A 57,671-nucleotide genomic window follows, 5' to 3' on the forward strand; every position below is an offset into this window, starting at 1 on the left:
AAGAGCTAGCGCAAGCTGAGCCTGATATCGATGCGCTCTTACCCTGGAACTTCAAACATTAGCAAGTTCGCCCTGTGGGTTCATGGGGCGGATACGTTGATCCTAACAAAACTGGATTATCTTTCCCTAGCTCCTTTCTTAAATTCTGAAAGCTGACTTGAAATGAGTCTGCGGAGCCAACTGTTACCCCTTGTGTTGATAGGCATGTCCACAGTTGGTTTACACCTAAAGACTTTCTTGTTCTAGAGGTCATTTCAAGAGCCATTTTGATACAAACAGCAGCATCAATGTCCCCCTTTCTTACTTTAAATAAAGGAGTTTTTTCTCCAGCAATGACTCTGCTTTGAGCCATCCTCGCTCTTGGCTTCAAAGCTTTTAACCTTACCGAACCCGTGTCATCGATTTGAATAAATTCTTGACCATGACCGTCTGACTGAACTTTTATGTTGTAAAGTGAATACGGGTTAACACCCACTTGTTCCGTGATTATCGCTTGCATCGCTGAAGCAATGTGAGTCGTAAGCCCTAAATGACCGAGAATTTCATTAGATATTTCTAATCCACTCACTTTATGCGGAGTTCCTCCTTTTAAGAATGAATCGAAATGGTAATCATAGTAGGCAGTTAGATTCGCAATGCGCAGAGGGTGTTTTCGACGAAATGGGTTATTGGATAGAGGGCCTAGCGATTTCGGGTGTTCGGTGAATAATTGTGGGCATGAAATGTGTTCTTTGAGCACGCTTTTTCTGATTACGGACGGTTTATCTAAAAACTTATGATACCCAGCGAAAACTATTTCTTGGGCTTTAAGCTTGAGAGCAAGTAGGTTAGTGGATAGTTCATTTGTTAGATGCTGGATGAATTTAGGTGAGTTTACATAAGCTTGCTTCTTGTTTTCATCATATATGTCTGTGCTAGAGAGTAGAGGGTTAGCGCCCCGAATTTTTTCAGTATTTGTACATCTTCTCAAGTTGTCAGGTAAATGTGTATCTGATGGAAGGAGCCCGTGGGAAATCAAAACCTCCATAGCATTTTTTACGTTTTGAAATCGACCGTATGCTGAGTTTCTCTGGAGTGTATCTAAAAGGTTACCTCTATATTTTAGAAGCTCTCCTTGGATGATGTTTTGGTTTGTATACCACTTAGGGTCAGCTTCAAAAACTTGGAGTAAGAAGGAGTTCAAGGGGGCTCTGTGGTGTTTCTTCATTTTGAATGAGTCAACATGTTCAATTAGTCGTTTGGCAATGTCTTCTGAACAGGTTATACGCAGGGTGTTTAGAAATACTTCATTGGCAGACAGTTCTTTCTTTGCTTTCTTAACAAACTCCTTTGGAGTTTGGACAAGACGCATTGACAGATAAAACTCTTCGTCAAATGTTTCAAGCAGGTCACTTAGTGGAAGGTTTTTCGTCCCTTCAATATACCTAGTATCTATCAAATGTCCGATAAAACTACGAATATGCCCAAATTTTGCTACAGCTGATTTGTAGGTATGGTTTTGGCAAACATGGACTCGAACCCCTTCAAAAGCTCGAACTAACTCAGTTGCGCTTTTAGTGTTCAGACCATTTTTTAGAATATCGATATACATAACTAGCATATGTGTTAAGCGAGTCTTTCGCCCGTTACTCGATATCGATAAATAATCAAGTAGCATTTCATACGCATCATCGTTAAGACTGTTTTTTATATAACCTAACCTTTCTTTAACCTCTGGAGAAAAATTGTGTTCTTGAACTATTGTTGAGGAAGCTGCTGTTGCGGTATTTTTTGGAGAAGAGATACTATTACTGGAGTATTGCTTATATTTTTCAAAAAGGGGTTTACTGAGCTCTCTTTCCAGTAACTCTATAACATCATGATTAAAAGAAACTTTTAAGTAATCTTGCTCTTTGTAATACATGATAAGCTGACAGATATGATTGTGAATATTTTGTGCAGTGGCAAAATCATAAAGTTGGGAAATTGACGCAAATATGTTTTTGATTGAATTGTGAAGAGCCGCAACATCGTCACTTTTAAGCATTGCCTCAAACCAATCGATAGTTCTAACGATACTCTGTAGAAAAACGGACGCATGCCGTTTACTTATCCCATCTGTAAAGTCAACTAGTAACTTGAAAGCTTGTTTGTCTAAAACCGTTTCAAGGTGGCTTAGCTTTTCACTTAAGTACATTCACTCATTTCCTAATTGAAACTTTCAATAAAGAAAGTGTAGAAGTTTGTTTAGTTTTTTTCATGATTTTCAATGCTTTTATCTATTTGATGAGTATTCTTAAAGTGACATTTCGATGTTATTCCGCAAATTGTGGCTGTTGTACAAGATCGTCGCCCTGAAACAGCTAGAGACATTGTTTTCCCTGATGCTTGCCCTGTGTGTAATTCTGCAGTTGAGCGCGTAGAGGGTGAAGCTGTAGCGCGTTGTACAGGCGGTTTGGTGTGTCAGGCGCAGCGTAAAGAAGCGCTCAAGCATTTTGTGTCAAGAAAGGCACTGGATGTTGATGGTCTTGGTGTAAAGGTGATAGAGCAGCTTGTAGACCGTGAAATGGTAGAAACGCCCGCTGACTTGTTTAAGTTAAGTGCGGGTGTGATTACGGTTCTTGATCGAATGGGGCCTAAATCGGCACAAAACGTGGTGAGCGCGCTGAATAAAGCCAAAGACACGACATTAGCGCGTTTCCTTTATTCGTTAGGTATTCGTGAAGTGGGTGAAGCAACTGCGATGAACTTGGCGCAACACTTCAAAACACTGGATCTGGTTCAAGCTGCAACGCATGAACAATTAATTGAAGTGTCCGATATTGGTGACATCGTCGCTAGCCATATCACAAGCTTCTTTTCACAAGAGAAAAACAGAGCGGTTGTCGATCAGCTGATAGAACTTGGCGTAAACTGGCCTGCTATCGAAGAAGCTGCGGATGACCAAGAGTTACCATTAGAAGGTAAGGTAGTTGTGTTGACCGGGTCACTTTCTCAACTAGGTCGAAGTGAAGCTAAAGCGGCGTTACAAGTATTAGGTGCGAAAGTGACGGGTAGCGTATCTAAGAAAACGGACATCTTGTTTGCTGGTGAAGCTGCGGGTTCTAAATTAACTAAAGCACAAGATTTGGGTATCGAAATAAGAACAGAAGAAGATCTAATAGCCCTTATTTCGTAAGTAAATACAGGTAAAAAAAGCTCAAAGGCACTCCTACCAAGGGAGTGCCTTTTTTGTTTCTGATATAAAAATGAGGGCTTTTTAATTGTTGAGAATTTTGTTCCTATACGAACTCTAAAATCAGGACAGTGACACTGCTCAACATTAATGAAATACCGTTATAGTTGTATCAAAAATGCGAGTCACTTCTATGTTTATAAGAATGATTATGATTTAAGTATTTGATATTTAATGTTTTTATTGTTTTTGGTTGTGAGCTTTACAATTTATCGATCTGGATCACTAAGTACCTACTAAATTTGCACCAACTCATATTTTTTTAGATGAAAATTAAGTTCTCATTGATCTTTTTGAGGGCGAAGTTAGTCTTAATGCCATGGATGCACACGATGTGCATAACCAGAAAGGAAATAGAGAATTCAGAGTTTAGGGTTCTCAAACAAGAAAAGGTATTTCTCTCTACGGCGGCCAACTTTAGGCGGGGAATATTCAAACAGCTATATCCATTTTTAGGAGTTTTATTCCATGGAAAACAAATTTTTTAAAGTATCTGCGATTACAGCAGCAATGGTAGGTGCGCTGTCTGCTGCTCCAGCTATGGCTGAAGATCCAATCGGTCCTGAGTATGCAAGTCAGGCGTCAGAGTTCTTCTCTGAGTCGACTATTAGCGGTAACCTAAACTTTTTCATGCGTGCTCGTGACCGTGCAGGTAAGCCAACTGACGGTGCGGGCAATCCAATTGCTGGACCAGATACAGCTAAAACCACTAATTTAGATCATGGTTCTATTTTTGCTAATTTAGGCTTCCATTCTGGTTATGTTGCAGATGTGGTTGGTTTTGATGCGGTAGTTTACAGCACATTCGATATGTGGGCTGGTGAAGAGACTGGTGGCTCATTTGAGCATGAGATGAATTTCTTCGATTGTGATTCTCCGTACAATGCTGGCTCATGTGACTCGTATCAAACTGATAACGGTGTATCTTTCGCAAAAGCAGCTCTTAAATTTAAGTTTGGTGAAAACATTAACGCACAACTTGGTTATTTCCAACCAAGTGTACCAAGCTCACTGGGTGTTAACTGGTCGTTTGCTCCTGGTACGTACCGTGGTGGTGAGATCGGCGGTAACTTTGGCGACCTTTCAGTTGGTTTTGTTTATGCAGACCAATATAAAGCTCCTTGGTTCAAAGAAACTTACGAATTCCGTGATGGCGGCTTCTGGGGTTCTGACGGTGGTAAAGATGTAGGCGATGTATACTCTGTTGGTGCTCGTTATACTTTAAGCAACGGCATTGGTCTTGATTTCGGTTACGGTGGTTTGACTGACGGTGATCGTAAGAACTTCCATGCTAAAGTTAAAGGCACAACAGATGGCGGTCTATTCTGGTCTCCACAACTATACGTAGTAGATGATGACAATCAATTTGATAGTACTGCTTTCCAAGCGGCTTTATTGACGGCTAAATCTTTTGGTCAATACAGCTTCCGTGCAGAGGCAACTTATACATCAGCTGACTCAGAAGACACTCGTGGCCAAGTTGGTAACATGTCTTACCGTTTAACTGAGCAATACGGTGGTTCGAACGGTGCTTACGATATCTGGTGGAACAACCGTTCTGACTTTAACCACGATGGCGAATATGCTTTCTTCCTATCTTCAACTCGTGATTTCTCTGATGTTGGTGGTACAGGCTTCAGTGCAGGTGTGAGTGGTGCATACGGTGCAGGTGCAAAAGCTGCAGGTTACGACGAGCTAGTAGAATATGCTTACAGCTTCTTCGCAAACTACGCAATCCAAGCTGGTGCATTGAAAGATGCAAATATTGGTTTCTACTACACTAATTACTTTAATGATACTGATGCTCCAGATTGGGGTGCTTACTCAAATGGCTTTAATGATGAGACAGATTTCAAGCTGACACTAACGATTCCATTTGCAGTTAAATAATTTTAGAGAAACTAAGTAAAAGCTGGGCATTTGCCCAGCTTTTTTGCTTTTTAGGAGATATTTATGAAACGTATTATTCCGGTAACATTAATTTCTTTTAGTTTGGCAGCATGTACTTCTTCACCGAAAACAGCGTCTGAGTTTTGGTATGGTCAGGGGGAGCGTTTTGGATCCCGTGGCTACGTGATCGATAATGACTCATTGGCTGATATTAAAGAAAAGGTGGAGTTTGATGAGCCGGCTTATCTTGCCGGTTATGAAAAAGGAAAATTAGAGTTCTGTGATCCCTACAAAGCATTTGAAAAAGGCATCAAAGGAACAAGGTACACAGAACAATGTGCCGATATGCCTCAGGAGGTGATGATCAAAGCAGAGTGGCAAAGAGGCTGGGACGCATTTATTGGTGCTGATTTCTATAAGTTTAGGTAGGCTTAGAAACGATTAACTTAAACCTACCCATTGTCATTATTGATGTTTTCCACCATACGCTTTGCACAGTTCACGGGGCAGTTGCTTAATCGCTCCGTCACTGAACGTGCACTGGACACCTGCACCAAATACTTTTCCTGCGTTGTTTTGTGCAATAGAGACTGGAGCTGAAAAAATAAACGCTGAAGCTAGTGCTAAAGTTACAAGTTTCATATTTTCCATCCTTCATACTTACCAAAAAAATAAAATAAACAGCATTCAAATGTCATGCTTAATACTCAATTATGTATATGGTTGATGAAAGGTCAAAGTTATATAAAAATTTTCAATAAAAAATAACAATAGCTAATTTAAACATATCAATCAGTAACTTATTGATTTCTGGTTGTGATAAGTGTCTATAAATGTAAGTTATTTACCTTATTGAAGGTAAAACAGTTATAAGTGGCAGACTTTATTTTCTTAAATTATATTTATTATGCATTCAGGTGTTCTAGGTGTACTATTTGCTAGCGCCTCAAAGGTAATTAATGCCGAAGATACATCAGCTTATTAGAGTAATATCATGAACATAAGTGAAGCCGCTAAACTTACTAACTTATCAACGAAGTCTATTCGTCTTTATGAAGACAAGGGGGTTATTACAGCCCCTTTACGCTCGGAAAATGGCTATAGAAGCTACGACAAGAAGCAGATCCAAGAACTTGGTATAGTTGCGAAAGCGAGAAGTGCGGGTTTTTCACTCGATGAGTGCCGCGCGCTTGTTGAATTAGCTGACAATCCTTGTCGCGAAAGTGCTGACGTTAAAGCAAAAGCGCTTAGTAAATTGGAAGAGGTAAACAAAAAAATTGAAGATCTTTTGGCAATTCAGAAGACATTGAAAGAGTGGGTTGAACAATGTCCAGGTGACTCAAATAGCCATTGCCCGATCATTGATTCACTTGTAGAGAAAAAGCCATAAGTGGGCTACTTATGGCTCTGATAAGGAATGCTTGTATTACTCTTTAGTTGGAGTAATCGTTAATACTATGCCATCTACAGCAGTGACGATCACCTCTGTGCCTGCTTCTAAGTCGTGATTACTAACAGCTGACCAAGTAGTATCACCTAAACGGATACGACACTTGCCTTTTTTAATGTCAGTATCGATTCGAGTTGTTTGACCTACCAGTTGTTTTTCTCTTTGATTTAACTCGCGCCCTGCATCTGACTGTTTGTCATTAGACAGTTGTCTTCTCCACCACAACCAAGTGGTAATCAGAGAGAAGCTTGCAAAGGACAGCCATTGCATCTGCCAACCGATTGGTAGTGCGCCTAATAGGGCACCGACCAACATGGCAGATATGCCTATCCACAAAAAGTAACCAGCGGTTCCAATTAGCTCAAGCGCTAACAATGCTAGACCAAACGCTAACCAATGCCAGTGGTTTACTTGTTCTAGTAATTCGACCATAAGTTAGTCCTTACTACCTTTGTCATTCTTATGTGCAAACATCTCCGCGATACCCGCTACAGAACCCATAAGGCCAGTTGCTTCGAGTGGTAGCATGATGATCTTGCCGTTTTCAGCTTGGCCTATAGATTTCAATGCGTCAGTGTAACCTTGTGCGATAAAGTAATTGACCGCTTGCATGTCTCCTTGAGCAATCGCTGTTGATACCATTTCTGTTGCTTTAGCTTCTGCTTCTGCAGCACGCTCACGGGCTTCTGCTTGCAATATTGCCGCTTGCTTCTCACCTTCGGCTTTCAGGATCTCTGATTGCTTGTGACCTTCTGCCTTCAAGATCTCAGCTTGTCGTACACCTTCTGCTTCTAGGATATCAGCACGTTTATTACGCTCGGCTTTCATCTGGGCATTCATCGCAGCAGTAAGGTCTGCTGGTGGCTGTACGTCTTTAATTTCGATACGGGTGACTTTTACGCCCCAAGGGTTTGTCGCTTCATCAACGATGTTCAGTAGCTTGGTATTGATCATGTCACGCTGGCTAAGCATCTCATCCAGTTCCATCGAGCCAAGCACAGTACGGATATTGGTGAGGGTTAAGTTACGGATCGCATGTTCAAGGTCATTCACTTCATAAGCCGCCTTAGGCGCGTCGATAACTTGAACAAAACAAACCGCATCGATAACCACATTTGCATTATCTTTGGAGATGACTTCTTGTGCTGGGATATCGAGAACACGCTCCATCATGCTGATGCGCTGTCCAACTTTATCAATAAATGGAATGATTAAGTTAAGACCCGGTTTAAGGGTGTGTGTGTATCGCCCGAAGCGTTCAACGGTCCAATTGTTGCCTTGTGGGACGGTTTTTACGCCAGCGAAGATAAATAACAGTGCGACGGCAGTAAAGACGCCGATAGTAATCAAGGTATCAATAGGCATACAAAATCCTTTGCAAGTTTAAGTTTTTGATAGTTCAGTATTGATACTGGCTCATATTTAAATGCTGAGCAAATTTATAAACGAGAAATGGGCCATAAAATATTGATTTTATGGTCCATTTTACATTCTATTATGCGATAAACTAATTGATTGAATTGTCAATTTTCGATGTTTAATCTACCGCTTTTTAGGTTTAACTAGTAAAGCAGAGAGTACAGTTGTCGACGGTACTTACTGGCAACTGGGTTACCTTGTCCAAGTGCACTCAGAATGTCCATGAACTCTTTTTTCATGTCGCCATTGAGAGCATTAAGATCTTTGGCTAGGAAAGACCACAATAGATCCATTGCTTCTTCACTGCGGTTCACTTGATGATATTGCAATGCTAATTCAGATGCCGTTTTAGCGTCGCTCGGATTTTGCTGAAGAGCGGCTTCTAATGCTTGTATTTCAGGGCTGTCTGCTGCCTGCTTGTGAAGCTCAAGTTTTGCGACTAAGCCTTTGTAGTAGTTGTCTTGGTACTCAAGAGGGATGGTTGTTAGCTGAGCTTCAGCAAGGTCAAATTGTTGCGTTTCTAACAAACACTCTGCGATCGCCAGTTTTACTTCACCTTTATTCGTCAGCTCTGCTGGAAGTTGCTGCATTGCTGCTAGTGCCTGTGTGTGCTCGCCAGCTTGCATTTGCTCAAGCGCTTGGCGCAAAGCAAGTTCATCTTGGCTAGGAAGGTGCTTGCTTAGCATATCGACGATAGCTTCTATGCTTTGAGGGCCACCGAGCCCATCGACTGGCTGACCGTTAACAAACAGCGCAATAGTAGGCAGTGCTTGAACACCAAACTGGCTAGCAATAGCTTGCTCTTGTTCGCAATTGAGCAGGGCTAAGGTGAAGGCACCGTTGTATTGCTGAGTTAAAGTTTGAAGTTCAGGAATGACTTGGGCGCTCTCTTGGCTCATTGGTGCCCAAAAATGGATGAGTACAGGGGTCTGCATCGAACCTTCTAATACTTGACGAAAGTTCTGCTCATTAAGTTCAACAATATGCGGAGATTGCATTTACGTTCCTTGAGGTTTGTTTTGTGGATACGTTGCAAATATGGGGGGATTAGTCGGTAACTTCAAGATCTAACTCGGTTATCTCGGATAAAAAGAACCAAAAATAGAAAAACGCTATTCTTCGATGTTGATAGAGTTGTTATCTCAACATGGAAGGCATAGCGTTATCATCGAGGTAGTCAGTGAGGCGTTGCGTGAGATACTCAAAACAGTATAAACAACGTAATAGCCAGACCCACACCTACCCAATTAAGGCGGTTTAAAGTCATGAGATTTCCAGAGTAGAACCATCAATTGGGAATAACTGATGGGATAGGATAATCATGACATCTTATTGTTACGGAAAAATTACATCGTTACATTAAAGTTTGCGACTCTGCATTCAAAGTTAGTAATTTATGCAGCTTTTCTCAAAATAGGGTCTAGCAAGCGACTCGGTAGGATCCTTTTCAATACCGCGAACACTTTAGTTGGGGTGGTAACTCGGTATCTTAGCTTGGGTTTGTCGGCGGTGAGAGCATGGAATACTGGCTCAATACAACTTTCTGGAGGCAGAACAAAAGCGTTATTCGATGACTCTTTTTCGAGTCGATCTTTTTGTTGTTGGTACGCGTCTTGGTGAGCGCTGCCAGAAATGTTTATCCATTTATTGAACGCTTTCAAGGCATTGGTTCTAAATTGAGTCTCAATTGGCCCAGGTTGCAGTAATGAGATCTGTATACCACTGCCATGCAGTTCTAATCGTAAGGTATCCGTCCAACCCTCAATCGCGAATTTAGAAGCATTATAAGCACCACGATACTTCATGGCTGCAAAACCTAATACGGAACTGTTTTGTACGATTCGACCTTCGCCACGCTCGCGCATGTGCGGAAGGAGCTGACAGACGAGATGATGCCAACCAAAGAAGTTGGTTTCGAATTGTTCTCTGAGTCCTTGGGTCGGTAAGTCTTCTAGCGCACCTGCTTGACCGTAAGCACCGTTATTGAATAATCCAAACAATCCATTAGGTGCGAGATCAATAGCAAGCTTGGCACCATGCTCAATACTTTCTTGGTTGGAAAGGTCTAATTGAATACAGGTGAGGCCTTCATCTTGAAGGCGTTGAACATCTTGTGGATCACGACAAGATGCAATGACATGAAAACCACGCTTTTGAAGTGCATGAGCACATGTATATCCAATACCTGTTGAGCAACCGGTAATAAGAATCGACTTGTTCACACTTAATCCTTTATTAGAGTCTCTATCGCTCTAGGGTAAAGAATTAGTCTTGATGTTGTAACAAGTTTTTTAGTGCTGGCTCGATTCTTGAGTAACTAAAGATGAATCCCATCTCAGTGAGTTTCTTCGGCTTAGAGCGAATGCTGTCAAATAGCAAACAAGATGATTCCCCCATTAGAATCGACATTGCCCATTTCGGCGTGAATAAGAAATGCGGTCGGCCTAATTGTTTAGCTAACGTGCTGCTGAACAGTTTGTTGGTCACAGGGTGAGGGGCACACATATTGAACTCCCCTTGAGCGTGAGGGATAGACAACAAGTGGTTGATGGCTCTCACCATATCGAGAATGTGAATCCATGGCATGTACTGCTCACCTGAACCTAGTGGACCACCGACGCCGAGTTTATAGGGTAATAACATCTTCTTGAGTGCACCGCCATTCTCGCCAAGTACAACCCCTGTTCGTAGTAGTATCACGCGTGTGCTTTCTGATTGTGCTCGCTTGGCTATCTCTTCCCAGTGGGCACAGACTTTATGAGGAAAGCTTTCATCTTCTACTTGCAGTGACTCGTCAAACGGATGCTGCTGTTGATCGCCATAGTAACCCACGGCTGATCCGCTAATAAAAGCGTGTGGCGGATTGTTACTGGCATGAATTAGTTCGACCAGCTTTTCAGTGATGTGCCAGCGACTGTTACAGATCCTCTCTTTTTGCTCTGTACTCCAACGCTTATCGGCAATCGGTTCACCCGCGAGGTTGACCACCACATCAAAGTCATTGAGATCACTGAGCTCATCAAGGGATTGAATGTAATGAAGGTTGTTCTGGTTGAGGTGATTTAGGTTTTGCTTCGCATTTTCAGGACTCCGCGTCAGCAATGTCACGTCGTCAGTGTTCCAACTCTTGACCAATTCAGAGCCAATAAATCCAGTACCACCCGTTAACAATATCTTCATACCAATCTCCCTATTAAACATAATTATAGACATGGCTTGTTTTTAGTCGCCAATCAATACGAAAAAATCACTATAACGATCATAAGGTTTCAATCGTGTGATGCCCAAATTACGCCTTTTTCAATTTACAAAGGAGTGAAATTAAATTCATCAAGTCAGGATGTGTACCGTTATCACACTTATGCACTTTACTCGGATATGTTACCAACTGCGTAATATTTGTCACATAAGCAATGATAAGGATTTGCCATGATTATTATTAATTCATAACCAACGACAAGGAATTGCGATGACGGCGGTGCTTGCTTTGTTTCGATCCATGTTAGGTAGCCTGAGGGATCTCTTGCCAATCGTGGCGGTAATCGCTTTCTTCCAGCTTGCTGTCTTACAAGAGCCACTTCCTCATCTTTTATCTATTCTGACTGGCTTAGTGCTCGTCGTTTTTGGACTTACTTTTTTTATCTTTGGCCTTGAAATGGGGCTGTTTCCAATTGGCGAATCGATGGCTCAAGCATTTGCCAGAAAGGGGAGCGTGTTCTGGTTATTGATCTTCGCTTTTTGTTTGGGGTTTGGTACCACCATAGCCGAACCAGCGTTAACCGCAGTCGCTGCCGAAGCCGCAGAAGTGGCCGCTGAGGGAGGGGTAATTCCCAATACGTTAGATGAAATGGAGCAGTATGCTGATGGCCTGCGCTTTACTGTGGCATTGTCGGTCGGTATCGCTATTTTACTCGGTGTGCTGAGAATCTTAAAAGGTTGGCCAATCCAGTACATGATTATCGGTGGATATATTGGAGTGGTGGTACTCACCGCATTTGCTCCGGAAAACATCATTGGAATTGCGTATGACTCTGGTGGAGTAACGACATCGACGATCACCGTCCCATTAGTAACTGCGTTAGGGGTGGGTTTAGCCTCGGCAATTAAAGGGCGTAATCCGATGATAGATGGTTTTGGGTTGATCGCGTTTGCTTCGTTGCTGCCGATGATGTTTGTCATGGTGTACGGGATGGTGGTGACATGATCAGTGTTCAACAATTTATCGACACCTTTCTCGGCACTGTGATGGATGTGATCCCGATTGCGGTCATCATCTTCGGTTTTCAGTTGGCGGTATTACGAAAGCCAGTCAATAACCTAGCCAAAGTGCTCATCGGTTTCTTCTACGTCATCCTAGGTTTATCTCTATTCTTGATGGGGTTGGAGCTCGCGTTGTTCCCTTTGGGGGAGACGATGGCAATGCAACTCACTGAACCAAGCTTTTTGACTGAGTTTAAGATCAGTTCTGGTATTGCTTTGGCTTGGTTTGATTATTACTGGGTTTACCTGTTTGCGTTTTGTATTGGTTTTAGTACCACGATAGCCGAGCCTTCTTTGATTGCTGTAGCGATTAAGGCAAACCAAGTATCCGGTGGCAGTATCAGTGTTAACGGACTGAGAATCGCCGTGGCATTAGGCGTTGCCATCGGTATCTCATTAGGTAGCTACCGTATCGTTGCGGGCGATCCGATCCATTACTACATTATTTTTGGTTATGTCGTCGTGGTCATTCAAACCTTTTACGCCCCAAAACTCATTATTCCATTGGCCTATGATTCGGGCGGCGTAACTACATCAACGGTGACAGTCCCTTTAGTGACGGCGCTCGGGCTTGGACTCGCTTCAACCGTACCAGGAAGAAACCCTGTTATTGATGGCTTTGGGTTGATCGCCTTTGCCAGCTTATTTCCCATCATTTCAGTGATGGGCTATGCCCAAATAACACAATGGTTAAACCGTTTACACACCTCTAAGGAGAGCAAAGATGCGCTTTAAACTTATCTTAGCGTTTGTAGAAGAGAGCAAGACCGATACTGTGCTCGATGCCGCGCGTGATGCGGGCGCGACTGGAGCAACGGTGATTAATAACGCCAGAGGGCAAGGCTTAAACCAAAAAACCACCTTCTTCGGCTTAACGTTAGAGGTGCAAAAAGATGTGTTGCTGTTTGTGGTTGAGGAACACTTAGCGAGGCATATTCTTGAAACTATTGGCGAAGTCGGTGAGTTTGACCAGGAGTCAGGACAAGGTATAGCGGTGCAGATCGATATCGAAGACGCAGTCGGGGTAGCGCATCAAGTCGAGACATTAACTAAGGTTGTGGAGGATGAGTTATGAGTACCAGTGAAAAAATCCGAGTAGGTGATGTCATGGCCAATACGTACGTGATTATCGATGGGCTAACCACTGTGTTAGAAGCGATAGAGATGGCGAAGAAGCACAAAGTGAAAGCCATCATTGTCGATAAGCGCCACGAAGATGACGAATACGGCATCGTATTGATGAATGACATTGCCAAGAAAGTACTGGCTAAGAACCGATCTCCGAAGCGAACTAATGTTTATGAGATCATGACTAAGCCAGCGCTAAGCGTGTCTGCTGAGATGAATGTAAAGTATTGCGCTCGCCTGTTTGAACGCTTTGGTATCAGTCGTGCGCCAGTAGTTCGTGATAACAAGATAGTCGGTATGGTTAGTTACAATAATATCGTGATCAACGGTATGGCGAGAGATGACGTGTAGCATTTAGATACGTACAATAGGCTCATAAATTTTATGGAGAAGTACGTGTGAAATTATTTTTTGCTTCAGACCTACACGGTTCGCTGCCAGCAACAGAAAAGGTATTAGAACTCTACCAAGCGTCTGGTGCGCAATATTTAGTTCTATTGGGTGACATTCTGAATCATGGACCAAGAAACCCGATCCCAGAAGGGTATAACCCGCCGGCGGTTGCAGATAAGTTGAATGCGTTTTCTCAAGAGATCATTGCTGTTCGTGGTAACTGCGATAGCGAAGTGGATCAGATGTTGTTGTCTTTTCCAATGATGATGGATTACTCGTGGGTGCTATTAGAATCAGGCCAACGTATCTTCCTAACCCATGGCCATTTGTACAACACCAATAAACGCCCTGCGCTGAAGGCGGGCGATATTATTGCCCACGGCCATACCCATATTCCTGTCGCTGAATACCAAGATGACATCTTTATCTTTAACCCTAGCTCGGTGACATTCCCACGAGAAGGACATGCGGCGAGCTATGGCATCTATGAAAACAATACCTTCAAAGTCATTAGCCTTGAAGGTGATGTTCTGGTGAGTGGCCAGCTTTAAATCATTGGGTCGGCTGTGAAAGGCTTATTTTGAGTCCACGTGGCCGAGATCTCTGTCTGGAGCAATGATGTTTCGCACTCTTTGCTTCAGAACTTTCGCCTCTGGAAAACCGTCATCTGCTTTTCTTTCCCAAATCTGCACACCATTACAAAAGATTTCGAACCTGCCTCCGGTGTCTGGGTGTAAGCTCACTCGTTCAATTTCTTCGCTGAAGGTATGCAGTAGCTCTTGGCATAACCAACTAGAGCGAAGCATCCAATTGCATTGACGGCAATAGTGTATGGCGATTGTGGCTTTTGCTGCTGTTTCTTTCGCTGGCGCCAGATTGGGTTGTTCCGTCTTCATGGTTAATCCTTTTAAATTCTATATCAGTAGTTTAATGCCAACGGCAAACGTCAATATTTCAAAAGCGGTTTTGACGAGCTGATTGCTTGAACGGTTGGCTAGATAGGCTCCTAAACTGCCACCTAAAAATGAACTTGCCAACAATATTGGTAGCCATAACCAGTAGACGGGGGCTCCCGCTTGAACGATGGCGAACCCACCAATACCATTCCAGAACAAACCCACGCATATCATGGTGAGTGCAACCGCCTGTTTGTATGTGAAGCCAAACCACCGAACGAGAAACAAGGTCACCAATAGCCCTGAACCTGCGGTCAGTGAGCCGTTAATAACGCCGATCAGTGCCAGACCAAAGCCACCGATGATCCACCCTCGGGTATTGCGGTTTTTCAGGTGTTCCTCTTGGCCTAGTTGTTTCTTTAGTCGAGAGTAGACGCCTAGCGCTAAGATCATTGCCCCAAGCAGTTTCTGTGCAATATTGTCGGGAATCAGTAGCACAATATTCGCGCCAATGACCACGCCAATGCTGCCGACAATAATCAAGTAACAGCAAAGCTTCCAATTCAGAGTTCCGCCTTTAATGTGGGTATACGCGGCGCCCAAACCTAATGCGACACTGGCGACTTTGTGAGTGGCTAAAGCGACTGAAAAGGGTAAGCCAAGAAATATAAGCAGTGGGAATTGCAGGAGTCCTGCTCCGCCACCCGATAAGGAGGCTAGGGTATTGGCGATTAAAGAGCCAAAGAACAGAGCTAGTGAGTTTATCCAATCCATAGAGTCTTCATTTGTTAGCTTCAGATAACAAAAAGGGGCTTCATGCCCCTTTTTCTATTGGTTTTCCGTTTCATGGTATTCAGCTATTCATAAACAGTAAATAGCGATCCAATCTTAGTTTGAAAACAATACGGTAGAACCATGATTTAAGCTAGTCAGTAGCAGTGCTTTCGGGTTAACAATATCTATGCGGCGGCTTTGCTCTGCGTCCATCTTAATGACTTGAGTGATCAGCTCTAGCTGTTCTTCTGAAAAGTCTTGGCGCTGAGCCGAAGTCACATCTTTAAACTCCGTTGGCGAAACCAGTAAGTAGTTATCGTTAATATCCCACTGACCCGTTTCAGAGATGTTGATGACATTCGCAGGCTCAGTTTGATTACCGTAAAGTCTAACCACTGACATTCTTAAATATGTACCATTTGGTAGGTATTTCGCATTCGATGATAGTTCAACTCTACGAAGCGGGCCGATTGAGTCAGCTTGCTTGTTATCGCTAATCAGCGTCACCATTTTCGACTGCCACTCATGCTGAGTGAGCAAGCGCTCTACTTTTGCATCGCTGCCCCAATATAACCAACCACTCAAGAATGCAGATAGAACCAATAAAATAATCGATACTTTTAATTTCATGTTACTGACCACCGTTACAAATGTCGTTTAGATCCGACTGATTTGCGTAAATTCTTAGAGTTACATTTTCGCTCGAGTAATCTTGCGGGTGAATGTAGTTGAGGGCAAGGTTGTTGGTTTGTCCACCTGTTGCAATCACTTCAGTCGGCTTTAGCATGCCAGTGTGATTCGTGTTGTAACGTAATACACACTTCTCTATCGCTGGCAGCCAACTGCTGAGGTCTGGGTGGTTTACCGGTGATTGAACCTTTACGCCATCGACTTCAGTTAATGTTTTGAACTCGGACTCTGCCGGGTTGGTAAACGTTAAAACGAGAATCGGCATGATGAAAGCGGCAAGCAGCAACCAAAATGTTAGCCATTTATTGGTGCTTTTAGTCGGAGCCACAACAGGGGCTGTTACTGGTTCTACTTCTACCTTGTTCTCTTGAACTTTTGCAATTGGCTCAGGTTCAACCGATTCCGTGATCGCTTCTTCAGTCGCTGCAGGCGTTGCAAACGTTAGGATAGGCTCTACGTCATTTTCTGCAATTTCAGCGGCTACTGGCTGATCATTTGATGATAGTGGGGCAGAGCGCTCAACGGTCGCAATAAATTGGTAACCGCGCTTAGGTACTGTCTTTACGAATTCAGGAGATTTAGTCGAGTCTTTGAGCATTTTTCTTAGCGTCGATACGGCTTGTGTCAAGCTTGAGTCATCCACCTCAAAACCTTGGTCTCGCCAAACATACTCGTGCAACTCATTGCGAGTGATAACTTCATTGGGTCTTTCTGACAGCATCAGGAGAATGCGGCTTTCATTGCTACCAAGACGTACGACTTCACCGTCGCTCATTTGATCAACAAGTGAATTGCTGTTTGGGTCGAATACGAACCGCTGTGCGAGAATAAACTTTGTGCCGATATTGCTCATTGAATTCTTCTATTTTGGGTTGTTTTGGGTGCGAAATAGACAAATCTCAGGTGAAGTTCCGTTAATTCTTCACCAAATCATGGCTTCTTTTATGTTCTTTTATATTTATCAGACTCAAGGATAATAAAAACAGATCAAAAAAACAGTGTTTTTATGATTTTTGACCTTGAATTTACATTTGTCATCCTCATGTTAATGAACAGAAGAGTGGCATCAAGTGTTACGCCCCTATGGTTATTCAACATAAAGTATAGATGTTTTGGAGTAAAAATGAGCGAAACGGCAACGCAAAATAAAGAGACTCGTGGCTTTCAATCTGAAGTAAAACAACTACTTCATCTAATGATTCACTCACTGTATTCAAATAAAGAAATCTTTCTACGTGAGCTGATCTCTAACGCATCTGACGCGGCTGATAAGCTTCGTTTTCAAGCTCTATCGAACGGTGACCTTTACCAAGGTGATGCAGATCTAGGTGTAAAACTTTCATTCAACGCGGAAGCAAACACGTTAACCATTTCTGATAACGGTATCGGTATGAGCCGTGACAACGTTATTGAGCATTTAGGTACGATTGCTAAGTCAGGCACTGCAGACTTTTTCTCAAAGCTGTCTGAAGACCAAAGCAAAGATTCTCAACTGATTGGTCAATTTGGTGTGGGTTTCTATTCTGCATTCATCGTTGCAGACGCGGTAACGGTTCGCACACGTGCAGCTGGCCTGCCGAACAATGAAGCTGTTCAGTGGCACTCTGCAGGTGAAGGCGATTACACAATCGAAGACATCACTAAAGAGTCTCGTGGTACTGACATCATTCTTCATATGCGTGAAGACGGTAAAGAGTTCTTAAATGAGTGGCGTCTGCGTGAAGTGATTGGTAAATATTCTGACCACATCGGCATTCCTGTTTCTATCTTCACAGCAGTGAAAGATGACGAAGGTAAAGATACCGAAGAGAAGCATTGGGAGCAGATCAACAAGGCGCAAGCGCTTTGGACTCGTAACAAGTCTGATATCGAGAAAGAAGAGTACCAAGAGTTTTACAAGCACGTATCTCACGACTTTGCTGATCCTCTAACCTGGAGCCACAACAAAGTTGAAGGTAAGAACGACTACACAAGCCTGCTTTACATCCCAGCGAAAGCACCTTGGGACATGATGAACCGTGACCACAAGAGCGGCTTGAAGCTTTATGTGCAGCGTGTATTCATCATGGATGATGCAGAGCAGTTCATGCCATCTTACATGCGTTTCGTTCGCGGCTTGATTGACTCAAACGATCTACCACTGAACGTGTCTCGTGAAATCCTGCAAGACAACAAGGTAACTCAGTCTCTTCGTGGCGCATGTACCAAGCGTGTACTGACTATGCTTGAGCGCATGGCGAAGAATGACAATGATAAGTACCTAGAGTTTTGGAAAGAGTTCGGCCTAGTATTGAAAGAAGGCCCAGCTGAAGACATGGCGAACAAAGAGAAGATCGCTGGTCTACTTCGTTTCTCGTCAACGGAAGTGGATTCTGCTGAACAAACTATCAGCCTAGAATCTTACGTTGAGCGCATGAAAGAAGGCCAAGATAAGATTTACTACCTAACAGCAGATAGCTACGCTGCCGCTAAGAACAGCCCACACTTGGAGCAGTTCAAAGCTAAAGGTATTGAAGTGGTTCTAATGTACGATCGTATTGATGAGTACGTAATGAACTACCTGACTGACTTCGCCGGTAAACAGTTCCAATCGATCACTAAAGCGGGCTTAGATCTAAGCAAGTTTGAAGGTGAAGAAGAGAAAGAGAAGCAGAAAGAGACTGAAGAAGAGTTCAAATCTGTTGTAGAGCGCACTCAATCTTACCTAGGTGGTCGTGTTAAAGAAGTTCGTACGACCTTCAAGCTAGCAACAACACCTGCGGTTGTCGTGACTGACGACTTCGAAATGGGCACGCAAATGGCGAAGCTTCTTGAAGCTGCGGGTCAAGCGGCACCGGAAGTTAAGTACATCTTTGAGATTAACCCTGAGCACGCACTTGTGAAACAGATGGCTGATGAAGCCGATGAGCAAGCGTTCGGCCGTTGGGTTGAGTTACTCCTTGGCCAGGCTATGCTAGCTGAAAAAGGCTCAATGGAAGATCCGTCACAATTCTTGGGTGCAATCAACGAGCTACTAACAAAGCGTTAGTCTTTCGACTTTAGGTTAAGCCAACAATTGTAATAAAAAGCTCGCAAATGCGGGCTTTTTTTATGAACGTCGTTGAAAATTGACCTAACGTGGTCAACGTCACCGTTATCGTCACAACAAATGTTGTCGATGCATTCTTTAGTCGTAAATTCAGCCAAATTGAATATTAATGTGATAGAATGCTCGACCTAATCAGCTGGGGCTAAGAAGCGACTATCTCCAGTTGTATGATTTTTAAACGTTATACCGAAACTTACCGTTTTGCTTCTGTTCACAGTTTTGCTTAGCCTCAATGGTTACTTAACGCTTTCTGTTCATCCTAAAAATGAGCAAGAATGGAGGGATAGTGAGCTTCGGTATAAATCATAATTTTATAAGAGGATTAAACATGCGCATCATTCTTCTAGGTGCTCCTGGCGCGGGTAAAGGTACTCAAGCTAACTTCATCATGAACAAATTTGGTATCCCTCAAATTTCAACTGGTGACATGCTACGTGCTGCTATCAAAGCGGGTACTGAGCTTGGTAAGCAAGCAAAATCAGTAATCGACGCTGGTCAGCTAGTTTCTGATGAAATTATCCTTGGTCTTATCAAAGAGCGTATCGCTCAAGATGACTGTGATAAAGGTTTCCTACTAGACGGTTTCCCACGCACAATCCCACAAGCTGATGGCCTAAAAGAAATGGGCATCGCTGTTGATTACGTTGTTGAATTCGACGTAGCTGACGATGTGATTGTTGAGCGTATGGCTGGTCGTCGTGCTCACCTTCCTTCAGGCCGTACATACCACACTGTGTACAACCCGCCTAAAGAAGAAGGTAAAGATGACGTAACTGGCGAAGAGCTAGTTGTACGTGATGACGACAAAGAAGAAACAGTTCGTGCACGTCTAGGCGTATACCACGATCAAACAGCTCCGCTTATCTCTTACTACGGTAAAGAAGCTGAAGCAGGTAACACTCAGTACCTTAAGTTTGACGGTACTAAGCAAGTTGCTGACGTTAGTGCAGAACTTGAGAAAGCACTAGCATAATTGGCTAACAGCCAGTTTTAGAATTTGATATATTGGAAGCGACCTTAAGGGTCGCTTTTTTTGTTTCAATTTTTAGTACGATACCAATCTAGATAATTTGATTGCACATGATTCAGAACGGTTCAGACCCGATGGCAGTGGCTAGCAATTGAGAGTGGATGTTGTGTATCTCATATGAAGAATGATTATTCAGACTTTCATTGGGGCGCAATGATCTTAAACTTATGCAGATTAGTATATTACTTTCCAGAAAATCACATATTGGTCTCAGGTATCTATGGAAAATAATAAAAAGCAGGGCGTTTTACTGGTGAACTTAGGAACTCCAGATTCGGCGACCCCAGCTGGCGTTCGTCGATTTTTGAGTGAGTTCTTACACGACAAGCGAGTTGTAAACCTAACGCGTTGGCTTTGGTGTCCTATATTACATGGCGTGATTTTACCGATTCGCTCGCCTAAAGTTGCTAAGCTGTATCAGTCTGTCTGGATGGATGAAGGCTCACCACTGCTTGTGTACTCTCAAAGACAAGCTGAAAAGCTCCAGAAGAAGCTAGAGATGCCTGTTGCACTGGGTATGACCTATGGCAACCCAAGCCTCAAGACTGGTGTTGAGCAACTGATGGAGCAGGGCGTTGAGGACATCATCGTACTGCCTTTATATCCGCAGTACTCTGGCACAACCACAGCGGCGGTTTCTGATGGTTTAACCAAAGCCTTTAAGCAGATGCCAGTTATCCCGAGCTATCGCTTTATTCGCGACTATTACGCGCACCCAAGCTATGCAAAAGCATTGGCTGAAAGCGTCCGCAGTCATTGGGATAAAAATGGCAGAGCCGATCATTTAGTGTGTTCTTTCCACGGTATTCCGAAGCGACTGGCTGATGAAGGCGATATCTACCCTCAGCATTGTGAAGCGACAACAAAGCTGCTTGCGGCAGAGCTAGGTTTATCAGCAGACGATATCACCATGACATACCAATCGCGATTTGGTCGAGAAGAGTGGTTGAAGCCATACACTGACGAGACACTTGAATCACTGCCAAGTAAAGGCATCAAGAAGATCGATATCATGGCACCTGCCTTTTCGGTTGACTGTTTGGAAACGTTGGAAGAGATTTCAGACCAGTGTAAAGAGACTTTCATTGACGCTGGTGGTTCGGACTTTAGCTACATTATGTGTCTGAACGACAGAGACTCACACATCGATATGATGGCAGAGTTAGTCGCTCTATTTCGCTAACAGCTGCTGAGCCTTGATTATGGCTTATCCTTAACATTAAGCCATATCATACAAATAACAAAAGGGCGGCTCATTGAGCAGCCCTTTTTGATCAGGATATTTTGTATCGAAACAGCTGGAGAGTTAAGCCGCAGATGTTTCTGTTGCTTGCTTAGCTTTTGGCTCTGCTTCAAGCGTCATGTTGGTTTCTACGCCATGCATCCATGACACAAGCTTACCAGCACAAAGCAGCAGTAATATGCCACTCACCGTTGCTGTGATAGCAATACCACTGAAGATAGACATAGCACCAAGCTCACCAACGTGAGAACCAACCAGGCCTGCCACGTAGTTTGCCACCGCATTGAAGCCAAACCATGCACCCATCATCAATGATGCTAGGCGAAGCGGAGCTAACTTAGTGACCAACGACAGGCCAATAGGAGATAGACAAAGCTCACCAAGGGTATGGAAGAAGAAAGCACCGACTAGCCATAGCATTGATGTTTTCACTGTTAGGTCGCCGCCTTGCTCCATTACCGCGCCCATCATGCACACAAAGCCCAGAGCTAAGAAGAACAATGCCATTGCAAACTTAACAGGAGAGTTGGGTTCACGCTTACCCAGTTTCACCCAGAACGCAGCAATGATTGGAGCAAGTGTAATGATGAAGAATGGATTCAAAGATTGGAACCACGCAGCAGGAACTTCAAAGCCACCAATCATACGGTCAGTATATTGTTGAGTGTAGATGTTCATTAGGCCGCCAGCTTGTTCAAAGCCCGCCCAGAAAACAATCACGAACAGACCCATGATAAGAATCACTTTTAGTCTGTCGAACTCTTCTTTGGTCAGTGGCGCTTTTTCTTTAGATTTGTTCAGTGCTTTCGCTCGTGCAGCTGCAGGCACAGAACCGATGTTGCCTAACCAAGACTGAGCCATTGTCATTTGCATGATTAAGCTAATAACCATACCAATACCAGCGGCTAGGAAACCTGCTTTCCAACCGAATGAATCGACAGCAGCGCCTGAAATTAAGCCACCAAGCAGCGCACCTAAGTTGATGCCCATGTAGAAAATGGTGAAAGCACCGTCACGGCGGTTATCGCCTTCTTGGTACAGGTCGCCAACCATGGTTGAGATGTTCGGTTTAAACATACCGTTACCACTGATTAGCAGTGCTAAACCAAGGTACAGCGCGTTCACTTGGTCTAAACCGATGAAGCCGTTAGGTAGAGCCAGTGTAAATTGGCCAAGAGCCATTAATACACCGCCAATCAGAATTGATTTACGCTGACCTAGGTAGTTATCGGCAATCCAGCCACCAATTAATGGTGTGATGTAGACTAAACCGGTGTAAATACCGTAGAGATCGAGTGCGTCTTTTGTTGACCAACCCAGTCCACCGTTGAGGGTAGTGTCAGTCAAAAATAAGACAAGGATGGCACGCATCGCATAGTAAGAGAAACGTTCCCATAGCTCTGTGCTAAAAAGTAGAAATAGGCCTCTAGGGTGGCCAAAGATGTTGTGGTTGCTTGGCATAAGTTTTACTAATTTTAGGTATTAAAAGATTTTATAGTCATTCATGTATACACAGTGGGATAAAAGTCTGCAATAGACGTATTTTATGGTCACGACAACTTGGTTTAGCTAAGGTGCTGATATTAAAGATCTTTACTTTTAATGTTGCCCATTTTAGATGTGCTGCAAACTAATTTTCCAGATTTGAGCTGGTTGGTTAATAACCTTCTTTAAAGCCATGTCGAATAAAGATGTTTAGATATATTGCTCTGGTGTATCGTTTTGAATTTAAATAGAATGGTATTCTCATTAATTGGGGCGTACATATGCTTACAACAATGAGCCTTTTGATCTCTAAATTATCCCTGTACAATGCTTAACCACTTTCGACACCTATAACTTTTTGTTGATAAATTGGTCTGCTACGCATTATTTTTCGTTCGCGACGATTCATTTTATTAATGGCGATTCAACCGTTTTAGGCATGTGGTAAAATATCCAAAAATATAAAATGGCTAGTTAAATGAAACGTTGGTATTTGCTTTACTGTAAGCGTGGTGATCAAAAACGCGCCCAGCAGCACTTAGAGAATCAAGGGGTAGAGTGCTTTTACCCTCAAATAGAAGTCAAAAAGGTGGTGAGAGGGAAAGAAAAGCAGGTCAAAGAACCGCTGTTTCCGTCTTACATTTTTGTACGCTTTGACTATGAGCAAGGCCCTAGTTTCACGACTGTTCGTTCAACACGTGGTGTTGTGGACTTTATTAAGTTCGGTGCACGGCCGCACGAGGTCCAAGGAGACTTGGTGTTTGAACTCAAAGAGTTTGAGAAGTGCTGCAGTAACGAAGTGGAAGATTGTTGTGTTGAGTTTGAATCCGGGCAGGTAGTTAAGATTCAGAGTGGCCAGTTTGCTGGGGTTGAAGCTATTTTCGATCAGAAAGACGGTGAGGCTCGATCGATTATGCTGGTGAAAATGATCAGCCAAGTCGTTCCAATCAGTATTGAGAACGAAGCACTACAAGCTCGCGCATAACTGCAGTAATAAAAAATAGGCTTAAAACAAAAGGCGCATAATGCGCCTTTTTTAGTCTTTAGGATTTGTTCAAAACGCTCTAAGCGTTGTAAGCATCGTTGTGAACGGCTTGTACTGCACGGCCTGATGGGTCGACACAGTTTTTGAATGACTCATCCCACTCAATCGCTTTCGCTGATGAACAAGCCACTGAAGGACCACCAGGAACACATTCTGCCGCTGATTCTAGAGGGAAGAGCTCCTCAAAGATTTCACGGTAAGCATAACCTTCTTTGGTTGTTGGCGTGTTGTAAGGGAAACGGAACTTAGCAGCTTCCATTTGTTGATCCGTTACTTTTGCTTCAGCCGTTGCTTTCAATGTATCAATCCAATCGTAGCCAACACCATCAGAGAACTGCTCTTTTTGACGCCATGCGATTGAATCTGGTAGGTAGTCTTCAAAACACTCACGCAGGATGTGTTTCTCCATCTTACCGTTACCACACATCTTATCTTCAGGGTTCAGACGCATTGCGACATCGATGAACTCTTTATCCAAGAATGGTACACGGCCTTCAACACCCCATGCCGCTAGCGATTTGTTTGCACGAGCACAGTCGAACATGCTTAGAGCAAGCAGTTTACGTACTGTCTCTTCGTGGAACTCTTTCGCGTTTGGCGCTTTATGGAAATACAGGTAACCACCAAAGATCTCATCAGCACCTTCACCAGACAGTACCATTTTGATGCCCATTGCTTTGATCTTACGAGCAAGTAAGTACATTGGCGTTGATGCACGAATCGTCGTTACATCGTAAGTCTCGATGTGGTAGATAACATCACGGATGGCATCTAAGCCTTCCTGAATGGTGTAAGTCATCTCGTGGTGCACAGTACCGATCTTGTCCGCAACTTCACGAGCAGCGATAAGATCTGGTGCGCCTTCAAGGCCAACAGCGAATGAGTGCAGTTGTGGCCACCAAGCTTCAGATTGCTCATCATCTTCGATACGCATTGCAGCAAAGCGCTTTGCGACGGCTGAAGTAATTGATGAATCAAGGCCACCAGATAGAAGTACACCGTAAGGAACGTCAGTCATTAGTTGACGTTTAACCGCTGCTTCTAGCGCTTCAGTCAGTTCTTCTTTGCTTGTGCTGTTGCCTTGTACCGCAGCGTACTCGTTCCAATCGCGGATGTAGTAGCGTTGAGGTTCAGCATCTTTCGAAGAGTAGAAGCTACCAGGAGGGAATTCACTGATCGTCTTACAAACTTCAACCAATGCTTTCATCTCTGAAGCCACGTAGTAGTTACCGTGCTCATCGTAACCTTGGTAAAGCGGGATAATACCAATATGGTCGCGGCCCACTAGGTACTCGTCTTTCTCTTCGTCGTATAAAACGAAGGCGAAAATACCGTTAAGCTCTTCTAGAAGGTCTGCACCCATCTCTTGGTATAGCGCTAGGATAACTTCACAGTCAGAATCAGTCTGGAACTGGTACTTATCTTCGTAGCGTGCGCGAAGTTCTTTGTGGTTATAAATTTCACCGTTTACTGCAAGAATGTGCTTTTTGTCTTGGCTGTATAGTGGTTGAGCACCGCTGTTCAAGCCAACAATAGCAAGACGTTCATGAGCAAGGATCGCTTTTTCACCAGCATAGATACCAGACCAGTCTGGACCACGGTGACGAAGCTTCTTAGACATTTCTAAAGCAATAGGGCGAAGTGCTGCGGCATCACTTTTAATGTCGAGAATGCCAAATACTGAACACATAGAACTTCCTTTTAAATAATTTCCAAATCAACTGCATTCAATTTGCCATTCTGGCTAAAAAAAGCAACCGGATGTGAGCAAAAAAATAATATAAAGGGTGATCTGTTAGAAATTATCTAATTTTTATGTGGTTTTGGTGTGTGGTGTTTAATTGCGGTTGGTTTTTTAAACAAAAACCTCTCAAAAGTGCGAAAAATAGGCAATTTTGAGAGGTTTAGTTGAACACCGTCTAATACTAGATTTTATTGATATTTGGATTTAACTGTTCGCAAACGTGGCGAGCAAAACCACTACCAGCCTCGCTGTAAATGTTAAATGCCGCATCAACGCCATTCTCTTTCAGTGTTTCGAGTTGATCGGGATATTCAGCAATAGCCGCAATTTGGCCTTTAAAGTTACGTGATTTTAATTGTTCTAAAGCGGTTTGATTACCTTGGTGGTGAGGCATTGCCAAAATCACCAGTTTTACGTTTGCTGTATCTAAAATTCGCTCCCAGAAATCTGGGTCAGTCGCGTCGCCAGAAATCACGTTTCTGCCATGGCTTCTGTGGTTGTGCGCGGCTTCTTCACGAACTTCGACACCTAGGCTGACTTTGCCATAGCGAGAACGTAATTCGTCATAAGCACCAGTACCAATTCGTCCCATACCAAGAATTAGTACTTGAGCCCGACCCGGGTCAATTCGCTTATCACGTTGATGAAGTTTCTCTGCCGCATGTTCTTTTAACCAACGTCCGGATTGTTGATAAAGCTTGTGACCCGCTTTATTGAGAGGTGCAGCGATTAAGAAGGATAGTGAAACTGCAATCGCCACAGCTACCAAAATGTCACCAGACATCCAACCCATCTTAAAGGCAAGACCGCCGACGATAAGGCCAAATTCACTGTAGTTAAACAGTGATAGAGACGCGAGTAGGGACGTTCGAACACGGAACTTGAATCGGTTGAGCACCAAGAAGTACAAAATGCCTTTTACTGGCAGTAACAACAAGAACAAGATAGCAAGCATAAAGCCTTGAATGGTCGGCTGTTCAGACAAGCCAATATTCAAGAAGAAGCAGACGAGGAAAAGCTCTTTGAGGTTAAACAGCGACTTCGACAGCTCTGAAGCTTTTGGATGACCAGCGAGCAACATACCCAAGATAAGAGCGCCTAAGTCTGGCTTTACACCTACAAACTGGAACAAGCCAGCACCAACAACTAATGCGAAGAAGATGCCGAACAGCACCAACATTTCACCGTGTCCCACCCAATCGAGGATCTTGTAGAACAACGGGCGAAAGAATGGCAACGCAAAGAGTGCGATGGCATACCACTCTGGAATCTTGCCTGTCGATACGGTCAAAAAGACCACGGCGAAGATATCCTGCATCACCAGAATACCGATCGCTAGCGTGCCATAGGTCGCATTCATCTCGCCTTTATCTTGTAGAGATTTAACCGCGAATACAGTACTAGAGAATGAAAGGGCAAACCCGAGTAGAACGATCTGTTCCATCGACATGGCTGCCAGAGATGAAATACCTAGGAACTTAAAACCAAATAGGGCGACCGCAAAAAACAGAGTAGATAAAAGGTTGTGGATTGTTGCGCCAGCCCAGATCTCCTTAGAGAGCAAGGTTTTGATGTCGAGCTTTAAGCCAATAGTAAATAGGAGCAGGGTGACACCAAGGTCAGCCAAGGTAATGATGGTGTCATTAGTTTCAAAGCCTAGGGCAAAGAGCCCGAAACCTGCGACCAAAAATCCAACTAATGGAGGAAGTTGACATTTTAAAGCAATAAATCCTGCGATAAACGCAGTGGATATTAATATAAGTTCCATAACTTGTTGTTGTAGTTCCCTAGCTTAAAAAAACGGGCCGTGTTCATACAAACACGGCCCGCGGAAAATCAAAATTATTGTTCTTTAATCTTCAAGTAGCTTCTGCAGTAACACACCGTTGAGCATGGCGCGCTTAATCATAGCAAAAGCTCCCATCGTAGGATGTTTATCGATCTGTGATGCTACAATAGGCAGGCCGCTATGGAAAGTCGTTAACGACTGATTCTCTACATTGCGCTTAATTGCAGGGAAAACAATCTCTTGTGCCTTGGTAATATCGCCAGCAATGATAACTTTCTGAGGGTTAAATAAGTTAATCGTCATCGCGATAGCCTTACCTAACTGGTTACCTACTCGAACTAAGCTTTGCTTGGCTAGCTCATCACCATTAATCGCGTGGTCACAAACGTCTTGAATCGTAATATGCTCAAGCTCTGTTAAAGAAGACTCATAGCCTTGCTTAATCAGTTTTTGCACTCGTTCAACGATCGCTGGGTTTGCCGCTACGGTTTCAAGACAGCCGAAGTTACCGCATTGGCATTGCTCGCCGAGCGGATCAATTTGGATATGACCAATTTCACCCACGTTACGGTTATGACCTAAGAAAACCTGACCATTTACGATAATACCTGCGCCGGTACCACGGTGAACACTCACTAAAATAGAGTCTTGGCTGTCTTTACTTGCACCGAAGTAGTGCTCTGCAAGCGCCATTCCGCGAACATCGTTACCCACAAAACAAGCGACATGGAATGTGTCGCGAATAATGTCACTTAAAGCCAGGTTATCGATATCCGTGTTTGGCATGTACTCAACAACACCTGTCGTTGGGTTAACCAAGCCTGGAAGTGTGACACCAATAGCAATCAGCTGATCGATCTTTGGTTGGTGTTCAGCAATGAAAGCCTTCAAATTATTAACCAAGCCTTGGGTAAGGTCTGACTGGTCTGAATAATTCAGGTCTTGCTGTTGGAAAGCCAACTCACGACCGCCAAGGTCATGAAGGCTTATTTGAATGTAGTCTCGACCTAAACGCACAGCGACAGAATGAAAAGGTTCTACTTCTGTGGTTAGGGAGATAGCGCGTCTACCGCCAGTAGACGCTTGCTGCGCAACCTCTTTAATTAGGCCGCGCTCTAAAAGTTGGCGGGTAATTTTTGTAACACTTGCCGGTGCGAGTTGGCTTACATCAGCCACTTGTATACGACTGATAGGCCCTTGTTGGTCTATAAGTCGGTATACCGCCGCACTGTTTAGTTGTTTAACTAAGTCTACGTTACCTATTTGTCCGCCATTCATACTTAATTGTGCTCGTATTGTCCGTTAACAACAGTCGCTTTAACGTTAAAGTCTCGGTCAAATACAGCTAGGTTTGCAACCATGCCTTTTTTGATTCGACCTAGCTTGCTTTCTACACCGATAGCCGCAGCTGGGTATAGCGTAGCCATGCGAAGAGCTTCGTCTAAAGCGATACCAGCGTGCTCAACTGTATTCTGAACTGCTTCAATCATAGTCAGAGCTGAGCCGCCCAGTGTGCCGTTTTCATCAACACACTTACCATCACGGTAATATACTTTCTTACCGACAAAAATAAAGTATTCCATGTCAGCACCTGCAGGAGCTGTGGCATCCGTCACTAATACCAACTTTTCTCCCTTGATTTTATGCGCAATTCTGATGTTTGCGTAATCAACGTGGAAGCCGTCGGCAATAATGCCAGCGTAAACCTCAGGCGTATCGTAAATCGCGCCAACAACGCCAGGCTCACGACCAACCATCGGCGTCATTGCATTGAACAGGTGAGTGGCGAACGTGATACCAGATTCGAAACCTTGACGCGCTTCTGCGTAAGTTGCGTTGGTGTGGCCGATAGAAACGACAACGCCAGCTTTGTGCAGGCGTTCGATGTGTTCAGGGTCGTTAAGCTCTGGAGCCAATGTTACTTTTGCAACAAGGTCACGGTTCTCACAGATAAGCTCAATCATTTCGTTGTCAGATTTACGAATGTGATCGACGCTATGGATACCTTTTTTCGCAACGTTCAGATAAGGGCCTTCAAGGTGCAGACCTAAAGATTGGTTTTGGTACTGGTTGTGGTATTCACGAGCTGCCGTAATAACCGCACGCATATCTTCGTCTGAAGAGGTGATAAGCGTTGGCAGGAAGCTAGTACAGCCAGATTTCAGGTTTGCTTTGTGCATGATCTGCATGGTTTCTGCAGTGATCTCATCGTTAAGCATTACACCGCCACAACCATTCAGTTGTAGGTCAATGAAACCCGGGCTTAGGTTTGCTCCGTCTAGGTCGCGAACCTCGATTTCTTCTGGCAATTCGGAGATAGGACAGACTTTTTTGATCAGTTCGTTTTCGATTACAACAGCATGATCGGTTAGAACATCACTACCAGTGTAAATTTTACAGTTACTTAGCGCGTACATAGTCAGCTAATCCTTATTTCGTGAGATCTTTTAAATTCGTTCGTTACCTAAATGCGGACTTAGTTTGCGAGCATCATTTACGTAACGATTTATCTTTTATGGGCAAACGGCTTCAAAATGAAAAGCGATTTAAGTTGTTGAAAAACATATAAACAATTGATTTTTATTATACATTTAGGTTCATCAATAATGATTATTCACGGTGCTCTATAAGCCCGGAGTTACCATCTTTTTGCCTAATGATTAGATTTGGATTTTATCCATAAATGTTCATTTTTTTGAATGATAAAATAAGTTTTATGATCTCGCTAGCAAAAACCTCTGGATTTGGTAAAAACTGGTGATTAGGATCACAAATGGTAAGGTTTTAATTTGCGGAGCAAAATTAATTGAATACACTGAATAGGACTAAATTGAGCGACTAAAATAAGTTTCTCAAACGAATTCTAAAAAATCCTATAGGGGGAAACAACTGGTGAATATTCTAGGATATGCACAGAAGCTTGGTAAGGCGTTAATGCTACCAATCGCAACGCTTCCGATTGCGGCGCTTCTTTTACGTTTAGGTCAAGGCGATCTACTTGATATTCCATTCATGGCGCAAGCTGGTGGTGCTATCTTCGGTAACCTACCATTGCTCTTTGGTCTAGGTATCGCGATTGGTCTTTCTAAAGACGGTAACGGCGCAGCGGGTCTTGCTGGTGCAGTTGCTTACTTCGTACTAACTGCTACAGCAACGACAATTAACGCAGACGTTAACATGTCATTCTTCGGCGGTATCTTCGCAGGTATCATCGCAGGTCACTCTTACAACGCTTTCCACGCGACACGCCTTCCAGAATGGCTGGCTTTCTTCGCGGGTAAACGTTTAGTACCTATCATGGCCGGTCTATTTGCACTTGTTGCAGGTGCTGTGTCTGGTGTGGTATGGCCTGGTGTTCAATCTGGTCTAGACGCACTGGCTCATGCAGTATCAACGTCTGGCGCTATCGGCCAATTCGTTTACGGTACTCTTAACCGTGCACTTATCCCTGTAGGTCTACACCACGTATTGAACTCATACTTCTGGTTCGGTATGGGTACATGTCAAGAAATCATCGTTGCTGGTCAAGGCGCATTCGCTAACATCACTCAACTTTGTGTTGACCCAGCACTTGCTAAAACTCTAGTTGTTGGCCAAGAGCACACATTCACATTCGCGAACTCTGTAACTCCAGAAATCACTACTGTAGTTAAAGAAGTGACTGAAACTGTTAAATCTGGCGACCTACACCGTTTCTTCGGCGGCGATAAAGGCGCTGGCGTATTCATGAACGGTTTCTTCCCAGTAATGATGTTCGGTCTACCAGGTGCTGCACTTGCAATGTACCTAGCTGCTCCTGCTGAAAAACGTAGCCAAGTTGGTGGCGCACTATTCTCAGTTGCATTCTGTTCATTCCTAACAGGCATCACAGAGCCGCTAGAATTCATGTTCGTATTCCTAGCTCCTGCTCTATACGCAATGCACGCTGTATTTACAGGTCTGTCTCTAGTAGTTGCTAACATGTTTGGTACTCTGCACGGTTTCGGTTTCTCTGCTGGTCTTATCGACTTCGTATTGAACTGGGGTCTAGCAACTAAACCATTCGTACTACTACTAATCGGTCTTGGCTTCGGTGCTCTATACTTCTTCACTTTCTCTTTCGCAATCCGCGCTTTCAACTTGAAATCGCCAGGTCGTGAAGATGATGACGAAGCTGTTGCTGCTCCTGCTGGCGACGCACCAAAGGGCGACCTTGCACGTCAATACCTGAAAGCTCTAGGTGGTCACGACAACCTAACTTCAATCGACGCTTGTATCACTCGTCTACGTCTAACTCTTAAAGACCGCTCTGTTGCAGATGAAGTTGTTCTTAAGAAACTAGGTGCTAAAGGTGTGGTTAAACTAGGTGAAAACAACCTACAGGTTATCCTAGGCCCACTAGCTGAAATCGTAGCTGGCGAAATGAAAGCTATCGGTGCAGGTGAAGACCTATCTGATGTAAAACTTCCATAGTAAGGGAAGTACTTAATTAAGATGTAAAGTTACTCTTAAGTAAGTGTCAAATTGAAAGCCTCCCACATGGGAGGCTTTTTTGTGCCTGCAGTTTAAGACCAGCGAACATGGTTCGTTCTATTCTTCATCGAATAGCAGAAATAATCGCAATTAACGGACGGTTCTTATTGTGCAAAGGCTAAGAATTGTGGATGATTAGCAACAATGATCTTTCTATCTTTGACTGGCGCTATAAGCGACCGTTTTCTTGGGGACGAAAGATAACTTTCTCTGACAATACTAAATACATAGAGGTGCTATAGATGAGTGAAGCTGAGGCTCGTCCATCGAATTTCATTCGCCAAATTATTGATAAAGATTTAGCGGATGGTACACACAGTAGCGTGCATACTCGTTTTCCGCCGGAGCCAAATGGCTACCTGCACATTGGTCACGCTAAATCTATTTGCTTGAACTTTGGTATTGCTCAGGACTACCAGGGACAATGTAATCTTCGTTTCGATGATACAAACCCTGAAAAAGAAGACGTTGAATACGTTGAGTCAATTAAGAATGATGTAAGCTGGTTAGGCTTCGAATGGTCTGGTGATATTTGTTACTCATCAAACTACTTCGATACGCTTTACGCTTATGCTGTGGAATTAATTAATAAAGGCTTAGCGTATGTTGACGAGCTAAGTCCTGATCAAATCCGTGAGTACCGTGGCACGCTAAAAGAGCCAGGTAAAGCGAGCCCATACCGTGACCGCAGCCCTGAAGAGAACCTAGCGTTGTTTGAAAAAATGCGTGACGGTGGCTTCGAAGAAGGTAAAGCGTGTCTACGTGCTAAGATCGACATGAGCTCTTCGTTCATGGTTATGCGCGATCCTGTTATCTACCGTGTTCGTTTTGCTCACCACCATCAAACGGCTGACAAGTGGTGCATTTACCCAATGTACGACTTTACTCACTGTATCTCTGATGCGCTGGAAGGTATTACGCACTCTATCTGTACGCTTGAATTCCAAGATAACCGTCGTTTGTACGATTGGGTTCTAGATAACATCACGATTGACTGCCAACCTCGTCAGTACGAGTTTAGCCGCCTGAATCTTGAATACACAGTGATGTCTAAGCGTAAGTTGAACCAACTTGTGGTTGAAAACCTAGTTCAAGGTTGGGATGACCCACGTATGCCTACTATTTCTGGCCTACGTCGTCGTGGTTTTACTTCAAGCTCGATTCGTGAATTCTGTAAGCGTATTGGTGTGACTAAGCAAGAGAACATGATTGAGTTCGGTTCACTTGAATCTTGCATCCGTGATGATCTGAACGAAAACGCACCTCGTGCAATGGCTGTTCTGGATCCAGTTAAGATCGTCATCGAAAACTACGAAGCAGATACAGTAGAAACGCTAACGGTTGCAAATCACCCGAACAAGCCAGAAATGGGCACTCGTGAAGTACCATTTACACGTGAAGTTTGGATTGAGCGTGATGACTTCCGTGAAGAAGCAAACAAAAAGTACAAGCGTTTGGTTCTAGGCAAAGAAGTTCGTCTACGTGGCGCTTACGTGATCAAAGCTGAACGTATCGAAAAAGATGCAGAAGGCAACATTACGACTATCTTCTGTTCTTACGACAATGAAACATTGGGTAAGAACCCTGCAGATGGCCGCAAAGTGAAAGGCGTTATCCACTGGGTATCAGCTGATAAAGCGCTGCCTGCTGAGATTCGTTTGTACGATCGTCTATTCACAGTGCCAAACCCAGCCGCTGCTGATGACTTCGCTGCAACGCTAAACCCTGAATCACTTGTTACGCTAAATGGTTTTGTTGAACCTAGCCTAGCAGAAGGTGTTGCAGAGCAAGCGTACCAGTTTGAACGTACAGGCTACTTCTGTGTGGATTCGAAAGACTCTAAAGCAGATGCACTAGTCTTCAACCGTACGGTTGGTCTACGTGATACTTGGGGTAAAACTGAAGCTTAATGCTTGAGTATTTAGTTTGTTAAAAACGACCCAATAAAAAACCGGCTTAGAGCCGGTTTTTTTGTATCTTAAATTTGATTACTAAGGCGCTTCTAGTGACCAACTAGCGTTTTAAGCACTAGAGCCAGAGCTTTAGGGATTATTGGGGTCTTGTTGGGTTACTTCACCCGTGCGTGAGTTGTACCAGAAAACATAACCTGCATTTCCAGGATCGCTGTCGAAATCGACTCCAGTGTAGATGTAGTAGCAAAGCGCGAGTTTGTTTTGAGGAGTACCGTCTTTGGCAACAAAGCTATGGTTTTGACGGCGGGTAACAAAATCAAAATTGTTGGACTGGCTCGGGTCTGTGGTAGCAGTCAGGTCGGTTGTCATAATGGCATTCCATATTGACACACACCCTTGATCACCTTGACCTATGTTGTAAGGCTGACCCATAGGGTTACCTTTATCAACGCCAAGTGGGTAGCCGACGTCATTTATGTCCAATTGAGCATTGCCGTCTGCGTCTTCCCCAAACCTGGCATGTCATTCATTTCAGCGTTGCCGCCGCCGCTGACTAGCCATTTACTGTGAGCAAACGTGATCGCGCTTTGAAATTGAGATTGAGCAGCGTCAAACAGAGCGATACGGCCATCGGTTTGAATGTTAAGAAAACAGGGAAGGGCAACAACAGCAAGTACGGCGATAATCACCACAACAACCAACATCTCAATTAAAGTAAAAGCCTTAACTAGCGGGATTCTTTTCATGGATACTTTATGGAGCCCTATATAAAAAACGCCGGCCTAAGCCAGCGTTCTGTATTACTTTTTCGCTTTATGCGCGTCTGGATTGCCTTTGCAATCTCCGCTAATGCTTTTGCCGTACAAGTACAAACTGTGGTTTGTTAGTTGCACGTTGTAACGCTGAGCAATCTCTTTCTGTCTTTCTTCGATAAGATCATCAGAGAATTCGATCACTTCGCCACAATCTAAACATACAAGGTGGTCGTGGTGGTGCTGTGTAGAAAGTTCAAATACAGACTTGCCGCCTTCGAAGTGGTGACGAGTTACAATGCCAGCGTCATCGAATTGGTTAAGTACTCGATAAACGGTTGCAAGACCGATTTCTTCACCTAGGTCGATCAGCTTCTTATATAAATCTTCAGCACTAATATGTTGGCAGTCTGGCTGTTGTAATACTTCTAAAATTTTGAGCCGTGGAAGGGTCACTTTAAGACCTGCATCTTTTAGCGCTTGATTATTGTCTGACATATACTTTCCTGTTGATGATCTGCAGCAATTAACAGAATTCAATATTAATACCATTATAGTTTAGTCAGGCATAACAATAAACCACGAACTTCAAAGGGTTACTTACTGACATCACAATCTGTTTTGTAAATTGGAAGTATCTCACTTATAGTGGAGGTACGACCAGTCAAGGTGACGGTGTTTCTGATATGAACATGGAATGTTGTTATGAATAAGCAACTCGCAAAAATATATAAACCCAACATTGTAAAATTTGCTCTTAATATTTGGCCTCCCTTTTGGGGAGCGGGTATTCGAATAGCCCACATTAGCGCTGACTTTAGGGTTGTTAAGACAGTACTTAAGCTACGCTGGTGGAATAAGAACGCCAATCGTACTCAATATGGCGGCAGTATCTTTTCTCTTACCGATCCCGTTTACTCATTGATGTTAATGGGAATTTTAGGTGAGCGATATTATGTTTGGGATAAAGAAGCGAGCATTAACTTCATCAAGCCGGGGCAATCGGACTTGTATGCAGATTTTGAGATAAGCCAAGGGCAGCTTGACGATATCTATCGTCAGACGCAACTCGGTGAAAAGTGTTTCCCCGAATTTATTATCCACGTGAAAGATAAGCAGGGTAATGTGGTTTCAGAAATTCAACGCACCCTCTATGTAAGAAAGAAGCCGCAATTTAGAGATGACGATGAAGCATTAGAAGCTGAGTGCTAGTTAATAGATTTTAAATAGCAAAAAACCTCCTATAAGGAGGTTTTTTCATATCTACATAATGGTTATTAATTGTAACAATTAACAACCACTAGAGAATTAGTCTTCTAGCTCTGCTAGGCACATCTCTTCGTGGATTTGTTTAACCCAGTTAGATACACGCTCATCAGTTAGCTCAGGTTGACGGTCTTCATCGATACATAGACCAACGAATTGGCTGTCATCGCCTTCAACTAAACCTTTCGATGCTTCGAATTCGTAGCCTTCAGTTGATGTGTGACCTAGGATAGTACCGCCTTTCGCTTCAACGATGTCACGGATAGTACCCATAGCATCACAGAAGTATTCTGCGTAATCTTCTTGGTCGCCACAACCAAAGATAGCAACAAGCTTAGTTGAGAAATCAATAGCTTCTAGCTCTGGGAAAAAGTCATCCCAATCACATTGTGCTTCGCCGTAGTACCACGTAGGGATACCAAGCAGCAGTAGATCGAAGTTATCGATATCTTCTTTGCTGCTTTTTGCAATGTCTTGAACGTGAACGAGCTGTTTGCTCAATTGCTTTTGAATCATCTTAGCAACAGCTTCAGTGTTACCTGTATCGCTACCAAAGAAGAGACCTACACTTGCCATAGAATCATTACCTTTCATTTTGTCTGTTGTCGGTGTAATAAAGTTCGGAAGAGAATCGTTAGATCCCAGTTCCTTCCCAGCTTAGTTGGATTATCCCTTTGGCGATAAAACCCGCACAGCCAAGGAAAAGTACTAACCATACGATGCGACGACCAAATGGAGGAACATTTCCCTGTTTGAGAACGTCCTTAATTGCCATACCGATTAAAAAGAAAATCGCGGCAAACAGGAGATCTAAACCAACAGATTCGATGATGTTCATGTAGTCGTAAAGCATGGGAACCTTATATACCAATTTTGCTTGGGCGCACTATATCACTGTTGTGAGATAAAGTTAATCTGCAGTAATTACACAGCTCTCATTTATCTGCACGAAAAAGCGCAGTTAAGCGATGAATTTTCTAATTGCTCTAAGTACTTCTGCTGGTTTTTCAGCATGCAGCCAGTGACCCGTGTTGGCAATGACATGCGCTTTTGCGTTAGAAAATTGCTGCTGAACGGCTGCTTGATGTTCTGCGGTGAGGTAATCAGAATCCCCACCTTTAATGAGCAAGGTTTTGACCGAGGTTTTCTCGATCGGTTCCCAACCAATAATATGCGGGTAGTTGCTCAGTAACGAAGCAACATTGAAGCGCCATTCCATGATGCCTTGCTCTGTTTTGAACAAAGATTTGGTTAAAAACTGGCGAACGCCATCGATCTCGATATGTTTTGCGAGAACCTTAAGTGCATCTGAGCGTGAAGTCGGTTTTTCTTCTATCACGGCTTGCAGGCCTGCGAATACGTTGTCGTGGCGACTTTGAGTGTACGCGACTGGCGCCATATCCAAGACAATCAATTTATGCAGTGCAAGATGCTGTGTCAGTGCCATTGCTACTTTGCCACCCATCGAGTGACCAATCACAGTGACGTCTTCTAACTTAAGATCATGCAGCAGTTGAGCCACGTCTTGTGCCATCGCTTGATAGTTATGAGTGTCACTATGGAAGGATTGACCGTGGTTGCGGAGATCGATACTAAGTACCTTATGATCGGCTTTTAGATCCCTAGCGAGCAAGCCAAGGTTGTCCAGATTACCGAATAATCCATGGATCAAAACAATGGTGTGACCCTCACCTTCAATTTTATAGTTGAGCTGTACTGACATTTTTATCTTATTCATGGTGGGTTTGACGTAGAGTATCCGCGCGGATCTCGCTATAATCCCCCAGAGTTTAAACATTGAGATTGTGAAAAGCGAATGAAAACAATTGAGGTTGATGAGGACCTATACCGTTTTATTGCGGGTCAGACAGAACGTATTGGCGAAAGCGCTTCAGATATTCTGCGCCGCTTGTTACAGGTTGATAGCCAAGGCATGGCTCCGATCGAAGAGATCGTTGAGCCAAAAGGTATCGTTGTTAGCAAAGAGGTAGGCTTTACTCCAGAGAAGTTCGATGGCGTTAAAGAAATGCGCTCACTACTAATATCAGATGAGTTTGCATCACTAAAGAAAGCCATTGATCGTTTCATGCTTGTGTTATCAACACTGCATAAAATCGACCCTTTAAGCTTTTCAGAAGCAACTCAAGTAAAAGGCCGTAAGCGCGTTTACTTTGCAGATAACGAAGCGACGTTGCTAGCAAACGGCAACACGACTAAGCCTAAAGCTATTCCACAAAGTCCTTTTTGGGTTATTACTAATAACAATACAAGCCGAAAAAGACAGATGGTTGAGCAGCTTATGAGTCGCATGAGTTTCCAAGCAGAATTGATAGAAAAAGTAACAGGTTCAATTTAACGAAATCTGATTTAAACCTCATAATATCCATGGATAAGAAGATATTATGAGGTTTTTTTGTTTTTAAATTTTATATATAAGGATGTCGAAAATGGCTATGCACCCTCGTGCTGGGCAGAAAGCTCAGCAGGAAGATCTTCATAATATCCCGGCTTTAGTTGCTAACTATTTCTTACAGCAACCGGATGCTACGAACCCAGATCATAAAGTACTTTTCGGTACTTCAGGTCACCGCGGTACAGCAGACAAATCAACATTTAACGAAAACCACATTCTAGCAATTGCACAAGCGGTTGCTGAAGTTCGTGCCGAGCAAGGTACAACTGGCCCTCTTTTCTTAGGTAAAGATACTCACGCTCTATCTGAGCCTGCGTTCTCTACGGTTATCGAAGTGCTTGTAGCGAACGGTGTTGAAGTTATTATTCAAGAAAACAACGGTTTTACTCCAACACCTGGTATCTCGCACGCGATTCTTACGCACAACCTAGTGAATGATAAAAAAGCCGACGGCATTGTTATCACGCCTTCACATAACCCACCTCAAGACGGCGGTATTAAATACAACCCGACACACGGTGGCCCAGCTGAAGCTGAACTGACTCAAGCGATTGAAGACCGTGCGAACGTGATCATTGCTGAGCAAATGCAAGGTGTTAAGCGTACGCCTATCGCACAGGCTAAACAGTCTGAGCTAGTAAAAGAAGTTGACCTAGTCGCGCCATACGTTGCTGATTTGGTTAACGTTGTGGATATGGAAGCGATCCAGAAAGCAAACATCAAGATTGGTGTTGATCCACTAGGTGGCAGCGGTATTGATTACTGGCGTCAAATTGGTAAAGCGTACAATCTAGATCTTACTCTGGTAAGTGAAGCGGTTGACCCTTCATTCCAATTCATGTCTCTAGATAAAGATGGCGTGGTTCGTATGGACTGTTCTTCTCCATACGCAATGGCAGGCTTACTGGCGCTTAAAGACGAGTACGCTCTAGCGTTTGGTAACGACCCAGATTACGATCGCCACGGTATCGTGACACCTAAAGGTTTGATGAATCCAAACCACTTCTTAGCGGTTTGTATTGATTACCTATATCGTAACCGTGAAGGTTGGGGTAAAGACGTTGCTGTTGGTAAGACACTGGTATCAAGCGCATTGATTGACCGTGTTGTTGCTGACTTAGGTCGCGAACTTTGTGAAGTGCCAGTTGGTTTCAAATGGTTCGTTGATGGTCTATACAACGGCCAGTTTGGTTTTGGTGGCGAAGAGAGCGCAGGTGCTTCTTTCCTACGTAAAGACGGTACGCCTTGGTCAACAGATAAAGATGGCCTGATTCTTTGCCTACTTGCGGCTGAGATCACTGCTGTGACAGGTAAGAACCCACAAGAATACTACGAAGAACTTGCCGCTAAACACGGTGAATCTAAGTACAACCGTATTCAAGCGGTAGCAAATGGCGCACAAAAAGACGTGCTTAAAAAGCTATCTCCAGAGATGGTTTCTGCTGAGACGCTGGCTGGTGATGCAATTACTGCACGCTTAACACACGCTCTAGGTAATGGTGCTGCGATTGGTGGCCTGAAAGTGACAACTGAGAACGGCTGGTTTGCTGCTCGTCCATCTGGCACTGAAGACATCTACAAGATCTACTGTGAAAGCTTTAAGGGTGAAGAGCACCTGAAAGCAATCGAAGCAGAAGCTCAAGAGATTGTTAACCAAGTATTTGCAGCCGCTGGCCTATAATCGAATCTCGATTACTAGAGTTGCTACGTAAATAGAAGAAGGGTTGATGTGAAAGCATCAACCCTTTTTATTTGTGTTGGTTTCGTATAATTGGGAAAGGTAACTGAGTTAGCTCAGACGACTAACCGTGTGGCCAGCTTTGCGGCATCACAAACCAGAATTGCCCCGACTTTGTTTGCCCATGGACGAAGCGATCACCGAACTCGGTGATAGGCTGACTGCTGAAGTCATCCGTACCAGCTGCCCATTGCTCTTTGGTGAGAGGGTAGAGCGCTTCAGTGATTAGATGAACTTGGTCTTGATAGCACCAAAACCCGTTAACTTGGCTCGAGTTAATGTCGTAGCCCAAACATGCAGTAGGTACGTTTTGCTCTAAGAATGGGTTGGTATATAGGCGACCTTGCATCAATAAGTGCTTTGAGTCGACATCGATCTCTGGATATTGCTCAACAAAGGCGGCAGAAGAGGACATTTCGAGTTGGTGGCTGAGCATCCTGTCGAGTTTCTTATCCAATTGGTCGTGAGAGTTGGGGCCAAACCATGTTTGTTCGTGGAGCAGATAGAACTTAATCGCTACTTCCCAATGTTCTAGCTTTTGGCTGCTCTCTTCTTCAAGAATAAAGTCGATTGCACCGAGAGTTCTACCCTCCACATTGATCTGAATCTCATCGTGCTTAATCGAGTAATTCGGTGACGCAGTGATCACTTGTTCACATAGATGTTGGTAGAGGAAACCTAATCTAGGATTACCATTATAAGTATGTGATGAGTCGATGGCATGGTGGCTAGAGAATGCACTAAGGTCCGAAACTGGTGGCTTGATTTCTAGTAATGGCGGTGAGTCGATGACCCATTGGTAAAAACGTTGCAGTGCTGTCATCTCTTCCTCATAAACTCATCGTGGGGCTTTCGACATTCTACCCGTAAATTGATATAACGACGTTATTATAAAGGTAAGCTGGAAAGAAAAATGAATAACTTACAATTAGAAAAGCTACTTAACGAAAAACTGCAGCCACAGCAGATTAAAGATTACTGTCCTAACGGTCTTCAAGTTGAAGGCGCAACAGAAGTGAAGCGAATCGTTACTGGTGTGACAGCTTCTCAAGCCTTGATTGATAAAGCGGTAGAACTGAACGCAGACGCTTTGTTAGTCCATCATGGCTTTTTCTGGAAAGGCGAGTCAGAAGCGATTCGTGGCATGAAGGGCAAGCGTATTCGTACCCTGATTAAAAATGACATAAACCTTTTAGGTTATCACTTGCCGCTTGATATCCACCCTGAACTTGGCAACAACGCAAAATTGGCAGAGTTACTTGAGATAGAAGTCGAAGGCGGTTTGGAAGGGCATCCACAATCGGTTGCTATGTTTGGTAAATTAAAAGCGCCAATGACAGGTACTGAATTTGCAGCAAAAATCGATCAAGTTCTGAATCGTAAACCACTGCATATCGCACCAGAAAACCAAGACAAAATGATTACGACTGTCGGTTGGTGTACTGGTGGTGGTCAAGATTACATTGAGCTAGCGGCTTCTCAAGGTATTGATGCGTTCATCTCTGGTGAAATTTCAGAGCGCACTACTTACTCAGCACGCGAGCAAGACATTCATTATTTTGCTGCTGGTCACCACGCGACTGAGCGATACGGTGTAAAAGCGTTAGGTGAATGGTTAGCGAAAGAGCATGGCTTGGATGTTGAGTTTATTGATATCGATAATCCGGTATAAGAGAAGTTGCGAGATGAGGGATACGAGTCGAGAGTATGCATCATTTTCTAGAATTGAGCAGGTAACCTGTAGAGTTGATCTGCTCGCTTAAGGAGATCCCCAACTCGCTCGTTCCTCGCTCTTGAGGATGACGAGTAACTATAAATTTGTATCCTTCGATTAGGCGGGCTAATTAGAACTTTAATGGACTCAACTTAGAGAGTTCATAAGTAATTCGTCATTCCCTAGACTGACGGAGGAAGGAGTAGGGAATCTCTCAAGGTTCTCTATAAACTGATTGAGATCCCCAACTCACTCGTCCCTCGTTCTTGGGGATGACGATATTATTTTATTCGTTCACTTCGCACTCTTGAGGATGATGGAGTTGAGAGCGTACAAAAGAAAAGGGGTTGATGTTCTCACATTAACCCCTTTTAACATTATGATTTATAGCAACTATTCACGTTCGTGAAGTGCTTTAAAGTCACGTTGTTCTTCACCAGTATATAGCTGACGAGGACGACCGATACGGTTCGTCGGATCGCTGTGCATTTCGTTCCAGTGTGCAATCCAACCGATGGTACGAGACATCGCGAAGATTACAGTAAACATAGATACTGGAATACCGATTGCTTTCAGAATGATACCTGAGTAGAAATCTACGTTCGGGTATAGCTTCTTAGAAACAAAGTACTCATCAGAAAGAGCGATACGCTCAAGTTCCATAGCTACGTCTAGTAGTGGATCTTGGATGTTTAGCTCTTTAAGTACTTCGTGACACGCTTCGCGCATTACTGTTGCACGTGGATCGTAGTTCTTGTAAACACGGTGACCGAAGCCCATCAAACGGAATGGGTCATCTTTGTCTTTTGCTTTCGCAACGTATTCTTCAATGTTATCTACGCTACCGATCTCTTCAAGCATGCGCAGACAAGCTTCGTTTGCACCGCCGTGAGCTGGGCCCCAAAGTGATGCGATACCTGCTGCGATACACGCAAACGGGTTAGCACCAGATGAACCAGCAAGACGCACTGTAGACGTAGAAGCGTTCTGTTCGTGGTCAGCGTGTAGAGTAAAGATTTTATCCATCGCACGAGCAACGATAGGGTTCACTTCATACTCTTCACATGGGTTTGCAAACATCATGTGTAAGAAGTTTTCTGCGTAGCCTAGGTCGTTACGTGGGTAGATAAACGGCTGACCGATTGAATATTTGTAACACATTGCAGCCAGTGTTGGCATTTTTGAAATCAGGCGGTATGCCGCAATTTCACGGTGTGTATCGTTGTTGACATCAAGTGAGTCGTGGTAGAACGCCGCTAGAGCGCCTACAACACCACACATTACAGCCATAGGGTGAGCGTCACGACGGAAGCCGTGGAAGAAACTAGCGATTTGCTCATGCACCATAGTGTGACGTGTCACGGTAGTCTTGAACTTTTCGTACTCAGTTCGAGATGGGGCTTCACCGTAAAGAAGTATGTAACACACTTCTAAGTAATCAGCGTTATTGGCAAGTTGGTCGATTGGATAACCACGATGTAAAAGAATACCTTTTCCACCGTCAATAAAAGTGATTTGAGACTCACAGGATGCAGTGGCAAGAAAACCAGGGTCAAAAGTGAAAAAACCATTAGAACCTAGTGTACGAACATCGATCACTGGAGTACCAAGTACACCTTCTGTAATCGGCAGCTCGATTGGCGCTTGACCTTCAATGTGAAGGGTAGCTTTCTTATCCGCCATAACAATCTCCTTTGTTTATTATTTAATCCGTCCAGGATGTTTATGTGCCATTTTTTTACTGGTCTTACGTGGGAAAGTCAATTTTTCTGAAGCTTTGTGTGCACTTGTTAGTGTTTTTTACATTAAATTCGTTAAAAATCTGGTCTGTGTAGCATTATTTGTTACATCAATTGTATTAGAATGTTGCCAGCCGTATAGTGGCGCTGAAAAGTTTGGTTAAAACCTTATAAATGCAAGGCTAAGAAGAAATGTGAGGTGTCTTTCTTAATCGAGCAGTTAACAATTATTTTACAATTATCTAAGGCTCAACTTCAGTTATTTGTTAAGTTAATGTTAAATTTTGAAGGTTTGCAATCAAATTTTGTCCATAACAATATCATAAGGTTATTTAATGACCATAATGCTCAATGGAGCTGAGTGAGCAAGCCCGTGAAAGAAAGAAAGACAAGACCTGTTAATTTAGATTTACAGACCATCCACTTTCCAATCACAGCAATAGCTTCCATCCTACACCGTGTGTCTGGGGTGATAACTTTTGTCGCGATTGGAATTTTGCTTTGGTTACTATCCATTTCCCTCTCATCCCCAGTAGGCTTTGCCGAAGCTAGCGACATTGTCGATGGTTTCTTCGTGAAGTTTATTCTGTGGGGCATTTTAACCGCTTTGGCTTACCACATTGCTGGTGGTATTCGTCACCTTCTTATGGACCTTGGTCACTTTGAAGAGCTGGAATCTGGCGCTAAGAGCGCTAAGGTTGCATTCGCAGCAACAGCGGTATTGTCTCTACTAGCGGGGATCTTAGTATGGTAAACAACGTTTCTACTTTTGGTCGTAATGGTGTCCACGATTATCTATTGATTCGTGCTACTGCCATCATTATGACGCTTTACACTATCTACCTAGTTAGCTTCTGTGCTTTCTCTGGTGATATCTCTTACGCATCTTGGACGCAATTCTTTGGTGGAACCTTCACTAAAGTCTTCACCATGTTAGCGCTTACTTCTGTTTTGGTTCACGCGTGGATCGGCTTATGGCAAGTACTAACTGACTACATCAAATGCGCAAAACTGCGTGTTGGTCTTCAAGTCGGTGTTGTTGCAGTTCTTCTTGGATATTTCTTCTCTGGTCTGTTTATTTTGTGGGGTGCGTAAGTGACTATTCCTGTTCGTGAGTTTGATGCCGTAGTGATCGGCGCTGGTGGTGCAGGTATGCGTGCCGCACTGCAAATTTCTGAGCAAGGCCTTTCTTGTGCATTGCTTTCTAAAGTTTTCCCTACTCGTTCTCATACGGTTTCAGCGCAAGGCGGCATCACTGTTGCTCTTGGTAACGCGCATGAAGACCATTGGGAACAACACATGTATGACACAGTAAAAGGTTCTGATTACATCGGTGACCAAGACGCTATCGAATACATGTGTAAAAACGGTCCTGAGTCGGTAATCGAACTTGAAAAAATGGGCCTACCTTTCTCTCGTTTTGAGAACGGTACTATTTACCAGCGTCCTTTCGGTGGTCAATCTAAAAACTTTGGTGGTGAGCAAGCGGCTCGTACCGCAGCTGCAGCCGACCGTACTGGTCACGCTCTGCTTCACACGCTTTACCAACAAAACATCAAACACAAAACGACCGTTTTCTCTGAGTGGTATGCACTGGATCTTGTTAAAAACGAAGATGGTGCAATCTTAGGTACTACTGCGCTTTGTATGGAAACGGGAGAGGTTTGTTACTTCAAAGCGAAGGCAACAATCCTTGCTACTGGTGGTGCTGGTCGTATCTACGCATCAACAACCAATGCACACATTAATACTGGTGACGGTGTTGGTATGGCGATTCGTGCTGGCGTTCCTATGCAAGACATCGAAATGTGGCAGTTCCACCCAACGGGTATCGCTGGTGCAGGTGTATTGGTAACGGAAGGTTGTCGTGGTGAAGGTGGTTACCTTCTCAATAAAGACGGCGAACGCTTCATGGAACGTTATGCACCAAATGCTAAAGACTTAGCGGGGCGTGATGTTGTTGCTCGTTCAATGATGGTTGAAATTCGTGAAGGTCGCGGTTGCGATGGCCCTTGGGGTCCACACATTAAGCTTAAGCTTGATCACCTAGGTAAAGAGACACTTGAATCTCGTCTTCCTGGCGTATGTGAACTTTCTCGTACCTTTGCTCACGTTGATCCAGTGAAAGAGCCAATCCCAGTAATCCCGACATGTCACTACATGATGGGTGGTGTTCCAACACAAGTTTCTGGTCAAGCTATTAAGCAAACTGAAGACGGCAGCGATGTTGAAATCCAAGGTCTATTTGCTTGTGGTGAAATTGCATCAGTATCAGTACATGGTGCTAACCGTCTAGGTGGTAACTCACTGCTTGATTTAGTGGTATTTGGTCGTGCGACAGGTCTACACCTAGGTGAGACACTGAAGAAGCAAGACGAAGCGAAACCTGCAACTGAAGCCGACATTGAACGTTCACTAGAGCGTTACAACCGTTGGGAAAACAGCACAGACGGCGAAGATCCAGCGCAAATCCGTAAAGATCTTCAGCAATGTATGCAGAACAACTTCTCGGTATTCCGTGAAGGCAAAGCAATGGCTGAAGGCCTAGAAGAGCTAAAAGCGATTCGTGAGCGTCTGAAAAATGCACACCTATCTGATAAGTCTACAGAGTTCAACACTCAACGTATTGAGTGTCTAGAGCTTGAAAACTTGATGGAAACGGCATTCGCAACGGCTGTTGCTGCAAACTTCCGTACAGAGAGCCGTGGCGCACACGCTCGATTCGATTTCCCTGACCGTGATGATGAGCAATGGCTATGCCACTCACTTTACAACCCAGAGTCAGAGAGCATGACTAAGCGTGGTGTAAACATGGAACCTATCCATCGTGAAGCGTTCCCACCAAAAGCACGTACGTACTAAGGAGATATGACCATGAAACTGAATTTCTCTTTATACCGTTACAATCCAGATGTCGACCAGAAGCCTTATATGAAGGAATACACTCTAGAAGTGGATGAAGGTTCAGACATGATGCTTTTGGACGCGCTTATTCTGTTGAAAGAGCAAGATCCAACAATCTCATTCCGTCGCTCATGCCGTGAAGGTGTATGTGGCTCGGATGGTTTGAACATGAACGGTAAGAATGGCCTAGCGTGTATCACGCCATTGTCTGCGCTTTCTGGCCAAGACAAGATTGTGATTCGTCCACTGCCTGGCTTACCCGTTGTTCGTGACCTGATTGTAGACATGACTCAGTTCTACGATAACTACGAAAAAGTGAAGCCATTCTTAGTGTCTGATGGCAATGTGCCACCGGCGCGTGAAAACTTACAAAGCCCTGATGAGCGTGCTCATTTAGATGGATTGTACGAATGTATCATGTGTGCATGTTGTACAACGTCATGCCCATCATTCTGGTGGAACCCTGACAAATTCATCGGACCAGCAGGCCTGCTTGCAGCGTACCGTTGGCTAATTGATAGCCGAGATACAGCGACAGACGAACGTTTGTCCGATCTTGATGATGCATTTAGCGTTTTTCGTTGCCATGGCATCATGAATTGTGTAAGTGTTTGTCCTAAGGGATTAAATCCGACGAAAGCTATTGGTCACATCAAGACCATGCTAGTGAATCGTTCGGTTTAAGTTATATAAAAATTGCCGCCCTAGAAGTTTTGGGGCGGCCTTTTAATAGCTCGGCATAGACCGCAGCAAACGTGAAAACTACTGGTTAAGGGAAAATATGCACAACGGCGTGATGAAGGCATGGCTCGAGTCTTCACACTTGGCTGGCGCCAATGCAACGTACGTAGAAGAACTCTATGAACTGTATCTAAGTGACCCAGATTCGGTAAGTGACGAATGGAGAAGTGTTTTTGAAGAACTGCCTGTGCAAGCTTCAGAGACAGTGGAACAACCACACTCTCGTGTTCGTGAATACTTCCGTCGACTCGCTCAAGAAACAAAGCATTACAGTGTCCAAGTTAGTGATCCAGATGTCGATGCGAAACAAGTAAAGGTTCTGCAACTTATTAATGCCTATCGATTCCGAGGGCATCAAGCAGCAAATCTAGACCCCCTAGGTTTATGGAAAAGAGCGACAGTTGATGAACTGGACCCTTCTTTCCACACTCTTACCGAAGATGACCTCAATGAGACGTTTAACGTCGGCTCTTACGCCATTGGCCAAGAGACGATGGTGCTTAAAGATCTCTACAAATCTCTAAAGCAAACTTATTGTGGCTCTATTGGTGCTGAATACATGCACATGACAAATACAGAGCAAAAGCGTTGGATCCAACAACGTTTAGAGTCTGTATCTGGTCAACCCTCTTTCAACAAAGAAGAAAAGCAAGCTTTCCTAGAAGAGCTAACTGCTGCTGAAGGTCTTGAGCGCTATCTTGGTGCGAAATTCCCAGGCGCAAAACGCTTCTCGTTGGAAGGTGGTGATGCTCTTATCCCAATGACGAAAGAAATTATTCGTCATGCTGGCGGACAAGGCATGCGTGAAGTTGTTGTTGGTATGGCTCACCGTGGTCGTCTAAACATGTTGGTCAACGTGCTTGGTAAAAAGCCACAAGACCTGTTTGACGAGTTTGCGGGCAAGCACGATGACACGTGGGGTACGGGTGATGTGAAATACCACCAAGGCTTCTCTGCGGACTTCGCAACGCCAGGCGGCAACGTTCACTTAGCACTAGCATTTAACCCATCTCACTTAGAAATCGTAAACCCGGTAGTTATCGGTTCAGTACGTGCACGTCAAGATCGCCTAGGTGATAATGATGGTAGCCGTGTACTTCCAATTACTATCCACGGTGACTCAGCTATCGCTGGTCAGGGTGTAGTACAAGAGACGTTTAACATGTCTCAAGCGCGTGGTTTCTGTGTTGGTGGTACGGTTCGTATCGTTGTAAACAACCAAGTTGGTTTTACAACGTCTAACCCTCGCGATACACGCTCTACGATGTACTGTACCGATATCGCGAAGATGGTTCAGGCTCCGATTTTCCACGTTAACTCTGATGATCCAGAAGCGGTAGCGTTCGTTGCGCGTCTTGCATTGGATTACCGTAATACGTTTAAGCGTGATGTTGTTATTGATTTGGTTTGTTACCGTCGCCACGGTCACAATGAAGCCGATGAGCCGAATGCAACACAGCCTTTGATGTACCAAAAAATCAAAAAGCACCCAACACCACGTAAGCTTTACGCTGACGTGCTAATGGAGCGAGGTGAGTTTGGTATTGATACAGCAACTCAGCTAGTTAACGAATATCGTGATGCACTTGATCACGGTGAAGTTGTGGTTAAAGAGTGGCGTCCAATGGCACTTCACTCAGTAGACTGGTCTCCTTACCTGGGTCACGACTGGAACATCGAGTGGGATAACAAGATTGATATCGAGCGCCTGAAAGAGCTTGGTACCAAACTTTGCCAATACCCAGACAGCCACAAGCTGCAAAGCCGAGTAAATAAACTGTACAACGATCGTACTGCCATGGTGAATGGTGAGAAACAAGTCGATTGGGGTATGGCTGAAACTCTGGCTTACGCAACACTTGTTGACGACGGTAAGCGTATTCGTATCTCAGGCCAAGATTCAGGTCGTGGTACGTTCTTCCACCGTCACTCAGTACTGCACAATCAATCAGATGCAAGCACGTATGTTCCTCTTGCGAACATTCATGATAAACAAGGGCCATTCCAAGTGTTTGACTCGGTGTTATCTGAAGAAGCGGTACTCGCATTTGAGTATGGTTACGCAACAGCAGAGCCAAGCGGTCTAACCCTTTGGGAAGCACAATTTGGTGACTTCGCAAACGGTGCACAAGTTGTTATCGACCAATTCATTTCATCAGGTGAGCAAAAGTGGGCACGTCTATGTGGTCTAACTATGCTGCTTCCTCACGGTTATGAAGGCCAGGGCCCAGAGCACTCTTCTGCACGTCTTGAGCGTTACCTTCAGTTATGTGCTGAACAAAACATGCAGGTTGTTGTTCCTTCAACACCGGCACAGGTTTACCACATGATTCGCCGTCAGGTTGTTCGACCAATGCGTCGTCCACTGATTGTAATGTCACCTAAGTCATTGCTTCGTCACCCTCTGTGTACTTCTTCTCTTGAAGATTTGGCAGAAGGCACGTTCCAACCAGCTATCGCAGAAATTGATGATCTGGCGCCTGAGAACGTAAAACGCGTCGTATTCTGTTCAGGTAAGGTTTACTTTGACCTGCTTGACCAAAGACGTAAGAACGAGCAAGACGATGTTGCTATTGTACGTATTGAGCAACTTTACCCGTTCCCTTACGAGGACGTGAGAGCTGCCATCGCACAATACACAAATGTAGTCGATTACGTTTGGTGTCAAGAAGAGCCACAGAACCAAGGTGCTTGGTACAGTAGCCAACATAATTTCCGAGCTGCTATCCCAGTAGGTGCTGATATTCAATACGCAGGTCGTCCTGCATCAGCATCACCAGCTGTTGGCTATATGTCAGTACACTTGAAACAACAAAAAGCGTTAGTTGACGACGCTTTGACCCTACTTAAGAACTAGAAGTAAAAGGAAAATACGCACATGACAATTGAAATTCTGGTTCCAGATTTACCTGAATCTGTGGCTGATGCAACAGTTGCTACTTGGCACAAAAAACCGGGCGAAGCGGTTGCACGTGATGAAGTCATTGTAGATATCGAAACAGATAAAGTAGTTCTAGAAGTACCGGCTCCTGAAGCGGGTGTTCTGGAAGCTATCATCGAAGAAGAGGGTGCTACGGTACTTTCTAAGCAGCTTCTGGCTAAAATCAAGCCGGGTGCTATCGCGGGTGAACCAACGAAAGACACCACTGAAGATACAGAAGCATCTCCTGATAAGCGCCATAAAGCTGCGCTAACAGAAGAGAACAACGACGCACTAAGCCCTGCTGTTCGTCGCCTGCTTGCTGAGCACAACCTACAACCAGCTGACGTTAAAGGCACTGGTGTTGGTGGTCGTATTACTCGTGAAGACATCGATGCACACTTAGCAGCAGCGAAAGCGGCTCCGGCAGCAGCATCTGCACCAGCAGTTGAAGCGCCAGCAGCGGCTCGCAGCCAAAAACGCGTGCCTATGACTCGCCTACGTAAGACAGTGGCTAACCGTCTTCTAGAGGCGAAAAACAGCACAGCAATGCTGACGACTTTCAACGAAGTGAACATGAAGCCAATCATGGACCTTCGTAAGCAGTACAAAGACCAATTCGAGAAGCGTCACGATACGCGTCTTGGCTTCATGTCTTTCTACGTGAAAGCAGTAACAGAAGCACTGAAGCGTTTCCCAGAAGTGAACGCTTCTATTGATGGTACAGATATCGTTTACCACAACTACTTCGACATCAGCATGGCGGTATCTACGCCACGTGGCCTAGTGACTCCAGTACTGAAAGACTGTGACACACTAGGTTTCGCTGATATCGAAAAAGGCATCAAAGAGCTAGCAATCAAAGGCCGTGACGGCAAGCTAACGGTTGATGAACTGATGGGCGGTAACTTCACTATCACAAACGGTGGTGTATTTGGTTCTCTAATGTCTACGCCAATCATCAACCCGCCTCAAGCGGCAATTTTGGGTATGCACAAAATCCAAGACCGTCCTATGGCTGTTGATGGCAAGGTAGAGATTCTACCAATGATGTACCTAGCGCTTTCTTACGACCACCGTCTAATCGATGGCCGTGAATCAGTTGGCTTCCTAGTGACCATCAAAGAGCTTCTAGAAGATCCTGCACGTCTGCTATTAGACGTTTAGTATCGCTAAAACGTCTAGTTAACCCCGTTAGCTAGACGTAAAAAGTTTCAAAGGCTAGGCTGCTCAACGTCTGGCCTTCAATTGAACTGTAAAGCCATTAGAAAATGGACAGCAGTTGATTTGAGAAGACCCTACAGACGTAACACAGGAAACTGTGTCGTTATGGAAATAATAATCCCTTAAGGGAAAATAAACGGAATATCAAAATGAATTTGCATGAATACCAAGCCAAACAGCTGTTTGCAGAATTCGGTTTGCCTGTACCAGAAGGTTTCGCATGTGATACTGCACAAGAAGCTTTCGAAGCTGCAGGTCGTATCAGTACAGCCAAGAAAGTCGTTAAGTGTCAAGTACACGCTGGTGGTCGCGGTAAAGCGGGCGGCGTAGAGCTACATGACACCAAAGAAGGCGTTAAAGAGTTTGCACAAAAGTGGCTAGGTAAAAACCTAGTGACTTACCAAACAGACGCTAATGGTCAGCCTGTAACAAAGATCCTAGTTGAAGAAGCATCAAACATTGCTAATGAACTTTACCTAGGTGCTGTTGTTGACCGCGCAACGCGTAAAATTGTATTCATGGCGTCAACTGAAGGCGGTGTGGACATTGAGAAAATCGCTGAAGAAACTCCAGAGTTGATTCACCAATCAGCGATCGATCCTCTAGTAGGCCCTCAAGCTTACCAAGGCCGTGAACTGGCGTTCAAACTTGGTCTAGTTGGCGATCAAATCAAACAGTTCGTTAAGATCTTCATGGGTCTTGGCCAAATGTTCTCTCAGTACGACCTAGCTCTACTAGAAATCAACCCGCTTGTAATTACTGGTGAAGGCAACCTGCTTTGTCTTGACGGCAAGATCAACATTGACTCAAACGCAATGTACCGTCAGCCAAAACTGCGTGAAATGCACGATCCATCTCAAGAAGATGAGCGCGAAGCACACGCAGCACAGTGGGAACTGAACTACGTAGCACTAGATGGCAACGTTGGCTGTATGGTTAACGGTGCAGGCCTTGCAATGGGTACGATGGATATCGTAAACCTACACGGCGGCAAGCCAGCAAACTTCCTTGATGTAGGCGGCGGCGCGACCAAAGAGCGTGTAGCTGAAGCATTCAAGATCATCCTTTCTGATGACAATGTTAAAGCAGTACTCGTAAACATTTTCGGTGGCATCGTTCGTTGTGACATGATCGCTGAAGGTATTATCGGTGCAGTTAAAGAAGTCGGCGTAACAGTTCCTGTAGTTGTTCGTCTAGAAGGTACAAACGCAGACCTAGGTCGCGAAGTACTTGCTAATTCTGATGTTGATATCATTGCAGCTGAATCTCTAACAGATGCTGCTCAGAAAGTTGTTGCTGCTGCGGAGGCTAAATAATGTCTGTATTAATTAACAAAGACACTAAAGTAATCTGTCAGGGTTTCACTGGCGGTCAAGGTACATTCCACTCAGACCAAGCTATCGCATACGGTACGCAAATGGTTGGTGGTGTTTCACCTGGTAAAGGTGGTCAAACTCACCTAGGCCTTCCAGTATTCAACACAGTACGTGAAGCGGTAGAAGTTACTGGCGCAACAGCAACAGTTATCTACGTACCAGCTCCTTTCTGTAAAGATGCAATCCTAGAAGCGATTGATGCAGGTATCGAACTGATCGTAACGATCACTGAAGGTATCCCTACAACAGATATGATCGACGTTAAAGTGAAGCTAGAAGAAACTGGCGTTCGCATGATCGGTCCTAACTGTCCAGGTCTTATCACTCCAGACGAGTGTAAGATTGGTATCATGCCTGGTCATATCCACAAGAAGGGTAAAGTAGGTATCGTATCTCGCAGCGGTACTCTGACGTACGAAGCAGTTAAGCAAACAACAGATGAAGGCTTTGGTCAGTCTACATGTGTTGGTATCGGTGGTGACCCTATCCCAGGTTCAAACTTCATTGATATCTTGAAACTTTTCCAAGAAGACCCAGAAACTGAAGCAATCGTAATGATTGGTGAAATCGGTGGTACTGCGGAAGAAGAAGCGGCTGAGTTCATCAAAGCAAACGTAACTAAGCCAGTTGTATCTTACATCGCTGGTGTTACTGCTCCTCCGGGCAAACGTATGGGCCACGCAGGCGCAATCATCTCTGGCGGTAAAGGTACTGCTGAAGATAAATTCGCAGCACTAGAAGCAGCAGGCGTTAAGACTGTTAAGTCTCTTGCTGACATCGGTAAAGGCCTACGTGAAATCACGGGTTGGTAATCAGCTGGCTTTTATCGATTGAGATAGAAGTTAACTGAACGATATTAAAAAGGCTTGGTCACTGACCAAGCCTTTTTTATGTTCTCGGGATACGAGATACGAGATACGAGATACGAGATACGAGATCGTACTGCTAAGTGCTAAGCTCGGCTCCTAACCATTTGAGATAGCATAAACATTGCTGCCGCACTGATAACCACAGACGGGCCAGCTGGCGTGTCATAGAACCAAGACAAGCTTAGCCCTCCGAAGACTGCGATAGAGCCAATAATTGATGCAAGGAAGGCCATTTGCTCGGGTGTATTCGCGAATTTCCTTGCTGTAGCTGCTGGGATGATCAGTAGCGATGTCATGATTAACGCGCCAACAAACTTCATGCCGACAGCAATCACGATACCGACCAATAGCATCAGAATCAGACGCATTAAATCAATGTTGATGCCATCAACCGCCGCGAGATCTTCGTTAACCGTCGTTGATAGTAGTGGTCGCCAAAAGATAGCAAGCACCAATCCAATCACAGCAGCACCCGCATAGATGAACACTAGATCCGTTGGAGATACTGCTAGCAAGTCACCAAATAGGTAGCTCATTAGGTCAACACGAACGTTATCTAAGAAACTGACAGCAACCAAACCAAGTGATAGCGCACTGTGCGCCAAAATACCGAGTAGGGTATCGGTCGCGACCAACTTTTGTTTTTGTAAAGTCACTAGCAACACGGCCAGCATCAAACAACAAATCAGCAGCGCGAAATACAAGTTAATGTTGAACAGAAAGCCAAGTGCTAAGCCCATCAAAGAAGCGTGAGCAAGCGTGTCACCAAAGTAAGCCATCTTACGCCACACCACGAACGAACCTAGTGGGCCTGCAATTAGTGCAATACCCAAACCCGCCAAAATAGAGGGAAGAAGAAACTCAAGCATTAGTGGTGTCCGTGTTTATGGTTTGAACATTCATGCGCGCCGCCCGTTACTGGTTGGCCTGCGAGATCATGATGGTGATGTTCGTGTTGGTGATGATAAAACGCTAGCGTCTCTTGGGTCGCGGTGCCAAAGAGCGCAATATACGAAGGATGGTGTTTGATGTCTGCAGGTGCGCCTGAACAACAGATGTGGTGGTGCAAACAGATAACATCGTCTGTTTTTGCCATCACTAAATGCAGATCGTGCGAAACCATAAATACGGCACAACCAAAGCGGTGACGAATGGTGTCAATCAAGTCATACAGGTCAATTTGCCCTTGAACGTCGACGCCTTGAGCCGGTTCATCGAGAACCAGTAGGTCTGGTCTTCTTAACAATGAACGAGCAATGAGCACACGTTGGTTTTCACCGCCGGATAGCTGGTGCATGTTACTCTTCTGCAGATGTTCAGCACCAACGAGCTTCAATGCTTCAAGGATTTCTTGCTGACTGAACTTGCCAGTGAGCTTTAGAAAACGCTCTACGTTGAGCGGTAGTGAGTCATTGAGCTTTAATTTTTGTGGTACATAGCCAATTTTCAGTTTTTTAGCTTTTGTTATTGTGCCTGAAAATTTGGTCTGTAGACCCAGTACCACTTTTACTAATGTCGACTTTCCTGCACCGTTTGGCCCAATCAGGGTGGTGATTCTGCCGCGCTCTAAATTTAGAGAGATGTTGTCTAGAACTTTTCGACCGTCAAATTCGACGCTCACAGAATTTAGTTGGATTAAGTTATCCATGAATAGAACTCATTTGCAATTCGCTAATGTTATAATGTAACATTTACCTCAAGCCTAAGCTACTTTTCTATTATCGAGGGATTATGTCACGTTCATCTTTTATACTTGCTACTTTGCTTTTAGCGCCAAGTGTCGCAAGTGCCAATACTATTCTAACAAGCTTTAAACCAATTCAAATGATTGTGACGGAATTAACGCAGGGCGTTAGTGAACCGGATGTGCTAATGAACAGCAATGCTTCGCCGCACGATTATGCGCTTAAGCCATCTGATGTCAAAAAAGTTCACAGTGCTGATATGGTTATCTGGTTTGGTCCTGACCTAGAAGCTTTTTTGACTAAGGTGATTGGTTCAAAAGAAAACGTTATCAAGATCAGTGAGATTCCAGGAATTAACTTGCGAGAATTCGGACATGATGACCACGATTCTCATGAAGGACATAATCACGGTAGCCATGACCCGCATTTTTGGTTAGGTATCGATCAAGTTGAAGTAGCCGCAAAATATATCTCAGCAAAGTTGATTGAATCTGACCCTGATAACGCAATGGCGTATCAAGAAAACCTAGATTCTTTCCTGCTCGCCTTGAAAGAAAAGCAGCAGTCCATTCATGAACAACTTGCGCCAGTGAAAGACAAAGGTTACTACGTATTCCACGATGCGTATGGTTACTTTGAGCAAGAGTTTGAACTGAATAACTTAGGCCATTTCACGGTGAGCCCAGAGCGTAAACCGGGTGCAAAAAGCCTGATCGCTATTAAGAAAACGCTAGTACGCGACAATGTTCAATGTGTATTCTCAGAGCCTCAATTTACTCCCGCTGTGATTGAATCAGTGACTCGCGGAAGTAACGCTAAGCAAGGCCAGCTTGATCCTATCGGTTCAACGGTTGAAGTGAAGAGTGGAAGTTATTTCGATTTTCTTCAGCAACTTACAGACAGCTACACAAGTTGCTTAAGCGGGAAGTAATTCATAACGAGTATTCTTTACTCTACTTTGCTCTCGTTAATTTATGAATCATGCCGCTTTTTGCGGCATTTTCGTGACCGCTAAGATAAAACCTCCCAACAAATAGCAAACCTCCTTTCTCCTTTTCTAATTTCCGCTAAAATAGAAAGATAATAATAAGCACAAAAAAACTCAGTTTTTGGTTAAGCAACGATAAGACGTTGTGGTGCCCAAAATTTCATGCGTTGTTGCTGTTCAGGATTAAGAGTTGTATCGAATTATCTTCAAAATGTTCATCTTAATGAGCATTTCATTTAGCGTTCTAGCGGTAAATACCTCACCCTCCGTTTTTTATCCTTTGCCCGTTCAAGCGCAAGGGAATTTCCTTGCGGCTAAAAACTTGTACTTAGGTGCCGGAGGCGGGCTCTGGGTTCATGATGTACATGGAAAAGTACTCTTTTACGACGGCCGAACTCTATTCCCTCGCAAGGGTAGCTTACTGCAATTTTCTTCGGAAAGAGTCGCGTTTCTGAACGATGAGTTTTGGACATTTTTCGATAACGAGGTGTATCGACATAACCCTGGAATTGGCAACGAATTGGCGTTTAGCCTAAGTCCCGGCGCTGAAATAACCAATATCGGTGCATCGGGCGATTATATTTGGGTCACTGATGGCAGTAATTTCTATACCTACAACACTCAATCTTTAGAATTCAACACCTACTCTCTACTCAAACTGTACCGATACAATAACAGCAGTGACATTGCGATTAACGACGCTGAGTGGGTGCTATCAAAGTGGGTGCTAGCGACCAGTTCTGGCGTTTACCTTTCAGAGAATCAAGAGTTTACCCATGTCACCGCATCCGACAAAAACCATATTGAGACGGTTTATTTTTCGAATGCTCGACGTGAGTTAGTGATCGGTACTTTAAATGGCGCTGTGATTGTAGATCTCGCGAACCCAGATAAAGAGACCATCGTTAAAGGGTCGCATGTTCTCTCGCTGGCCGAAACTTCGAACCAGTATTGGATTGGTACAGAGCACGGCCTTATTAGCTACAACTTTATTACGGGACAAATTACTCGATTCGAACAAGCCGCTAATCAAGACTTCTCGTTACCGGGTGAGAAAATATATTCGTTGATAAACGATCATGCTGGTGGCATGTGGATTGCGACAAACAACGGTATCCGATATTTCTCACTATTCAGTAAGACCTTCTCGAGAACCCCCCTAACTGGAATGGGCATGCATTCGAGTAGTGTGGTGATCAATAAAGTAGTGCCTGTCAGTGACCAGTTATCTTGGGTCGCGTCTTCAATGGGGCTCTACTTAGTTGATTCTGAAAGTGAAGAGAACCCAATTCGTGTTTACTCTAACCCTGTTAATGATTTTGAGATCTTTGGCTCTTCCATTTGGTTGGCGACCGAACAAGGCATCATCAGTCTAAATA

General features: G+C 44.1%; 55 protein-coding genes and 1 pseudogene (1 of these 56 running past the window's edge). 30 read left to right on the forward strand and 26 right to left on the reverse strand.

Annotated elements, in window-relative coordinates:
• Positions 1 to 58: 58 nt before the first annotated feature.
• A complete protein-coding gene (locus IQQ51_RS01445; protein WP_193840172.1) occupies positions 59 to 2,176 on the reverse strand; it encodes a hypothetical protein in 2,118 nt (705 codons plus the stop codon).
• 114 nt (positions 2,177 to 2,290) lie between these two features.
• Between IQQ51_RS01445 and IQQ51_RS01450 the strand changes: the two are divergent.
• The 4 genes and pseudogenes from IQQ51_RS01450 to IQQ51_RS01460 all read left to right on the forward strand — a co-directional run.
• Positions 2,291 to 3,157, forward strand: a pseudogene (locus tag IQQ51_RS01450) (helix-hairpin-helix domain-containing protein); the annotation flags it as partial.
• 389 nt (positions 3,158 to 3,546) lie between these two features.
• Positions 3,547 to 3,702, forward strand: a complete 156-nt coding sequence (locus IQQ51_RS26540) for a hypothetical protein (protein WP_004734257.1) — start codon at positions 3,547 to 3,549, stop codon at positions 3,700 to 3,702.
• On the forward strand, positions 3,683 to 5,104 hold the full coding sequence (locus IQQ51_RS01455) for a hypothetical protein (RefSeq protein WP_048612187.1): 1,422 nt from the start codon (positions 3,683 to 3,685) through the stop codon (positions 5,102 to 5,104). The genes IQQ51_RS26540 and IQQ51_RS01455 overlap by 20 nt, the downstream gene beginning before the upstream one ends.
• A 63-nt stretch (positions 5,105 to 5,167) precedes the next feature.
• On the forward strand, positions 5,168 to 5,533 hold the full coding sequence (locus IQQ51_RS01460; protein ID WP_193840174.1) for a DUF2799 domain-containing protein: 366 nt from the start codon (positions 5,168 to 5,170) through the stop codon (positions 5,531 to 5,533).
• Positions 5,534 to 5,569: 36 nt separating this feature from the next.
• On the opposite strand, the gene IQQ51_RS01465 is transcribed toward IQQ51_RS01460, so the two are convergent.
• On the reverse strand, positions 5,570 to 5,746 hold the full coding sequence (locus IQQ51_RS01465; RefSeq protein ID WP_193840175.1) for a hypothetical protein: 177 nt from the start codon (positions 5,744 to 5,746) through the stop codon (positions 5,570 to 5,572).
• A 352-nt stretch (positions 5,747 to 6,098) separates the two neighbouring features.
• On the opposite strand from IQQ51_RS01465, the gene cueR reads away from it, so the two are divergent.
• Positions 6,099 to 6,494 (forward strand): Cu(I)-responsive transcriptional regulator, encoded by a 396-nt coding sequence (gene cueR, locus IQQ51_RS01470; RefSeq protein WP_193840176.1) that lies wholly within the window; start codon positions 6,099 to 6,101, stop codon positions 6,492 to 6,494.
• 36 nt (positions 6,495 to 6,530) lie between these two features.
• Here cueR and IQQ51_RS01475 read toward each other — a convergent pair whose 3' ends face one another.
• From IQQ51_RS01475 to IQQ51_RS01495, 5 genes are all read right to left on the reverse strand, one after another.
• A complete protein-coding gene (locus IQQ51_RS01475; protein WP_059019926.1) occupies positions 6,531 to 6,986 on the reverse strand; it encodes an NfeD family protein in 456 nt (151 codons plus the stop codon).
• Between the two features lie 3 nt (positions 6,987 to 6,989).
• The gene (locus IQQ51_RS01480) at positions 6,990 to 7,919 is read right to left on the reverse strand and encodes an SPFH domain-containing protein (protein ID WP_017063395.1); all 930 of its coding nucleotides are present in this window, start codon (positions 7,917 to 7,919) and stop codon (positions 6,990 to 6,992) included.
• 197 nt (positions 7,920 to 8,116) lie between these two features.
• Complete coding sequence (locus IQQ51_RS01485) at positions 8,117 to 8,971, reverse strand: co-chaperone YbbN (RefSeq protein WP_193840177.1); 855 nt, start codon at positions 8,969 to 8,971, stop codon at positions 8,117 to 8,119.
• Between the two features lie 396 nt (positions 8,972 to 9,367).
• The gene (locus IQQ51_RS01490) at positions 9,368 to 10,195 is read right to left on the reverse strand and encodes an SDR family oxidoreductase (RefSeq protein ID WP_193840178.1); all 828 of its coding nucleotides are present in this window, start codon (positions 10,193 to 10,195) and stop codon (positions 9,368 to 9,370) included.
• Positions 10,196 to 10,238: 43 nt separating this feature from the next.
• On the reverse strand, positions 10,239 to 11,153 hold the full coding sequence (locus tag IQQ51_RS01495) for a TIGR01777 family oxidoreductase (RefSeq protein ID WP_172379887.1): 915 nt from the start codon (positions 11,151 to 11,153) through the stop codon (positions 10,239 to 10,241).
• Positions 11,154 to 11,442: 289 nt separating this feature from the next.
• Between IQQ51_RS01495 and IQQ51_RS01500 the strand changes: the two genes are divergently transcribed.
• From IQQ51_RS01500 to yfcE, 5 genes are read left to right on the forward strand one after another with little or no spacing between them, the layout of a single operon-like run.
• Positions 11,443 to 12,177 (forward strand): DUF1538 domain-containing protein, encoded by a 735-nt coding sequence (locus IQQ51_RS01500; protein WP_019820230.1) that lies wholly within the window; start codon positions 11,443 to 11,445, stop codon positions 12,175 to 12,177.
• The gene (locus tag IQQ51_RS01505) at positions 12,174 to 12,968 is read left to right on the forward strand and encodes a DUF1538 domain-containing protein (protein WP_193840179.1); all 795 of its coding nucleotides are present in this window, start codon (positions 12,174 to 12,176) and stop codon (positions 12,966 to 12,968) included. Before IQQ51_RS01500 ends, IQQ51_RS01505 begins: the two co-directional genes overlap by 4 nt.
• Positions 12,958 to 13,308 (forward strand): P-II family nitrogen regulator, encoded by a 351-nt coding sequence (locus tag IQQ51_RS01510; RefSeq protein ID WP_017062207.1) that lies wholly within the window; start codon positions 12,958 to 12,960, stop codon positions 13,306 to 13,308. Before IQQ51_RS01505 ends, IQQ51_RS01510 begins: the two co-directional genes overlap by 11 nt.
• Positions 13,305 to 13,712, forward strand: coding sequence for a CBS domain-containing protein (locus IQQ51_RS01515; RefSeq protein WP_017062206.1), 408 nt, complete (start codon positions 13,305 to 13,307; stop codon positions 13,710 to 13,712). Before IQQ51_RS01510 ends, IQQ51_RS01515 begins: the two co-directional genes overlap by 4 nt.
• Positions 13,713 to 13,759: 47 nt before the next feature.
• The gene (gene yfcE / locus IQQ51_RS01520; protein ID WP_017068995.1) at positions 13,760 to 14,305 is read left to right on the forward strand and encodes a phosphodiesterase; all 546 of its coding nucleotides are present in this window, start codon (positions 13,760 to 13,762) and stop codon (positions 14,303 to 14,305) included.
• 24 nt (positions 14,306 to 14,329) lie between these two features.
• Here yfcE and IQQ51_RS01525 read toward each other — a convergent pair whose 3' ends face one another.
• The 4 genes from IQQ51_RS01525 to IQQ51_RS01540 all read right to left on the reverse strand — a co-directional run bounded on the left by IQQ51_RS01525 (position 14,330) and on the right by IQQ51_RS01540 (position 16,967).
• Positions 14,330 to 14,650, reverse strand: coding sequence for a SelT/SelW/SelH family protein (locus IQQ51_RS01525; RefSeq protein ID WP_193840180.1), 321 nt, complete (start codon positions 14,648 to 14,650; stop codon positions 14,330 to 14,332).
• A gap of 18 nt (positions 14,651 to 14,668) precedes the next feature.
• A complete protein-coding gene (locus IQQ51_RS01530) occupies positions 14,669 to 15,424 on the reverse strand; it encodes a sulfite exporter TauE/SafE family protein (RefSeq protein WP_048606490.1) in 756 nt (251 codons plus the stop codon).
• A 114-nt stretch (positions 15,425 to 15,538) separates the two neighbouring features.
• Complete coding sequence (locus tag IQQ51_RS01535) at positions 15,539 to 16,054, reverse strand: regulatory protein ToxS (RefSeq protein ID WP_017066005.1); 516 nt, start codon at positions 16,052 to 16,054, stop codon at positions 15,539 to 15,541.
• A 1-nt stretch (position 16,055) separates the two neighbouring features.
• Positions 16,056 to 16,967 carry a transcriptional regulator gene (locus IQQ51_RS01540; protein WP_193840181.1) on the reverse strand — a complete coding sequence of 304 codons (912 nt, stop codon included), beginning with the start codon at positions 16,965 to 16,967 and terminating at the stop codon, positions 16,056 to 16,058.
• A gap of 270 nt (positions 16,968 to 17,237) precedes the next feature.
• On the opposite strand from IQQ51_RS01540, the gene htpG reads away from it, so the two are divergent.
• The 3 genes from htpG (at position 17,238) to hemH (ending at position 21,415) form a co-directional block, all read left to right on the forward strand.
• Complete coding sequence (htpG, locus tag IQQ51_RS01545; RefSeq protein ID WP_193840182.1) at positions 17,238 to 19,142, forward strand: molecular chaperone HtpG; 1,905 nt, start codon at positions 17,238 to 17,240, stop codon at positions 19,140 to 19,142.
• Between the two features lie 388 nt (positions 19,143 to 19,530).
• A complete protein-coding gene (gene adk / locus IQQ51_RS01550) occupies positions 19,531 to 20,175 on the forward strand; it encodes an adenylate kinase (RefSeq protein WP_193840183.1) in 645 nt (214 codons plus the stop codon).
• A 277-nt stretch (positions 20,176 to 20,452) separates the two neighbouring features.
• Entirely contained in the window at positions 20,453 to 21,415 is a 963-nt protein-coding gene (gene hemH / locus IQQ51_RS01555; RefSeq protein WP_193840184.1) for a ferrochelatase, read from the forward strand.
• A gap of 123 nt (positions 21,416 to 21,538) precedes the next feature.
• Here hemH and IQQ51_RS01560 read toward each other — a convergent pair whose 3' ends face one another.
• Positions 21,539 to 22,936: a peptide MFS transporter gene (locus IQQ51_RS01560; protein ID WP_050620945.1), complete on the reverse strand. Its 1,398-nt coding sequence runs from the start codon at positions 22,934 to 22,936 to the stop codon at positions 21,539 to 21,541.
• Positions 22,937 to 23,438: 502 nt separating this feature from the next.
• Here IQQ51_RS01560 and rfaH point away from each other — a divergent pair.
• A complete protein-coding gene (gene rfaH, locus IQQ51_RS01565) occupies positions 23,439 to 23,945 on the forward strand; it encodes a transcription/translation regulatory transformer protein RfaH (protein ID WP_048612174.1) in 507 nt (168 codons plus the stop codon).
• 79 nt (positions 23,946 to 24,024) lie between these two features.
• Here rfaH and asnB read toward each other — a convergent pair whose 3' ends face one another.
• The 4 genes from asnB to nagA all read right to left on the reverse strand — a co-directional run bounded on the left by asnB (position 24,025) and on the right by nagA (position 29,955).
• Entirely contained in the window at positions 24,025 to 25,695 is a 1,671-nt protein-coding gene (gene asnB, locus IQQ51_RS01570; RefSeq protein WP_017062196.1) for an asparagine synthase B, read from the reverse strand.
• 235 nt (positions 25,696 to 25,930) lie between these two features.
• On the reverse strand, positions 25,931 to 27,517 hold the full coding sequence (locus tag IQQ51_RS01575) for a cation:proton antiporter family protein (RefSeq protein ID WP_193840185.1): 1,587 nt from the start codon (positions 27,515 to 27,517) through the stop codon (positions 25,931 to 25,933).
• 84 nt (positions 27,518 to 27,601) lie between these two features.
• On the reverse strand, positions 27,602 to 28,816 hold the full coding sequence (gene nagC / locus IQQ51_RS01580; protein ID WP_017062194.1) for a DNA-binding transcriptional regulator NagC: 1,215 nt from the start codon (positions 28,814 to 28,816) through the stop codon (positions 27,602 to 27,604).
• Positions 28,817 to 28,818: 2 nt separating this feature from the next.
• The gene (nagA, locus tag IQQ51_RS01585) at positions 28,819 to 29,955 is read right to left on the reverse strand and encodes an N-acetylglucosamine-6-phosphate deacetylase (protein ID WP_193840186.1); all 1,137 of its coding nucleotides are present in this window, start codon (positions 29,953 to 29,955) and stop codon (positions 28,819 to 28,821) included.
• A 475-nt stretch (positions 29,956 to 30,430) separates the two neighbouring features.
• Between nagA and nagE the strand changes: the two genes are divergently transcribed.
• Both nagE and glnS read left to right on the forward strand, forming a co-directional pair.
• A complete protein-coding gene (nagE, locus tag IQQ51_RS01590) occupies positions 30,431 to 31,990 on the forward strand; it encodes an N-acetylglucosamine-specific PTS transporter subunit IIBC (RefSeq protein WP_048612171.1) in 1,560 nt (519 codons plus the stop codon).
• Between the two features lie 302 nt (positions 31,991 to 32,292).
• Positions 32,293 to 33,960, forward strand: coding sequence for a glutamine--tRNA ligase (gene glnS, locus IQQ51_RS01595; protein ID WP_017063407.1), 1,668 nt, complete (start codon positions 32,293 to 32,295; stop codon positions 33,958 to 33,960).
• 132 nt (positions 33,961 to 34,092) lie between these two features.
• Here the strand turns inward: glnS and IQQ51_RS26545 are convergent, their stop codons facing one another.
• Genes IQQ51_RS26545 through fcrX form a run of 3 tightly spaced genes read right to left on the reverse strand, consistent with a single transcriptional unit; the run spans position 34,093 to position 35,213 of the window.
• Complete coding sequence (locus IQQ51_RS26545) at positions 34,093 to 34,446, reverse strand: hypothetical protein (RefSeq protein ID WP_228012637.1); 354 nt, start codon at positions 34,444 to 34,446, stop codon at positions 34,093 to 34,095.
• On the reverse strand, positions 34,437 to 34,709 hold the full coding sequence (locus IQQ51_RS27855; protein WP_322632732.1) for a prepilin-type N-terminal cleavage/methylation domain-containing protein: 273 nt from the start codon (positions 34,707 to 34,709) through the stop codon (positions 34,437 to 34,439). Before IQQ51_RS27855 ends, IQQ51_RS26545 begins: the two co-directional genes overlap by 10 nt.
• A gap of 54 nt (positions 34,710 to 34,763) precedes the next feature.
• A complete protein-coding gene (gene fcrX / locus IQQ51_RS01605) occupies positions 34,764 to 35,213 on the reverse strand; it encodes a ferric iron uptake transcriptional regulator FcrX (RefSeq protein ID WP_048612168.1) in 450 nt (149 codons plus the stop codon).
• A 207-nt stretch (positions 35,214 to 35,420) separates the two neighbouring features.
• Here fcrX and IQQ51_RS01610 point away from each other — a divergent pair, with 207 nt between their 5' ends.
• On the forward strand, positions 35,421 to 35,927 hold the full coding sequence (locus tag IQQ51_RS01610) for a DUF4442 domain-containing protein (protein ID WP_019820496.1): 507 nt from the start codon (positions 35,421 to 35,423) through the stop codon (positions 35,925 to 35,927).
• Between the two features lie 96 nt (positions 35,928 to 36,023).
• Here the strand turns inward: IQQ51_RS01610 and fldA are convergent, their stop codons facing one another.
• From fldA to IQQ51_RS01625, 3 genes are all read right to left on the reverse strand, one after another.
• Positions 36,024 to 36,557 (reverse strand): flavodoxin FldA, encoded by a 534-nt coding sequence (fldA, locus tag IQQ51_RS01615; RefSeq protein WP_010436745.1) that lies wholly within the window; start codon positions 36,555 to 36,557, stop codon positions 36,024 to 36,026.
• A gap of 58 nt (positions 36,558 to 36,615) precedes the next feature.
• A complete protein-coding gene (locus IQQ51_RS01620; RefSeq protein ID WP_004737900.1) occupies positions 36,616 to 36,834 on the reverse strand; it encodes a DUF2788 domain-containing protein in 219 nt (72 codons plus the stop codon).
• A 108-nt stretch (positions 36,835 to 36,942) separates the two neighbouring features.
• The gene (locus tag IQQ51_RS01625; RefSeq protein WP_050647356.1) at positions 36,943 to 37,704 is read right to left on the reverse strand and encodes an alpha/beta fold hydrolase; all 762 of its coding nucleotides are present in this window, start codon (positions 37,702 to 37,704) and stop codon (positions 36,943 to 36,945) included.
• Between the two features lie 93 nt (positions 37,705 to 37,797).
• Between IQQ51_RS01625 and seqA the strand changes: the two genes are divergently transcribed.
• Both seqA and pgm read left to right on the forward strand, forming a co-directional pair.
• Positions 37,798 to 38,337 carry a replication initiation negative regulator SeqA gene (seqA, locus tag IQQ51_RS01630; RefSeq protein ID WP_019820493.1) on the forward strand — a complete coding sequence of 180 codons (540 nt, stop codon included), beginning with the start codon at positions 37,798 to 37,800 and terminating at the stop codon, positions 38,335 to 38,337.
• 91 nt (positions 38,338 to 38,428) lie between these two features.
• Positions 38,429 to 40,075: a phosphoglucomutase (alpha-D-glucose-1,6-bisphosphate-dependent) gene (gene pgm / locus IQQ51_RS01635; RefSeq protein ID WP_193840187.1), complete on the forward strand. Its 1,647-nt coding sequence runs from the start codon at positions 38,429 to 38,431 to the stop codon at positions 40,073 to 40,075.
• 121 nt (positions 40,076 to 40,196) lie between these two features.
• Here pgm and IQQ51_RS01640 read toward each other — a convergent pair whose 3' ends face one another.
• Entirely contained in the window at positions 40,197 to 40,955 is a 759-nt protein-coding gene (locus IQQ51_RS01640; RefSeq protein WP_193840188.1) for a DUF1853 family protein, read from the reverse strand.
• Positions 40,956 to 41,045: 90 nt separating this feature from the next.
• Between IQQ51_RS01640 and IQQ51_RS01645 the strand changes: the two genes are divergently transcribed.
• Positions 41,046 to 41,804, forward strand: a complete 759-nt coding sequence (locus IQQ51_RS01645) for a Nif3-like dinuclear metal center hexameric protein (RefSeq protein WP_048606455.1) — start codon at positions 41,046 to 41,048, stop codon at positions 41,802 to 41,804.
• Between the two features lie 435 nt (positions 41,805 to 42,239).
• On the opposite strand, the gene IQQ51_RS01650 is transcribed toward IQQ51_RS01645, so the two are convergent.
• A complete protein-coding gene (locus IQQ51_RS01650; RefSeq protein ID WP_048617859.1) occupies positions 42,240 to 43,529 on the reverse strand; it encodes a citrate synthase in 1,290 nt (429 codons plus the stop codon).
• 417 nt (positions 43,530 to 43,946) lie between these two features.
• Here IQQ51_RS01650 and sdhC point away from each other — a divergent pair, with 417 nt between their 5' ends.
• The 8 genes from sdhC (at position 43,947) to sucD (ending at position 53,562) form a co-directional block, all read left to right on the forward strand.
• Complete coding sequence (gene sdhC / locus IQQ51_RS01655) at positions 43,947 to 44,339, forward strand: succinate dehydrogenase cytochrome b556 subunit (protein WP_017061948.1); 393 nt, start codon at positions 43,947 to 43,949, stop codon at positions 44,337 to 44,339.
• Positions 44,333 to 44,680: a succinate dehydrogenase, hydrophobic membrane anchor protein gene (gene sdhD, locus IQQ51_RS01660; protein ID WP_010436768.1), complete on the forward strand. Its 348-nt coding sequence runs from the start codon at positions 44,333 to 44,335 to the stop codon at positions 44,678 to 44,680. The genes sdhC and sdhD overlap by 7 nt, the downstream gene beginning before the upstream one ends.
• On the forward strand, positions 44,681 to 46,447 hold the full coding sequence (gene sdhA, locus IQQ51_RS01665; RefSeq protein WP_048606450.1) for a succinate dehydrogenase flavoprotein subunit: 1,767 nt from the start codon (positions 44,681 to 44,683) through the stop codon (positions 46,445 to 46,447).
• A 12-nt stretch (positions 46,448 to 46,459) separates the two neighbouring features.
• Positions 46,460 to 47,173 (forward strand): succinate dehydrogenase iron-sulfur subunit, encoded by a 714-nt coding sequence (locus IQQ51_RS01670; protein ID WP_010436773.1) that lies wholly within the window; start codon positions 46,460 to 46,462, stop codon positions 47,171 to 47,173.
• 97 nt (positions 47,174 to 47,270) lie between these two features.
• Complete coding sequence (sucA, locus tag IQQ51_RS01675) at positions 47,271 to 50,087, forward strand: 2-oxoglutarate dehydrogenase E1 component (protein WP_017061946.1); 2,817 nt, start codon at positions 47,271 to 47,273, stop codon at positions 50,085 to 50,087.
• Between the two features lie 21 nt (positions 50,088 to 50,108).
• Complete coding sequence (gene odhB, locus IQQ51_RS01680; RefSeq protein ID WP_193840189.1) at positions 50,109 to 51,317, forward strand: 2-oxoglutarate dehydrogenase complex dihydrolipoyllysine-residue succinyltransferase; 1,209 nt, start codon at positions 50,109 to 50,111, stop codon at positions 51,315 to 51,317.
• Positions 51,318 to 51,523: 206 nt separating this feature from the next.
• Positions 51,524 to 52,690 carry an ADP-forming succinate--CoA ligase subunit beta gene (gene sucC / locus IQQ51_RS01685; protein WP_010436793.1) on the forward strand — a complete coding sequence of 389 codons (1,167 nt, stop codon included), beginning with the start codon at positions 51,524 to 51,526 and terminating at the stop codon, positions 52,688 to 52,690.
• Complete coding sequence (sucD, locus tag IQQ51_RS01690) at positions 52,690 to 53,562, forward strand: succinate--CoA ligase subunit alpha (RefSeq protein ID WP_004734209.1); 873 nt, start codon at positions 52,690 to 52,692, stop codon at positions 53,560 to 53,562. The genes sucC and sucD overlap by 1 nt, the downstream gene beginning before the upstream one ends.
• Positions 53,563 to 53,702: 140 nt before the next feature.
• On the opposite strand, the gene znuB is transcribed toward sucD, so the two are convergent.
• A complete protein-coding gene (znuB, locus tag IQQ51_RS01695; protein WP_052878943.1) occupies positions 53,703 to 54,488 on the reverse strand; it encodes a zinc ABC transporter permease subunit ZnuB in 786 nt (261 codons plus the stop codon).
• On the reverse strand, positions 54,488 to 55,267 hold the full coding sequence (gene znuC, locus IQQ51_RS01700; RefSeq protein ID WP_193840190.1) for a zinc ABC transporter ATP-binding protein ZnuC: 780 nt from the start codon (positions 55,265 to 55,267) through the stop codon (positions 54,488 to 54,490). Before znuC ends, znuB begins: the two co-directional genes overlap by 1 nt.
• A gap of 83 nt (positions 55,268 to 55,350) precedes the next feature.
• Here znuC and znuA point away from each other — a divergent pair, with 83 nt between their 5' ends.
• Positions 55,351 to 56,235, forward strand: coding sequence for a zinc ABC transporter substrate-binding protein ZnuA (znuA, locus tag IQQ51_RS01705; RefSeq protein WP_048617863.1), 885 nt, complete (start codon positions 55,351 to 55,353; stop codon positions 56,233 to 56,235).
• Between the two features lie 268 nt (positions 56,236 to 56,503).
• Positions 56,504 to 57,671, forward strand: the start of a protein-coding gene (locus IQQ51_RS01710; RefSeq protein ID WP_228012638.1) for a helix-turn-helix domain-containing protein. 2,195 nt of this gene lie beyond the right edge of the window; the window shows 1,168 of its 3,363 coding nt (coding positions 1-1,168); the start codon lies at positions 56,504 to 56,506; the stop codon falls past the right edge of the window.

This window comes from Vibrio sp. OPT18 (genome assembly GCF_015163615.1).
GTDB classification, from domain to species: domain Bacteria; phylum Pseudomonadota; class Gammaproteobacteria; order Enterobacterales; family Vibrionaceae; genus Vibrio; species Vibrio coralliirubri.

Bases quoted from the DNA above. Each gene is read 5' to 3' on its own strand.
- sdhD (WP_010436768.1), top strand. From the start codon at position 44,333: ATGGTAAACAACGTTTCTACTTTTGGTCGTAATGGTGTCCACGATTAT.
- IQQ51_RS01500 (WP_019820230.1), top strand. From the start codon at position 11,443: ATGACGGCGGTGCTTGCTTTGTTTCGATCCATGTTAGGTAGCCTGAGG.
- IQQ51_RS01445 (WP_193840172.1), bottom strand. From the start codon at position 2,176: ATGTACTTAAGTGAAAAGCTAAGCCACCTTGAAACGGTTTTAGACAAA.
- IQQ51_RS01530 (WP_048606490.1), bottom strand. From the start codon at position 15,424: ATGGATTGGATAAACTCACTAGCTCTGTTCTTTGGCTCTTTAATCGCC.
- IQQ51_RS01625 (WP_050647356.1), bottom strand. From the start codon at position 37,704: ATGTCAGTACAGCTCAACTATAAAATTGAAGGTGAGGGTCACACCATT.
- sucC (WP_010436793.1), top strand. From the start codon at position 51,524: ATGAATTTGCATGAATACCAAGCCAAACAGCTGTTTGCAGAATTCGGT.
- znuB (WP_052878943.1), bottom strand. From the start codon at position 54,488: ATGCTTGAGTTTCTTCTTCCCTCTATTTTGGCGGGTTTGGGTATTGCA.
- IQQ51_RS01515 (WP_017062206.1), top strand. From the start codon at position 13,305: ATGAGTACCAGTGAAAAAATCCGAGTAGGTGATGTCATGGCCAATACG.
- IQQ51_RS01645 (WP_048606455.1), top strand. From the start codon at position 41,046: ATGAATAACTTACAATTAGAAAAGCTACTTAACGAAAAACTGCAGCCA.
- adk (WP_193840183.1), top strand. From the start codon at position 19,531: ATGCGCATCATTCTTCTAGGTGCTCCTGGCGCGGGTAAAGGTACTCAA.
- htpG (WP_193840182.1), top strand. From the start codon at position 17,238: ATGAGCGAAACGGCAACGCAAAATAAAGAGACTCGTGGCTTTCAATCT.
- IQQ51_RS01575 (WP_193840185.1), bottom strand. From the start codon at position 27,517: ATGGAACTTATATTAATATCCACTGCGTTTATCGCAGGATTTATTGCT.
- IQQ51_RS01560 (WP_050620945.1), bottom strand. From the start codon at position 22,936: ATGCCAAGCAACCACAACATCTTTGGCCACCCTAGAGGCCTATTTCTA.
- sucD (WP_004734209.1), top strand. From the start codon at position 52,690: ATGTCTGTATTAATTAACAAAGACACTAAAGTAATCTGTCAGGGTTTC.
- nagC (WP_017062194.1), bottom strand. From the start codon at position 28,816: ATGAATGGCGGACAAATAGGTAACGTAGACTTAGTTAAACAACTAAAC.
- pgm (WP_193840187.1), top strand. From the start codon at position 38,429: ATGGCTATGCACCCTCGTGCTGGGCAGAAAGCTCAGCAGGAAGATCTT.
- IQQ51_RS27855 (WP_322632732.1), bottom strand. From the start codon at position 34,709: ATGAAAAGAATCCCGCTAGTTAAGGCTTTTACTTTAATTGAGATGTTG.
- IQQ51_RS01480 (WP_017063395.1), bottom strand. From the start codon at position 7,919: ATGCCTATTGATACCTTGATTACTATCGGCGTCTTTACTGCCGTCGCA.
- IQQ51_RS01670 (WP_010436773.1), top strand. From the start codon at position 46,460: ATGAAACTGAATTTCTCTTTATACCGTTACAATCCAGATGTCGACCAG.
- IQQ51_RS01535 (WP_017066005.1), bottom strand. From the start codon at position 16,054: ATGAAATTAAAAGTATCGATTATTTTATTGGTTCTATCTGCATTCTTG.
- nagA (WP_193840186.1), bottom strand. From the start codon at position 29,955: ATGTACGCGCTAAGTAACTGTAAAATTTACACTGGTAGTGATGTTCTA.
- IQQ51_RS01540 (WP_193840181.1), bottom strand. From the start codon at position 16,967: ATGAGCAATATCGGCACAAAGTTTATTCTCGCACAGCGGTTCGTATTC.
- znuC (WP_193840190.1), bottom strand. From the start codon at position 55,267: ATGGATAACTTAATCCAACTAAATTCTGTGAGCGTCGAATTTGACGGT.
- sucA (WP_017061946.1), top strand. From the start codon at position 47,271: ATGCACAACGGCGTGATGAAGGCATGGCTCGAGTCTTCACACTTGGCT.
- IQQ51_RS01460 (WP_193840174.1), top strand. From the start codon at position 5,168: ATGAAACGTATTATTCCGGTAACATTAATTTCTTTTAGTTTGGCAGCA.
- hemH (WP_193840184.1), top strand. From the start codon at position 20,453: ATGGAAAATAATAAAAAGCAGGGCGTTTTACTGGTGAACTTAGGAACT.
- asnB (WP_017062196.1), bottom strand. From the start codon at position 25,695: ATGTGTTCAGTATTTGGCATTCTCGACATTAAAAGTGATGCCGCAGCA.
- IQQ51_RS01505 (WP_193840179.1), top strand. From the start codon at position 12,174: ATGATCAGTGTTCAACAATTTATCGACACCTTTCTCGGCACTGTGATG.
- IQQ51_RS01525 (WP_193840180.1), bottom strand. From the start codon at position 14,650: ATGAAGACGGAACAACCCAATCTGGCGCCAGCGAAAGAAACAGCAGCA.
- fcrX (WP_048612168.1), bottom strand. From the start codon at position 35,213: ATGTCAGACAATAATCAAGCGCTAAAAGATGCAGGTCTTAAAGTGACC.
- IQQ51_RS01455 (WP_048612187.1), top strand. From the start codon at position 3,683: ATGGAAAACAAATTTTTTAAAGTATCTGCGATTACAGCAGCAATGGTA.
- fldA (WP_010436745.1), bottom strand. From the start codon at position 36,557: ATGGCAAGTGTAGGTCTCTTCTTTGGTAGCGATACAGGTAACACTGAA.
- IQQ51_RS01485 (WP_193840177.1), bottom strand. From the start codon at position 8,971: ATGCAATCTCCGCATATTGTTGAACTTAATGAGCAGAACTTTCGTCAA.
- glnS (WP_017063407.1), top strand. From the start codon at position 32,293: ATGAGTGAAGCTGAGGCTCGTCCATCGAATTTCATTCGCCAAATTATT.
- IQQ51_RS01650 (WP_048617859.1), bottom strand. From the start codon at position 43,529: ATGGCGGATAAGAAAGCTACCCTTCACATTGAAGGTCAAGCGCCAATC.
- IQQ51_RS01465 (WP_193840175.1), bottom strand. From the start codon at position 5,746: ATGAAACTTGTAACTTTAGCACTAGCTTCAGCGTTTATTTTTTCAGCT.
- IQQ51_RS01610 (WP_019820496.1), top strand. From the start codon at position 35,421: ATGAATAAGCAACTCGCAAAAATATATAAACCCAACATTGTAAAATTT.
- IQQ51_RS01475 (WP_059019926.1), bottom strand. From the start codon at position 6,986: ATGGTCGAATTACTAGAACAAGTAAACCACTGGCATTGGTTAGCGTTT.
- IQQ51_RS01510 (WP_017062207.1), top strand. From the start codon at position 12,958: ATGCGCTTTAAACTTATCTTAGCGTTTGTAGAAGAGAGCAAGACCGAT.
- seqA (WP_019820493.1), top strand. From the start codon at position 37,798: ATGAAAACAATTGAGGTTGATGAGGACCTATACCGTTTTATTGCGGGT.
- IQQ51_RS01495 (WP_172379887.1), bottom strand. From the start codon at position 11,153: ATGAAGATATTGTTAACGGGTGGTACTGGATTTATTGGCTCTGAATTG.
- rfaH (WP_048612174.1), top strand. From the start codon at position 23,439: ATGAAACGTTGGTATTTGCTTTACTGTAAGCGTGGTGATCAAAAACGC.
- IQQ51_RS01640 (WP_193840188.1), bottom strand. From the start codon at position 40,955: ATGACAGCACTGCAACGTTTTTACCAATGGGTCATCGACTCACCGCCA.
- IQQ51_RS26540 (WP_004734257.1), top strand. From the start codon at position 3,547: ATGTGCATAACCAGAAAGGAAATAGAGAATTCAGAGTTTAGGGTTCTC.
- cueR (WP_193840176.1), top strand. From the start codon at position 6,099: ATGAACATAAGTGAAGCCGCTAAACTTACTAACTTATCAACGAAGTCT.
- znuA (WP_048617863.1), top strand. From the start codon at position 55,351: ATGTCACGTTCATCTTTTATACTTGCTACTTTGCTTTTAGCGCCAAGT.
- odhB (WP_193840189.1), top strand. From the start codon at position 50,109: ATGACAATTGAAATTCTGGTTCCAGATTTACCTGAATCTGTGGCTGAT.
- IQQ51_RS01620 (WP_004737900.1), bottom strand. From the start codon at position 36,834: ATGCTTTACGACTACATGAACATCATCGAATCTGTTGGTTTAGATCTC.